This window comes from Sphingobacterium corticibacterium (assembly GCF_004208525.1).
Classification (GTDB): domain Bacteria; phylum Bacteroidota; class Bacteroidia; order Sphingobacteriales; family Sphingobacteriaceae; genus Sphingobacterium; species Sphingobacterium corticibacterium.
The window spans coordinates 288,357-346,027 of sequence record NZ_SGIT01000003.1 but is presented as its reverse complement, the minus strand read 5'-3'; the positions used below and the strand labels follow the sequence as shown (position 1 = coordinate 346,027).

Here is a 57,671-nt window from a genome sequence, read left to right as displayed (position 1 = left end):
TATGCTATTGATGCTAACGGTGAGATCGATTTCCCCAAAGTAGGAAAGATCAAGCTGGCGGGTAAGACCCGCACGCAGGCCATGGATTTATTGCGGGGCGAAGTCGGTCGCTATATCTTGGATCCGGGGATTTCGATGGTGGTTCGCAATTTTCGTGTAACAGTGTTGGGAGAAGTACTACGCCCAGGAACATTTACGATAGAGAACGACCGCGTAACGATTTTAGAAGCCTTGGGGTTAGCAGGTGATATGACGATATACGGAGAGCGAAAAAATGTATTGGTCATCCGCGAACAAGATGGGAAAAAGGTAGAATTCCGCATAGACTTAACAAAGCGTGAAACGATGAATTCTCCCGCATACTACCTGACGCAAAATGATGTAGTGTACGTAGAGCCAAATGGTGCACGGATACAAAACTCGAAATATACGGCTACAACATCTATTTTTGTATCGGTCGTAGGTTTGATTGTCACGGTGATATCCGTGGTGACCCGCTAGCTAATTTAATCGAAGAAAAGAAGTAAGAGTATTTATGAAGAATAACGCTTATCCTAAAATAAAGGAATCGGACGACCAAGAGTTAAACCTCAAGCAGATTTTTGAACAATATGCCTTTTATTGGAAATGGTTCTTAATTTCGGTGCTCGTTTGCCTTTTCGCTGCCTTCGTGTATCTACGGTATGCTCAGAAAATTTACAATACCAGCGCGAAGATTCTCTTGCAGGATGAAAAGCAGGCATCTGGTGATATGGCGGGTCTAGCAGAATTAGCTACCATGACGGGAATGGGAAGTTCTTCTGCAGCTTTTGTAAATGACCAGATGGAGGTGTTGCGCTCTCGCAGGTTAATGCGGAAAGTGGTCGACACGAACCGCTTGTATCTTTCCTATTACTTGAAAGGAAACATAAAATCCACTGAATTGTTAGAAAGCCAGTCGCCTTTGAAAGTGCTACTGCTCGAGCCAAACCATGCCCGGTTGGATTCGGTAGGCTATACCTTTACTGTAACCAAGAAAGGCGATAATTATAAAATAAGGGATGAACGAAAAGGAGCGAGGGATTACACGCTAGGAAGTAAATTGGAGACACCGATTGGCCCAATCAGCTTGGTGCCACAAGGAAATATTAAGCTATGGGACGGTGATTTGCAGGTGAGCTATATTCCGGCAGATATCACGGTAGATATTCTAAGGAACGCGGTACAGATTACGCCGAATAAGGAAGCACAATCATTCCTAGTGAATTTCTCGATGGATTATCCATTGATTGCCAAATCGGAACTCATCTTAAACTCCCTAATAGAACAATATAACGAGGATGTTACCTCCGACAAGGCGCAGGTGACAATAGCTACCTCTAAGTTTATTACCTCCAGGTTGGAGCTTATCTCTAGAGACTTGGCAGAAGCAGATTCCAAAGTGGCGGATTTTAAAGACCGGAACAGCTTAATGGATATGCAGGAAGAGGCACGGCTCTACATGCAAAATGCAACGGAAAATGAGCAGAAGCTAGTAGAGTACCAAACACAGCTGAGTTTGGCGGATATGATGCGGGAAGCCACTTTAAGCACAGAATACAATTTACTGCCCTCGAATATTGGGCTAAGCGATCCATCGATACAAGCGAATATTACCAGTTACAATGAGTTGGTGCTCGAGCGGGACGATTTGTTGAAATCGGCTACGCCGGATAACCCTGTGGTACAGCAGCTAAACAATAATATCGCACAGATTAATAAAACGTTACAGCTATCGTTGGATAATTATCGAAAGGTTTTGCAGGGCAACGTAGATGCATTACAGGGTCAGAAAAGTAAGTTCGAGGGTAAACTCAACCAGTTACCGAACCAAGAGCGTGGCTTTAAGGATATTTCCCGGCAGCAACAAATTGTGGAAACCTTGTACCTCTTCTTGCTACAGAAACGGGAAGAAACGGAGATTAAAGCGGCAGCTACTCCGGCAAATTTGAAAATTGTGGATGAAGCCTACGGTTACAAGGCACCCGTAGCTCCTCGTAAAATGATTGTAATGCTCGGTGCCTTGATTATGGGCTTCTTGATTCCATTTGGTATTTTGTACATCAAGTTCTTACTCGACAACAAAATACACTCACGAAAAGATATCGAAGAAGCACTTCATGCGCCTATCTTGGGAGAAATCCCTGCCTCGGATCATCCGATTATTGAAGAGAACGATCGTTCTTCACTGGCCGAGGCCATTCGTATCTTACGGACGAATATCTCCTTTATGCTGGGGGCTAGTAAGAAAAGCGAATCGGCGGTCTTATATGTTACTTCCACCACTTCCGGCGAGGGCAAATCCTTTATCGCTACTAATTTGGCGAAAATCTTGTCCATGTCCGGCAAGAAAGTATTGCTGATCGGTGCGGATATCCGCTCACCCAAAGTATTGGATTACTTGGGGCTATCGCATTTGCAACATACGAATATCGGGATTACCCAATACCTCGTGAATCCAGAGATGTCAGTGTCCAACATCGTGATCCAGAAACCGGCTCCTTATAATTTTGATATTATTTATTCAGGTTATATCGCACCAAATCCTGCCGAGTTGCTCATGAATGGTCACTTTGCCGATTTGATTGCTTATGGTCGTATGCAGTACGATTATGTAATCGTGGATACGGCGCCGGTCAGCATGGTAACGGATACCTTGCTGATTGCCGAGCATGCGGATATGACTATTTATGTGACCCGTGCTAATTACTTAGATCGACGTTTATTGAATATTCCAAAAGAACTCTATGAAGAGGGCAAATTAACGAATATGGCCGTTGTCGTCAACGATGTAGACTTTAAGCGTGGTTATGGCTACGGTTACGGCTATGGTTACGGTTATGGCGAAACGCAGGAAGTTTCCTTGCGTAAGCGGCTTTGGAATATCATCAAAGGCAAGAGTAATAAGCCGAAGATTAGGGGCTAAATTAAAATCCCGGTGTTATGGAAGGCATCGGGATTTTTTATTATTTTTACGCTATGAGGACCTTAAGACAAGATTTAGTGCTCCGAAAGGTTGGAGACGATTATATCATGGTAGATCCCGGGCAAGGGATGGTAGATCTTTCTAAAGTTCATACGCTGAACGAAACCGCCGCATGGCTCTGGGAAAATCTAACTGGAAAAGATGTCACCGTGGAACGGGTTGCAGGCTTATTATGTGAACGCTTTGAGGTTACACAGGAGCGGGCAACTTCTGACGCACTTGCGCTAATTCGGGAATTTGAAGTTGCTGGCCTATTTGAAGCATAGCATATAGGCGAAGAAACGATGAAAATTAACCCCCGAACAACCTTAACAAGTCTCTTTTATGAAATCGCTGGATTGCAATTGGAATTGCGATTATCTCCAACAGTGAATGTGGATATGCTCTTGCCCTCATTTACGGGGTTTCGCATCAATGTTGCCAACGATCGAATCCCGGCTGCTACCGTAACGTTGTTAGAAAGTGAACCCCCTGAAGAAAACGAAATGGGTGTTCTGAGAAGTGATATTTCTGTTGTCTGGGGAGATAATTTTCGCTTTTACGAACGTGAAAATACGTTTGTCACGCAAATTAAACATCCGGTGAAGGAGATGCAATGGGTGATGGAGAGTACACGCGACTTTAAAGAGTCGGTCATTTATGGTAACGCTAAGGATCCGCGAATGGGAGAGTTAGTCAGTTGGCTTTTAATGGTCGTCTTTGGACAGGCGGGTCTGCAATATCAACTCATATTGATCCATGCGTCGGTTATTGCGCACCGAGCAGAACATGGGGTAGCGTTTTTGGGGAAAAGCGGTACGGGAAAAAGTACGCATAGTAAGCTTTGGCTACAACATATCCCAGAGACAGCCCTGCTGAATGATGATAATCCGGCTGTGCGTATCGAAGATAATGATCAAGTGTTTATATACGGTACGCCTTGGAGCGGAAAAACGCCTTGTTACAAAAATAGCAAAGTCGAGTTGAAGGCTTTTGTGCGTTTGGAACAGGCTCCATACAATAGATTTACAAAGCAAGAAAACATGCATAGTTTGATTGCCGTTCTGCCGAGCTGCACAGCTATCCGTTGGAATAAGACATTGTTCCAGACGATGACAAATACACTTTCGCGAATAGTTGGCAAAGTCATGGTCGGACAGCTTGAGTGTCTTCCGGATGCGCAGGCGGCCTATATGTCGTCAAAAGCGGTTTTCGGAAGTAAAGCCGCTGGACATACTGGCGAAAATTAATACATAACCAATACATTCTTAAAATCTACCTTTTTTTGCTTGAATCTTGTTTTTTGAATTGTTGGCGTAAAAAATGTAATATTTTTTATTTATGTTTAGAAAACAATGACGGACAAGCTAAGAGATATATTTTTTGAGCTGTTGAAAATGGGGCTTTGGGGAAAGGGTGAACTTTCCGTAGGCAATCCCTTGTCTGAAGAAGATTGGTCCTTGCTTTATCAATATGCCTTGAACCATACGGTAGAAGGCGTTGTTTTCGAGAGTTTTCCGTTGTTAAAAGAAGCACAATTACCTCCTTTGGTGGTACGCCTAAAATGGACGGCGCGCGTTGATCAGATCGAACGCCACAATATCCGTATGAATGAGGTAATAGCAGCGCAATACGTGTCCTTTGTAAAGCAGGGTGTGTCTCCGATTTTGTTAAAAGGACAAGGGGTTGCGCAGTGGTATCCAAATCCGTTGCGGCGAACCTCTGGCGATATAGATTGGTGTTTTAACAGCGGAGGATACCAAAAGGCTGAAAAGTTCGTGCGGGAAAAAGGGCTTTCGGTACACTCCCCTTTTGGTTTTAGTTTAGATTATGACTGGGCGGGCATTCACATAGAGCATCATAGCCGCGTTTTCGATCTCAAGAACCCTTTTTTGACAGCTTATTTGAAAAAGTTGTTAGCAGATTCTCCCTTGGATACGATGCAGGTCAATGGGCAAGAAGTTGCGCTATTAAATCCTTTGTTGCAGATCTTTCAGGTCAATGTACATATTTTAAAGCATTTGCTGGGTTTTGGTGTAGGCTTGCGGCAGATTTGTGATGCTGCGGTATTGTATAAGGCTTACAAGCATAGAATTGATGGGGCTATTTTGCGTGAAATGTATAAAAAGGCTGGGATTCTGAAATGGGTTCATCAGCTGCATCGTATATTAATACATTATATTGGCCTCTCTGAAGATGATCTTCCGTTTCCGCTTCCAAACGATAGAAGGGCAGACTGGATGATGGACGAAATTTGGCAGTCAGGAAATTTCGGGTTCTATGACGCCCGTTTTGCGGAAGGAAAGGTTTCTTTCGTTTCTGTTCAGCCGGATGGTTTAAAGCGGTTGTGGAGAAGTGTACGTCTCTACTTTCCCTATGCTCCCGCAGAGGCTCTCTTCTTTCCGATTCGGCGCGCTACTGCTCGAATAACGGCCTTGTTTTCCGCCCAATGATAGTTAGGCCTTTGCGCGCTTATTTCTTTAATCTTCTTTTTCTCGCAGCCCTTTAAAATTAGCTAATAACATTATTTCTCCTATCGTTTACTTTTCTGGTAAGCCTCCCTGTCCTACACTATAATTACAGCCATTTTGAACTACGAATTCAAAAAAAATAAAAACGTTAAAACAATTTAACATTTCGAATGTTTTGTAGTTGTCTGTGAGGATATTATAAACGTGATTGTGAAGAAGCATGGACATTTTAATGAAAATTTAGTGTGTATTTCGATATGCTTCTTTCGAAGTTTATCAGGTACATGTGAGGCATTTGTAGGGGCTAAATTTTTATTTAAATAATGAATTGCAGAGTTTTTAAAAAGTTCTGCTAACCGCTATAAATATGATACTAGTCATCTATAAATTAAATAATGTAATATGGAAACAAAAACAAGAGAAGTATACGTAGCGCCTCAGGTCGAGATGCACGTAATTGAGTTGGAACAAGGCATTGCCGCCAGCTCTGTAAGTAGTAGTGCCCCCGAAGTGGAAGGGCATGGTAACGGTACGGACCAAAGCAGTTGGAGTGATTTTTAAATAAAGTTAAATAATGAATAAGAAGTTATGAATAAATCTTATAGAAACTTAACGAAAAAATTCCTCATCGGTACGTCAATAGCCATGGGGATAGTATTTATGGCGGGATGCGCCAAGGATGCCAAACAAGATATCAAGGAACAAGAGGTTGGGGGTACACGGGTTGTGCTACGTGTAGGCGATATAGATTATGGGAAAGGAGGACCAGCATTAAAAGGAAAAGCGGGGCAGACCGCGTCGGTTTCTTCTGCCAATAAGATAGAAATATTGGAAAGCGACGGTTTTGAGGTACTGGTCTCCCAAAGAGAAAAAGGGGGGAAGAGTTCTAAAATGATCGGAAGTCGACGGAACAGCGGCGGATCTACTAATGGGTTACGAGCGGAAGCGATGGAAGAAGGCTTTAATTACCGCATTTTCATCAAAGAGCAAGGTGCTACAACGGGTTTTATTTCGGAGCAATTTGTTTCGGGTGAGACCGGTTCCCTTCCTGTTGAAAAAGGGAAAATTTACGAATGGTATGCGCTCTCTTATAACAGTACAGACGAGGTTCCGGAAGGTGATGAAAATGGACAGGTGACGGTTATAGCGGGAGACGGGCTACTTTATGCGGCGGGCATATTTGAAGTGGAAAATGCCGACGGTGATGTGGTGGTTCCTTTGACAATTACGTTTAAACCCCGGTTGACACGTTTGGTGATCGAATTAAATACGATGGGGATGTTTGCGCCTATGGCAGGAGCCGATGTTTCGGTATCGGGGTTATATGTGGCGCCTGAAGCTATTGATATAGTGACGGGTCATTTTGTTGGTGATACAACCGAGAACCTGTCTGTAGCATATGAGGATTTCACGGATATCGCAGGAGCAGGAGGGCAGCGAAAGGTGCTGACTACATCCGTTGCGGCGAATGCTGCCGATGGCATCAGCGTTACCGTCTCCGGCTTGCAGATAACGTTGGACGATGGATCGACTAGAGATTTTGGTACCAAGGCTATCGTGCATCAATTTACACCGGAACATGGTATGGAACAGGAGATGCTGTTCGGGTTTATAGAATCGGCATTGACAACAGATCGAAGTGGTGTAGAAGTTCAATGGGCAAGATCGAACCTGTATTACGAGAGCGGAGAATTTAATCCATACCGCTTTTTTCACACCAATCCGTTTATAACGGCTTCAAACACTGAAGACGCGAACAAGAGCTTTTTCTCTTTCAGAGGCCATATTCCGCGTCAGTTTGCAAGTGCAAATGAGGCGCAACAATTAGATCCATGTGCTTTGGTATATCCGGCGGGCCGCTGGAAAACGCCGACAGATGTAGAACTTCGTTCGTTGACATCAACCTCAGGGCTCATCGGTGATTTGTTAGGCGATATATTAAGTGTCGTTTTTCCGGAACCTGGAACACCGGGCGCTAGTTTCGGCAGTAATTATATCGAATATGTACCGTCTGCTGGTTCCGATCCAGCTTATGGTTCGGCAACCTCTGCAACCAACAGATTACGTTTTCCGTATAATGGTTTACAGACACAGCTATCGGCTGTTTCAGGGTTAGTGACCCTTTCCTTGGGAAATGTCGGAGAAACGGCGGCGCTTTGGTCAAGTGACCGTGTGGCAGATCTTGCTCTTATAGAAGTAGGGGCATGGGGATATTTGGGCGCTACTGCTCCGGCTCAATTAGGTATTCCGCCGAGAGCAGCGAGAGCCATCGCAGGACGGAGTGCGGGAGTCTTGAATCTGGATGTCCTAAACCTAGGCTTATTAGGTTCGGGTTTCCAAAATGTGCGGTGTACGCGAAATGCGAGCTGGGATCCTACCGCTGCGGGTTATGATCCGAATCCAGATCTCTCTGCATTATAGTTACAGGACAAATTGATTAATATCGATTATTTTATGATAAAAGGCCATCCATCAGCTATCGGGTGGCCTTTTTTGTTCGCATATTGGTATAAGTAACAAATCTAACTATTAATTTTACCGTGTTATGAATATAATGTCGCTAACGAAAAGAGTGCTGTATGGTACGATACTCATCTTATTAATTACAGTTTCCTGTGGTCACCCTCGGGAGGGAAAATCTGTGCAAAATGGAAATGTAAGTGCAGCGGGTGAAGTGATGTCATCAATCCCTGCCGAAAGACTACTCCGATATTGGGATGCTTTTAACTTTAAAGCGAAGGTACAGACCAACAATTCCGATGACGTAGAGCAGAAACTGGTGGACTTTATTGCGCTGTTTGCCACCGTGCCAGATACCGTTGTGCAGGTTGCCGTACATGGCATGCTGGACGATGCATCTGTAGAACCGCAAAATTTCGCTTATTTTGTAGATAGATATAGCCATTATCTGTATGATCCAAATTCGCCGATGCGCAATGAGGGATATTATGAGCAGGTTTTGACATATCTGGTAGCGTATCAAACACTGCCAGAGGAAGAAAGAAGTAAATATGCCGTACGGTTGGAGCTTATACGTAAAAATCAAGTCGGAACAGTGGCAACAGATTTTGAATATTTGGCTAAAGATGGGAAATACCGAAGAATGCACGAAGGAACGAAACCATATAAGTTGCTCGTGTTCTATGATCCGACTTGTACACAATGTGCCGCGCTGATGCTAGATCTAGCACAGACACCTGCGGTACATAATTGTATAACGAATGGTTTTTTAGAAATTGTATCGGTAAGTTTGTATCCGAATAAGGATAGCTGGATGGGATATCAAAAACGAATACCGGATAATTGGATCAACGGCTGGGATGAAAAAGGACATATTATCCACGATGGTTTGTATAACATAAGGGCCTATCCAACCATCTTTTTACTAAATAATGCAAATACAGTGTTATTGAAAGACGCGCCACTCGACGTCACTTTACGTTATTTGGCAAATGTAGTTTCTCATTCATAGCAAATTAGTGGAGATGAATTATACGCAACCTGTCAGGTTAGAAAATGAAGCATTTTTTTACTTGGTCGAGCAACGGCTCGAACAAGGCGATCAGGTATGGATTCCCGTGCGGGGCAAAAGTATGGAGCCTTTCCTGCGAGAAAGTGATGAGGTGCTATTACAAACAGCAAATGGAGCAGAAATCGCTATTGGCGATATCGTGTTGGCAAGATGGAAGCAACGCTATGTGCTACACCGGGTGGTACGGAAAAAAGCAAACTACTTTTGGCTTGTGGGCGATAACAACCTGGTGCAGCTAGAAGAGATCGCTTTAAAAGATTTTATAGCGGTATTATCCGCTGCACGTCGTTCCGAAAAAAAGTTACGTGTGTCAAGTCGCCTGAATAAGAAACTGGGGGTAATATGGTATCATCTGCGTTTGCCTCGGCGTGTGGTGGTAGCGATGAAGCGTCTTGTGTTAAGAATTTTACGAATTACGAATAAAATTGGAGCATAAACTAGCGTATCAAATCAAATGGGCATGGTCTTTTTCGAAACCTTATCGGGAAGCTTTGCTACTTTATTTTCTGTTGGAGCTGATCGCTCTGGGGCTATCTTTACTATTTATCTACTACTCGAAACATGCTATTGACTACGCGATTGCGGGGGATACGGCACGCATGAAGCACGCATTATGGTTGGCGGTATGGAGTATATTGGGCGGTCAGGGAGCAAGTTTATACGCTTCTTGGGTAAACGATCGTATGCGTTCGCGGATGTTGGTGAGTTTACAGCAAGATGTAGTGGACGCACAGATGCATGCAACATGGCGGGTAGTGAAGAATTGGCCTACGGGGGATGTTATGGTGCGTGTCAATACAGATTGTCAAGAAGTCGTACAGATGATCGGCACGACAGCAGTAGATGCTATGGTGACTGTTTTCCGGTTGCTGTCGGCTTTTGGATTCTTATGGATGATGGATCCGATGTTAGCCGTTTTAATACTTTGTATTTCCCCATTGGTGGTGTTTTCTAAATTGTATTTTAAAAAGTTAAGAAACATGAACCAACAACTGAAACGTGCTGAAAGTAACTTGGGAAATGTCGTTCAGGAGAATATGCGCTTTCGTTTGGTAATTCGTGCTTTAGGACTGGAGCGGATCCGGAAGCAAAAGGTAACGGAGAGTCAGAAAGCTATTTATGCGATGAAAATGCGTGTCTTAAATTTCTCTACCGTTTCAAAAGGTATTTTGCGCTTTACCGTGAACACAGGTTTTTTACTAACGTTTGTCTGGGGGATCTTTCGTTTGCATGCAGGAGAGATTACATTTGGTACCATGTCGGCCTTCCTGCAATTGGTTGGTCGTATTCAAGGACCTGTTTTGACATTAATGGGGTTTGTTCCCACATTTATTCGATTCCGTACAGCGTTGGAGCGGGTCGATGAAATGCTGCAGTCGGAAAAGGAGGAAAAGGTAGCGGCAGAATATCTGCCTGCCATACAGCATGTGCGCTTACGGGGTGTCGGCTTCCGTTATGAGGATAAGGGAGTGCTTGATCAGTTTAATGCAGATTTCGTTCGTGGAAAACCTACAGCAGTGGTAGGGGCAAGTGGGAAGGGGAAAACAACGCTTATTCGTTTGCTACTCTGTCTGCTTCGGCCCGATAGCGGTCTCTTGCAGCTCCATACGGATGGACGTGAAATCCCGCTGAGTAGCGCACATCGTACTAATTTTGCTTACGTACCACAAGGTGATAAGCTTTTTAGTGGAACGATACGCGAAAATCTACAGGTAAATAGGCTGCCTGTTTCGGAAGAACGTATTCGGGAAGTATTGGTGACGAGCTGTGCGCTTTTTGTGTATGATTTGCCCGATGGACTGGATACGGTGGTTGGAGAATCCGGTTACGGTCTCTCTGAAGGGCAAGCACAACGCATAGCTGTGGCAAGGGCACTCTTGCAGGACTGTGCTGTTTGGCTGTTTGATGAGGTGACTTCTGCCCTTGATCCTTCTACGGGTACGGAGTTGACGGAACGTTTAATAAAAGTTGGTCAAGATAAGATAATGATTTTCGTAACCCACGACAGGATGTTAATTGAACGTTGCAGCCAAGTGGTTTACATTTCGTAAGCGGACGGAATGGAAGCAAGACTGTTTACGAAGTTTATTTTAAGGAGGTTTCCTTACGTAAACGGCTTTGGAATATCATCAATGGCAAGAGCAATAAGCCCAAACTTAGAGGGTAACTTACATAAGTTGTGGGGTTGTACGATTTTTTGTTAACTTTGTTACGGTGGTAACGGTTGCCGTCGTAACAAAGATCAAGACACCATGAAGTTTTACAATAGAACTAGTGAATTAGCCGAACTGCAACGGATACAACGTTTGTCCGTAAAGGAAGGTTCTCGTTTTACGGTGGTGACAGGAAGGAGGCGTATTGGTAAGACGAGTCTGATAATGAAAGCTGCGGAAGGTCAACCGACGGTTTATTTGTTTGTGGGTCGGAAGAATGAGGCGACGCTATGTACAGAGTTTATACCGTTGATCAGCCAGTCGCTCAATACCTTTGTGCCTGCTGAGATCCAGACTTTTCGCTCCTTGTTCCAATATGTGATGGAACTAGCCACGCAAAGACCCTTTAACCTGATTATCGACGAATTTCAGGAATTTTACAACATCAACGAGTCGATATATAGCGATATGCAAAATATCTGGGATAGCTATCGTAAGAAGACCTATATGAACCTGATCGTGTCGGGTTCGGTATATTCGCTGATGGAAAGGATCTTTCAGAACAGTAAAGAACCGTTGTTTGGTCGGGCGGATAATATCATGAAGCTGGGGGCTTTTGATATAGCTACGCTGAAAGAGATTATGCAGGATTACAGACCAGGCTACAGCAATGATGACCTACTCGCATTATACACTTTTACCGGTGGTATCCCTAAATACGTCGAATTGTTCTGTGACAACGATATGCTCGGTGTTGACGACATGATTTCCTTTATGGTGCGAGAGAATTCCTCTTTTACGGACGAGGGAAAAAACCTATTGGTTGAAGAGTTCGGCAAAAATTATGCTACATACTTCTCTATACTGAGTGCGATATCGGGAGGAATCAATACACAGCCCGAAATAGAGGCTGCTTTGGGCGATAAAAGTATTGGTGGGCAGATCAAGCGCCTAATCGATGATTACCATATCATTGTACGGCAGCGGCCGATATTGGCTAAAGAAGGGAGTCAAACCGTGCGTTACGAAATTCTGGATAATTTTATCCGTTTCTGGTTTAATTATTTTGACCGTTATCGCTCCCTGATCGAGATCAAAAATTTTGCAGCGCTACAGCAGCTTATTCGTTCGGATTATCCCATTTATTCAGGAATCATGCTGGAGCGTTACTTTAAACAGCAGTTTGCGGAAAGCTTGCAGTACAAGATAATCGGATCGTGGTGGGAACCGAAAGGCCATGCGTATGAAATTGATATCGTTGGATTGAAGTTGGAGAAAAATAAGGCTGTGGCTGCCGAGGTAAAAAGGCAACGAAAGAATTTTAAACCAGACTTACTGACAGCTAAAGTAGAGCGACTAAAAAATAAGTTGTTGGCGAAGTATGAGGTTGAAATGCGCTGTCTGACTTTGGAGGATATGTAGTTTCAAAAATCAAATATATGAAATATATACACGTAAGACTTCTAATTCTAGCTTTGTTATTCGCGAAAGCAGGTATATCGCAGATACATTACCAACCTTATTCCTACGAGCAGTATCAGCGGAACATGGGGCAGCTATACGCAGATAGTTTAACCCATACCGCTGTAAAGCCTTTTGTGGGAACAAACATAGACCCGCGGCACACCATCACGCAACGGGATACCACCCGAAGCTGGGGACACCGCAAGCTTTTTCAGGAGCATTTGATTGAAGTCGCGAAAGACGATCATACGTTTTATCTGGATTTTATGCCTGACTTTATAGTCGGGGCAGAACGCGGTACAAACAGCAAAACCTTATGGACAAATACACGTGGTGCACAAGCAGGGCTTTCGGTGAATAATAAGTTTTCGTTGTTCGTGAGTTTCTACGAGAATCAGGCGCGCTACGCGAGCTTTATTGATAGTACAGCTTTAGGGATCGGTAATTTGCCGGGACAGGGTTTTTCTAAAAACTTAAATACCGGAAAATACGATTGGATGAATGCCACAGCGAACATAAGCTATCATTTTGCGGACGCATTGCAGGTAAGTGTAGCCTATGATAAACTCCATATCGGCGAAGGATATCGATCGACCCTAATCTCCGATAACCCGTACAACTTCTCGCATGCACGCTTGTCGGGTAAGGTGGGGCGTTGGCAATACCATTCAATATGGGCGTATATGAACGATTTGAGAAACCCCCGTATAGCCGACGCGCAGGATCCTTTTTCAGATCGCCTAGGGAACGGTGTCAAATACGGTGCTTTCCAGTATGTGGATTACCTGGCAGGGGAAAAGGTGTCTCTTGGGCTCTTCCATTCCTTGATATGGGCGCAGAACAATCAAGGCACGGGTGGAAAAGCAAATGGTGGTTTAGGACTAAATGTGAAATACCAACCTTGGAAAAAATATATCTTTTATGGGCAGCTATATGCAGATGATATCTCCAAGTTTGGTTTTGGAAGCAGCGATAACCATCGGACGGCTTTTCAACTGGGTGGAAAGACGTATGATTTGTTTGATGTAGAAAACCTGAATGTGACGGTAGAGTATAACCAGGCGGCTCCTTATACGTATCAGCATCCGAACAACCGAATCAATTATACGAGTAACGGGGAAGCTTTAGCGCATCCGAGAGGTGCCAATTTCCGGGAAGCACTGGGAATTGCAACGTATCGTTGGAACCGGTGGGAGGTTTATGGCCAGGCAATGTATGCGCGCTACGGATTGGATCCAACGGATAGCGATAATGTAGGTGTAGACCTGTTTAAAGAGGACGTGACAGAAGACGGTTTCCACATAGGGCAAGGAAACTTAAATAACTTGTTTTACCACGAGCTCCGTTTCTCGTATGTGATGAATCCTAAGTATAACTTGCGTTGGGAATTGGGTTTAATTGATCGTCGTAACAAAAATACGGTGACGGGCGATTACCAGCATGCGATGATTTTTACTTTTGGTCTGCGCTCGTCTTTCCGGACATTCCAACGGGAATATTAGGTAGGTTACATAGTATTGGCCGACGTGTTTCCACATCGGCCAGTTTAATGGACAATCAGCAAAGTTATTCTACCGTTACTGATTTCGCCAAGTTCCGCGGCTTATCCACATCAAGTTGCAATTCTACGCCGATATAATAGGACAGTAGCTGCAAAGGAATGACAGCCAATAAAGGCGAAATCAACTCGTCCGACTTTGGTACGGTCAATACATCTTCCGCGAGCTGCTCAGCTACGGTATCCCCTTCGGATACAACAGCGATTAAGCGACCTTTTCGGGCCCGAATTTCTTGCATATTGCTCACGACCTTTTCGTAGAACGGATCCTGTGTAGCCACGAACACAACGGGCAGAGTTTCATCAACCAAAGCAATCGGACCGTGTTTCATTTCTGCCGCTGGATAACCTTCGGCGTGTATGTAGGAAATTTCTTTTAATTTCAAGGCGCCCTCTAGCGCAATAGGGAAATTATAGCCTCTGCCTAAGAATAGAAAATCGCGTGCATCTTTGTATTTCGTAGCAACCTGCTTAATATTTTCCAATTGGTTGTCTAATATCCACTGCACTTGTTCGGGAACGGCATGCAGAGCGGCGGTTAACTCCTGCAAACGGGCTGTACTGATGGTACCTTTCATCGCTCCAAGTTTGAGTGCGAAGAGCTCCAACACGACAAGCTGGGCGGTAAAGGCTTTGGTGCTCGCCACGCCGATCTCCGGGCCAGCGTGCGTATAGGCACCCGCATCGGCCATACGCGCGATAGAAGATCCGACGACATTTACGATACCGAAAATAGTCGCCCCTTGTTTTTTAGCATTTTCCAGCGCGACCAATGTGTCGGCGGTTTCGCCACTCTGGGATACGGCGATAATCACATCGCTTTCATCGATAATCGGATTGCGGTAGCGGAATTCTGACGCGTATTCGACCTCCACGTTTACACGGCAAAGCTCTTCGATCAGGTATTCGGCTAAAAGACCGGCATGCCAGCTGGTGCCGCAGGCTACAATGATGATACGACGTGCCGTTAACAATTTATCCTTAATCGTCTCGAGTCCACTTAAGGTCAACAGGGTCTGTTCCACATCCAGCCGCCCCCGGAAGGAATCGAATATGGTTTGTGGCTGTTCGAAAATTTCTTTCAGCATGAAATGCTCATAGCCACCTTTTTCAATGGCGGCCAAATCTAAGTCCAGGCGTTGTACGAACGGTGTTAATTTTTCATTAACTAAATTCTTCAGAATAAGTTCGTCTGGACGGACGATGACCATTTCGTAGTCATTTATATACACGACGTCTTTCGTATAGGCCAACATCGGTGAAGCATCTGATCCTAGGAAATGTTCGTTTTCGCCGACGCCAATCACTAAAGGAGATCCTTTCCGGGCGGCGATGATGGTATCGGGCATTTCGTTGTCCAGAAGTAGAATCACATAAGCACCGGTAATACGCTTCAAAGCTACCCGGACAGCTTCCTCCAACGAGCAGTTGTTGTGAAGGCGTATGTCGGATATAAAATTAACCAATACTTCGGAATCGGTATCACTCTTAAAGGTATAGCCTTTCTTCTCCAATTCGGCCTTCAATTGGGCATAGTTTTCGATAATGCCATTATGGATCATGGCAATAGAACCGTCGTTGGAAAGGTGGGGGTGCGCATTTCGGTCGCAAGGTTCACCGTGCGTAGCCCAACGCGTGTGGCCGATACCGATTGTGGAGAGCGGTTGTTGTTCGCCGACCAACCCTTCCAAAGCGGCAACCTTACCTTCTTTTTTAAACACTTGAAGATTGTTATCCACAAGGAGGGCGACACCAGCACTGTCGTACCCTCTATATTCCAGACGCTGCAAGCCGGATATGAGTATTGGGTAAGCGGGTTTGCTACCTACGTAGCCTACGATTCCACACATAAATTTTATTGTTGTTTGTTTAGATAATTCAAATTTGTTTTAACTTTTTTACATGCGTCATGGCAAGAACTATGCCATGGCATTATTCCTCTCCAATCTGGATAAATTAATTTTTCGTACCTTTGTCAACATGAAGGAACACAGAAAGCTGCTAACAACGAGATTTCTTTTTTTCCTGCTTCATCTGAGAACGCTCAGGACAGTGAAGTTGTCACCCCCTTCAAACCTATAATCCGCTCAATATAAATCATATTGAAAGTCAGTGCACTTTTTTAAGTAAAAGTCATCTGGGACTTTATTTGTTATATAACCCATATGAAGGAATGGGTATAAAATATAGAATATACATGGACGAGAATAGACCCGTAAAAATAAAAATCGAAGAACTGGTATTGATTTTTGGCAGAAAGAAAGAGAAGGCTTTGGAAATGCTGAAGCAAGGTAAAAGCAAAACGGAAATTCTGGAAGCTACACAGTGCACCGTAGGCGTGAACGGGGCAAGTTTTGAGATTTTTGAAAATGAATTCTTTGTGATCATGGGTCTATCGGGAAGTGGTAAATCTACCTTACTCCGCTGTCTGAACCGTTTGATTGAACCTACGGCCGGAAGTATTTATATCAATGGCGATGACATCACACGTAAAACGCATAAGGAGCTCTTGGATGTCCGGCGTACAGAAATGAGTATGGTGTTTCAGAAATTTGGGTTGCTGCCCCACCGCACTATTATAGAAAATGTTGCCTTTGGTCTGGAAATTCGTGGAGAGGATGCGGAAACGCGGAAAGAAAAGGCACAAAATGCATTGGACACGGTTGGTCTACGGGGTTTCGAGAATCAATTTCCGGCACAGCTATCCGGGGGTATGCAACAGCGGGTAGGGCTAGCCCGCGCATTGACGAACTCGCCCGAGGTACTCTTAATGGATGAGGCATTTTCGGCACTTGACCCACTCATTAAAACGGAAATGCAGGATGAATTGCTCGCCCTGCAGGAGAAGCTGAAAAAAACGATTGTATTCATTACCCACGATCTGGATGAGGCTATTAAATTAGGGGAGCGGATTGCGATTATGAAAGATGGTGTGATTGAACAGATCGGTACGGCGGAGGAGATCTTAACGAATCCGGCGACGGAATATGTGGAAGCATTTGTAAAAAAGGTGGACCGGAAGACGATCATTACAGCGGGAACCTTGATGCATGATAAACCGACCGTGGTGCGGCTAGGGAAGGATGGGCCGGAGGGAACACTGCGGAAAATGCGTGCAACGGGACTGGATGTGTTGCCCGTGGTGAACGACCAGGGGGTGTTTATGGGCTTTGTATGGGTGAAAGATGCGGTACAATCTGCGAAGGCGCAGGAGAAGACAGTGCATCGTATTTTACGGACGGATGTGCCCTCGGTAACAACTGAAGTCACCGTGGAGGAAATGCTACCGTTGATATCGGCAACGCGCTCGCCGATTGCCGTGGTGGACGGAGAAGAGAAGCGGTTGCTCGGCATTGTAACGCAAAACTCCCTGATCATCGAGGCAACACGTTTTGACGAACAGGATATCCAGGATTTGAAAGAACAAGCAAACAATAGTTAAAAAGGATGGAAAAAACGATAGATATAGGACAATATGTTGCGGTTGCGGTGAAATGGCTTACCGATAATCTAAGGCCTTTTTTTGATTTCATAAAGGTAACGGGAAATACGGGCATAGAGAGCTTGGAATGGGTTTTTGTGCAGACGCCATTTTATATCATGATCGCCTTATTTACGTTTATTGCCTGGAAGCAGGCGGGAAAGAGCATTGCACTGTTTACGGTACTGGGGTTTGCGCTTATCTACCTGATGGGCTTTTGGGAGGAAACGATGCAAACACTGGCGCTTATTCTCGCTTCGACCTTTATAGCATTGGTCTTTGCTGTGCCGCTGGGGATATGGGCGGCGAAAAGTCCGACCGCCAACCGCGTTATCCGTCCGCTGTTGGACCTCATGCAGACCATGCCGGCTTTTGTGTACTTGATACCAGCCGTCTTGTTTTTCAGCATTGGAAAGCTGCCGGGTGCATTTGCGACCATTATATTTGCGATGCCACCGGCTGTTCGCTTGACAACTTTAGGCATTGAACAGGTGCCGAAAGATGTATTGGAAGCGGCGCATTCGCTAGGTGCTACGTCTAAACAGATTCTTTTTAAGGTGGAGTTACCCTTAGCGATGAAGACCATTTTGACCGGTATTAACCAGACCATTCTCCTATCGTTGTCTATGGTTGTTATTGCCGGAATGATCGCTGCTGGTGGATTGGGCGAAAAGGTGTTGGAGGGAATCAATAACCTGGATATCGGTTTGGGATTTGAAAGCGGTTTGTCTGTGGTGATATTGGCTATCATACTTGACCGTATTACACAGGCTTTTGGTAATAAGGGATTATCTAAATAAGAGCGAAGCTATATGAACGGAAGAAAATGGATAGCGATCGTCATCTCGTGTGTTTGCCTGCTCGGCTGTGGAGACCGCCTGACCAAGCGTATCAGCATGGGCATGGTGGAAGGCTGGGCGGAAGGAAATGCCATGACGACAGTCGCACAGGAATATTTAAAGGAAAAAGGATACCATATCGTTATTCACAAAGCGGCACCGAATCTGCTATTGGCGTCCATGGATAATGGTGATACGGATATATTTATGAATGTATGGCTCCCCAAAACACATGGCGATAAGATTGCACCGTTTCATCGTATTCAAAGCGTCGCGACAAATTATGAAGGAGCGTTATTGGGACTCGTGGTGCCGGATTACGTGGAAATAAATTCGATTGAAGAACTGAATGCGAATAGCGATAAGTTCGACGGAAAGATCATGGGCATAGAAAGAGGTACCGGCATGGCTATTTATACGGACACGGTTATTCAGGAGTACGGCCTAAATTACCGGCAACTCAATTCCTCTATGGTGGCGATGGCTGCCGAACTGAATAAAGCTATCCAGGAGAAGCGGTGGATCGTGGTGACGGCATGGCAACCGCACTGGTTGTTCGGAAGGTTTGACTTGAAGTTTTTGGAGGATCCAAAGAAAATATATGGTGAGGTGGAACATATAGAGACGTTTGCCCGACAAGATTTTGAGAAAGATTTCCCGGAGGTTTACCGGTTCTTTCAGCATGCTTTTTTTGATGGCGAAATGATGTCAGACCTCCTGACCAGAATGGAAACCAGCACAAATCAAAAAGAAACCGCCCAACAATGGATAATGGAAAATAGATCCATGTTGGACGCTTGGTGGAATGGCATGTAGAATATTTGCTGCATTTACGCTCATTCTGTGCAGCTATTAACTAGCTTTTTTATAAGATGAAAGCTGCGCTTGTAAGAATTTGCGTGCATGGTGAATGCGAGTCTTTACCGTACCTTCCGGCATATTAAAATAAGCAGCAATCTCCTTGTATTTGTAGCCTTCGATATGCATATTAAAAATTTCACTGCTTTCTGGTGATAGTTTTTTTATCGCCGATTCGATATCATCCATCGTAAACTTTCCTTCGCTGTTATTTCGGCTAAACGGCTCGCTGCATCCCATGTCGCGTACTTCGCACATTTGTGCGTTTTCATAAGTTACTCTATTCTGATTACGGCGGTATTGATTTATGAACAAGTTTTTCATGATCACGTATAGCCAGGATAGAAGTTTCGGATTATTTTCATATTCATCTATGTGCTTTATAGATTTGACGAGTGTATCTTGTACCAAATCTTGGATATCATCGGGATCTTTTGTGAACTTTTTTGCAAACTGGGTAAGAATGGATTTGCTTTGCTCAATCTGCTGTTGTAATTGTATAGAAGTCATAGATAAGTGTATTTTAAGTTGATGCTAGTACTATTACAAAAGTGATGCTAAAATCGAGGGGTTCTCACTTTGGGGTAGTCTCACAACATAAAGCTGCGTAAAAACCACCGTAGCGCGTATTTATACGTTTTTTCGCTTAATTTGAGTAATATAAAACGCTCGGGCTTACTTTCATCCTTCGTTATAGCCCTTTTTTGATCGTTAATTATTTATTGTTTTTCAGTATAAATATTTGTTTGGGCGCATATTTTCATCTGATCCGCGTGTATTTTTATTTCTTTATTTGGATAGTACGTAGCTATTATGAGGTGTTAAAAGATACTTTGTTTTCTGTTTTTATAAACTTTTAATGAACTGTCGTGCTATTGAAGAGTATAAAAAGATGCTATTATAGGTATTGCTTCCTTAGTTTAGCGATAGTGTGATGTAAAGGTCGTCTTGCAAATAAGACGGCCTTTAATTTTTAAAACTTTTTGTCGATATCGCTGTTCATTTAGAGCACTAGCTATAGAAACTACAATAAAATAAGAAATACTATGTTACAAACACATAATTTATTGGTAAACGCGGCAAATAAGCTACTGCAGTTGTTAGCTAAGAGATATAATTATGACAAAGAGGTGCCGTCGATTTCTGATCTATCAGAATTCAAGGATAGGATCCTACATATTTCTTGGAATGAGGATGGTCGTGATTACGGAGGAGAGTGTATTTACATCTTTCTCGATGAAGAGATTGTTATAAATTTTGATAACCAGGTCTACCTTCATGTTAGCGAAAATTTTGTTGGCTTGAAAGAGTATTTCGAGGGAGGAAACCAGGTTTCTGCCTAGGTGATCTTCTTTCGAACGGTATTAAAGTTCCAGCATCAAAAAATCAATAAGGTTTTTTTGTAATATTACATCGTAATTATCTCCTGGTATCGGATCGTTGAATGTAATTATAAGTTTCATGTATACCGTAATAATGTCATTTGCAAAGCGACTATTTTGATTGTCGATTCCGATCAAGTAAATCCTGTGGCTATATATATTCAAGCATATGAAGGAGCTGGATGAAATGCCGAAATTTTTGGATAATCGGGTATTTGGACTTATGTTTGATATAGGAAAGATAGCAAACTATTCTCGCTGCGGAGGAGAGTGCGGGGTAGAGGGACGCAGCAAATTTAGCAGAAATAGACAAACTAAAATAAACGTATGCTTAACGATAGACAGATCAAAGAGATCGCTGATTCTTTGCTGCCGACTTTTATTCCGAAGAATGATGCAGAGACAGAACTGACCTTTAATTTCACCGTCCCGCCAAATCACACGTACAAGGTTTGGTATGAAAAGCGCCATACTACTTGGGTTTTTGTGAAATCTGAAAAAGTAAAGATTTAAATTCCTTAAAATTTTCTTTTTATCGAAGATAAAGAAATTGATGTTTCTATTTCTATAAGGGGTTTGCTTTGTTCAATAATGCCAAAAAGGTAAGCAGGCCGATTGCCTCTGTGTTATCCGCCATCGGAAATTGTTCTGAGCCATTGTATACGACAAATTTTCGGGTAGCACCTATGTCTTGGCAAGCCGGGTGAAAGCTTTTCTTCATGTGTATATACGTCTGTTCATTTCCGGCTAGACGAATAAAAACGATGTTCTTAGAAGAAAAAAATAATGAATAGTATCTAAAAGGGGTATGAACGGTTACGCAGAGCGGATGAATGGATCTAGGGCTACGAAAAATACTGTTCATGGGCTGTATGTGGCTATTCATTGTTTTTTTACGTTAAGCGAAAATAAACAACCAATTTCACACTGTGATCACGCTACTCCGATGGCCAGGGAGTAAAGCGATCTACTTAGGAAAAGTAGATGCTCAGTGCAAATATAAATCTTATAGAAATGGAACAGTTTATTTTAGAAATCCAATCTATTGCCGCAAGCGGTATCCAAACTTTCGACATTGGAGAAGGCTTTAGCCTTTTGAGTCAAGTGGGTGGTACCGGAAAATGTAATCTTTACTACATTTAAGGTAGAAGACCACTAATAAATGGCATCTAGATCGCCAAACTAGCCTGTTATTATAACAGGCTAGTCATTTAAACCTATTACACTTTTTAGCATGAAGAATAACCATAAATTATCCTTTTCTTTTTCAGAAGAGGCGGATACACGTGGACATAGTCCCACGTGGAATACCAGTGTAAGATTCGTTACGTTGCTCTATCACTGGGGCATAGTACATGATTATCCGCATCTTATCGAACTGATTGCCCTGCATCAAAACTGGTGTAAACAACCAAAATTTAAAGATGATTCCCGACTATTGGAGCAATTGGTAAAACAATGGCCCCCGGTTGATAAAAAACCGCGTATATGGGCTTGTTTTCATATAGGTCTATATGGGTTAATCCCCCGAGCAATACTCCTAAGAGATCGTGGTGTCGCGATCCTATTGAAAGATGAAGTTTTTGAAGAGCAACAAGATATGTATCTACTGTATTTTCAGAAAACATTCGGTCGCCAACCTGCCGATTCGGAATTGCGGTTTATCCGTAGCGGTGAACCCGATTGTTTGACACAGTTGAAAAGAAGTGTGACGGATGGATTGGATGTGATCTGTTTCGTCGATGGCAAAGAGGGGAGCACGGCATCGAAAGGCTGGACGGTGGTCAACCTGCATGATATGCCGATTCCTGTACGTTATGGTATCGCAGTGCTCAGCCGTTGGACGGGTGCAACAGTACAGCCTATTGTGTTTTCGCAGGTTCAAGGTGTACCCAAGGTACGTAGTCGATGGGATTTCCACCCGGTCACAACGAATCAATATCGATCCTTGATGCAATATTGTTATGATCTGTTACATGACCTTACGGCTGAGGAATGGATACAATGGGAATTTGCGCCATCATTTTTTGATAGCGTGATGGCGAATAGCAAAAAAAAGCAGAATGTGACGGCAAAGGAACAGGCGTGGTGGATCCCGATGATGACACCAAACGAATACCTATTAGTCGATGTAAGGTCTGGCCAGACGGTCGTTGTCTCCAAAGCGGAACATCAATACCTCTGTCGCAAAATCCAGCGACTCGTCGTGAAAATTCAATAAAGGAAGTCAAAAATCAGTTGTAACCTTTGCATTTTCCAAATAATTATGTTTTTTTACCAGTCCGACCTATTGAATTACTCGAATGAGAAACGTGTATCTTTTACGACCCTTTCCGAAGGCCGTCCATATCGTTATTTGGCTTTTTTATTTTGGCTGGATAAGTTACGGAAACGTCAGCCTACATGGTCCTGGCCACTGGAAAGTACTGCTGCTGGCCGTACCGTTAATGCTGGGGATCATTTATCTTAACCGCTATTGGCTTCGTAAACTCGTAGGCCGCGGAAAAATAAACAAAAAAACAATTATCTGGATGATGGTTGCTATACTGACGGTTGGTATTGTATTGTACCTAGCGCTATATGTCTGGCCCACAGCATTGATCCGGCTTGTCCTGCCCGAAGGGGCGGTCAAAGGTGTCTGGCTTTACTTTTTAGATTTTACGGCATTTTATTGGACGTTTGCATGGTATGGCATCGGCCTGGGATTGTTAGAGTTAGCCGTAAACATACTGAAGTGGGAGAGTTGTACGGCAGCGCACCGAAGGCTTCAGATATCGGCATACCAAAGGCAAGCAGAATTGAAAAGATGGCTGTCTCATTTTATGGGAAATATTGCTCAGCATATGTTGCAGATCATTTCAATCCGAGGGAAATCAATAGAAGCCTATCTTGCATTGAGTGGCCGCTGCGTGCGGTTAATGTCGCGGACAAATATGATGGTGCCGTTGGTAGAAGAGCTGCAGGATTTGACAAGACTAGCGGGCTTATTTGAAGACAAACCCATCCTATTGGATTTATCCATAGAAACGGAAGATTACCAAATTGTACCCATGATGTTGCTCGGGTTATTTAAAAATATGTGTAAACATGGTGAATTCGGTGAGGGAGCCCTACCGGCTGTGTTTACTGTAGTCGCTACGGTTGACAAATTGTGGATCTATACGCGAAATCAGGTAGCAGAACATTCGGCATGGCTTTACAAAGAAGGTGGGACGGGGTTAGATCAACTGGAGCGGTTACTGCATTTGTACTATGGGGAGAAGGCAACCTTGCACCATGAAACGGAAGGCGATCTGTTTAAATCGACATTGTCCATCGAGTATAGTAACGAGCATAAAATCAGATAGATAGATAAATATGAAGATTATTACTAAAAAGTTGAAAGTGCTAGTGATAGACGATGATCCTGTAGCGCTGAAGCTTATCGCAAATTATGTTAAAGCAACAGATGGTTTGGAGTTGATATGCCAGACAACGAATCCACGTAAGGGCATGGATGTACTCAAAAAAAGCGAGATCCACGTGATCTTTTTGGATATGGAAATGCCGGGTTTGAATGGTATGGAATTTTTGGCACATTTAAAAATAATTGCAGAGGATAATCCAAAAATCGCAGATGTTGCCGTCGTTGTATGCAGTGCTTACGATCGTTTTGCAGTGGACAGCTTTCATTATGACGCTGCAGATTATTTAGTGAAGCCGATTTTTTTTGAGCGCTATACTACGGCGGTAAAAAAAGTGAAGCAGAGGTGGCATCGGTTGAGCTTAAATATGCTCTCGTCAGATAACGACTGCCTGATGGTATACACCCAACAGGGTAGACTGTTCCGGAAATTGCGTTACGACGATATCCTCTACCTCGAGGCAAAAGATGAAAAAACATGGATATGGATAAGTCAGCGTGAATATTACGAAATTGATGACATACTAAAACATGTGCTGCTCCTACTACCTAGGGCAAGGTTTGCCCGGGTACACCGAAGTTATGCGATATCGTTGGCTCACTTTGAATTTATGAAAGGAAACGAAATTGGTATAAGAGGAACCTCGGCGAAAAACATAAAAATGGGAAGAACAGGCGATTATGAGCTCTTTAAGAACTGGCTTTCGGAAAACGCTGTTAAAGGACGATACATCGCGCATGCGGAAGACAACAAAAAATTATCGAATTAGTAAATGTCTTAATAAATATTCTTTATTTTTCGGTATAAAAAACAATCGCCGTCATCTTTCAAAGAAGTGACGGCGATTGTACTATATCATCGCGTAGCAATAGCTGTTATTTGGTCAATTTTCCAATACCTTTTACATACGTTGCTTCAATCTCTACACCTTTGGTGGCGGTAGCAGTAGGGATGTCTACTTCGTAGATATTCAACGAAGTTCCTACTTTTGCCGGTAAATAAGCTTTATCGCCATCCACAAAAGCTTCTTCCGAATAGGTATAGATAGGCGAATTTTGTACAGCGGTGATCTCTTTTTTTACTAAATCGACAATCGCATACCGAAGGTCGGTTTGATCCCACTGGCTGGTGGTTTCTTTTGTATATATTTGTGCCAATAACTTATTGTTGCCCACGTAAGTAGCCTTGATGATTTTACCGCCATTCGGGATACCAACAGTTTTGAAGTAGTAATCTTCGTCAAATTCATCCTCGCCTGCGTTAATGCGCAAGATAGCAGGATCTTTTAACGACTGCTGGTGGTCAAAACCATACCCAGCATGGAAGAGTGTATAAATATTGCCCGATTCCGTCACAAAAATACCCGAGCGTGTTAACGGGGCACCAGAAGGTCCGGTACGCGTATCGGTAATCACTTTCTGCAACTGGAAGTCTGGGTAGCTGTACACGGCTACGTAGTTGGTATTTACATTTGGTGTCGCCCAAGTCGAACTAATAGGGAACACCGTTTGGAAGGCCTGGTTTCCTCTAATTACCATACCCGAATGGCTCCAACCGTGATCGCCGTTTTCAGCTTTATACACATCCTGCACGGGAACGGTTGTTTTTTTGGTAATCGTATATCCATTGACATCGACGGTGAAGAATTCTACATTACCTTCATAACCGCTGGCCGCGTCCCGGTCTACCGTGACACCTAAGAGCGTCTTTCCGCCGTCCACATGCAGGTAGTCGTCTGCGCCATGATCGAAAACCAATCCTTTTTTTGCGGTAAGACGACTCTGATCATTGATATAATAAGCATCAACCCCCGTCAACCCTAGTCCGCCGATAGCATAAAAATAGTTGCCGATATTCGTGTATTCGCGATAACCTTCTTGTAAGATGCCATTATTGAGCAAGGAAATTTTACCACTTAAGAGGTCTTTGGTATGGACGATATAGTTCGTGGAGTTATTTTCGGCGTCCGTGATTCCTACACCTAGCACATAGGTGCTATTCCCTTCAATGATCGGCCCATCGTTATCATTAGGGCCATTATCGTCCTTTGTACAGGAACCCGCTGCTAGGGTAAAACCTAAGGCAAGAGCCACGTGGACATATTGTTTGATTGTTTTCATATCAATTAAAATTATTTGTGTATAAAATATCTAAGTTTTAAAGTGAAAGAACGCCCAGGCTTTTGTAACCTAAAATTGTCGAACAGCCGGCTGTCCGTCAGGTTATGGCATTCTACAGCGATGTTATATTTACCGTTCGCCAGGCTATAATCGGCCATAATATTATGCGCAATTTGTTGCGGTATCATGTCCGGGTTATTGGCTCCGAGCTGTTGTGGGGTGAGGTAATATTCCTCAATGAAATTCATAAAATAATGGATGTTGGCTATACGGCCGGCACCCCCGAAATCTTGCAAACGGATACCCAGATCAAAATTGCCAAAGAAATAGGGGATATTGGGAATTTTGTAACCATAATTCAGATTTCTGTCTTGGATCGTGCCACTGAGATTCTCCGAATAAATGAACTCCGTTTTATCGATGATGTTTTGATAGCTGACGTTGACGCTGCTATAAATTAAATGTTTCCAGTTATATTTTACTTCTCCTTCTATACCCGTGGTTTTCACATCGCCGACGTTGATGAATTTGCGTCCTGTCGGTCTGTTACGGGCTTGTTCCTGCCGGATATAATCTTCTGAATCTCGATAAATACCATTGACCTCTGCCTGGAAGTTGTGGTCGGCGTTTAAAGTAAACGCGTATAAGGCACCGAGATTGATATTATGACTTTTTTCGGGTCTTAAGGTTTCGTTTCGAGTCGTAAATAGTCCATCCCCCAATAATTCGGTCGGTTCGGGCAAACGATACGTATGTTCGTAGGACGCCTTCATTTGTAGCCGGGGAAGGAAGAAATAGGTGCCGGCGACACCATACCCTATATTATGCTGATTAGTAGATATCTCGACATAATTGGGCTCGTTGTTTTCAGATATATTTTCAAAAGACTCGGCATAAAGGGCATAGTACTTCGCAAATACATTTGTCCGTAAGGCGCCAAACCGGCTGTCGATGCCGAAACCGATGTTCTGTTTCTGCAAACGTTGGGGCATCTTATGCGCAACATTATCCGGTTGCTCCACATCACTCGATTTTCTGTTGAAGTCGGTCAACACGTAATTTAGTGCCAAGTCGTGGTTCTGATGAAGGGCATAGGAAAGGTTAGCGGTCAGCAATGCTTCGTGATCACGGTTGATCAGTTGCGTCCGGCTACGTTCGGCCCCGATGGTATTGGGTGTCGTTTCCTGCAACCAGTTATACACTAAGGCGACGGTATCGACCATGTTATTCCTGGACATATTATAGGCACCGTAGAGGTTAAAATCCAGTCCTTCCACAAAAAGGTTATCCTTTTTGTATTTCAGGGTGGGGATAACAGATGAACTGTTTCTGGTCATGGCCCCATAGACTTGTTCCATCACTACACCAGTCTGTATATCTTTATCATTAGTAGAAGCGAGTAAGCCTACAAATAATTGGTCTGCAAAGGCTTTGTCGCGCACGCCGACTTCAAACTGTCCGCCCAAAGACGCATAGCTATCGTGGAAGCGTTCGACTTCCTGCTCGGGCAGGTATTGATTGCCTCGGATAGGCTGGACATGTACCTTATAATTGTTGTCTGAATAATTGTAAAAGCTATTAAACCTAACCGCTAAGCCGGTGTTTTCGTTGGTATAGGCGCCATTTAAGCCAGCCCGGTGTGTATTGAACGACCCTAAGCTATAGGATACATCCAGAAAATTCGGATTGCTTCTCGTGATGACATTGATGGCTCCTCCTAAGGCATCGGCTCCCAGTGTTATCGGAACGACCCCTTTATAAACTTCTACCCTTTCCGCCATCGTGGCTGGGAAGTTATTTAAGGCGAGTGCCGATCCAAAATTATCCATAGGTATACCGTCCAGAAAAAACTTCAGCGATTTGCCGCTGAATCCGTTTAAGGAAAACCTAAAATCTGAACCCAATCCGCCGTCTTCCCGTATACGGATGCCGGTTGTCCGTGTCAGCAACTTGTTCAGATCCTGCGAGGAGTTAAAATGCTGCTTGGTCTCGATAACGTTGACATTGAACGGTAGTTCCTTCGTCTCTCTCGATTCTGTCTTGTGCAACACCTCGACTTCTGATATCTTCTCTTGCCGTACCACGGTTTTCGTGGTATCCTGGGCGGCTGCTATTTGTACATCTGCAAGGAGTAGGAGAAATAGCAACGCGAGTAGACGGGGTGTCTTTTTGTGTAGATCGCGTGTTTTCATGTTCATTTTTCTGTGTCATTTCGTCACAGAGTTCTTATATTTGCGCCAAATATAGTTATTATTTAGACTTGTTGTAAATAAAAACAACGGTTTTATTAAAAAAATATGGGTGTAAGGAAAAAAGGGAAATCATCATTCCGTAAGGTAAACGACTGGTTACATTTGTGGTTGGGCTTAGTCTCGGGCATCATTGTATTCATCGTGAGCATTACCGGATGTTTTTATGCTTTTCAGCAGGAAATTAAAGATATGCTGGAGCCTTGGCGCTTCGTGGAAGAAAGAAGTATGCCACTTGTTCCACCCAGCCAACTGTTAGATACAGCGGCTAAATATATGCCCAATCGGCAACCTACGGGGTTGACCTACAGTCATGCTACCGGAGCGGCAGCCGTGGGTTACGGTGGGATGGTGGAGGGAAAGCATACCTTTTCTGTTGTCTTCATGGACCCATATACGGGGGAGTTTCTAAAAAAGCAGACGCCCGTAGGAGGAGAAGAGTTTGATTTTTTTCGTTTTATCATTGACGGGCACCGAGCCTTATGGATGCCCTACGAAATCGGTCGTCCTATTGTTGGCATAGCTACATTAGTTTTTGTTATATTATTATTCACGGGACTGATTATGTGGTGGCCCAAACGCTGGAACAAGAAAAACCGGGATAAGAGTTTTAAAATCAAATGGAAAGGTACGTTTAAGCGGGTAAATTATGATCTGCATAATGTATTAGGATTCTATACGCTCCTTTTTGCCTTCATTCTTGGTGTCACCGGACTAGTATGGAGCTTCACTTGGTTTGATCAAGCGGTATATTATATTGCCTCAGGTGGAGAAGTAAAACAGGGGCATCATCACCCCCACTCGGATCTGCGCAATAAGGATATGGTTTGGTCTGACGCCATGAGTCCGCTGGATAAAGCTTGGTACCTTACCTTGGAGCAGACGGATGAAGTGGAGGGGATGTACATGACGCCTTACCCTAGCGATGACGATGATCCGATCGATATCACCGTGTATCACCTGAATGGTGCTTGGTATGACCATAGCGAATATTTTTATGACCGGTACACGTTGGAGCCGCTGGAAATGGAAGGAAGTAAATATCGTGAGGCATCTTTTGCGGACAAGTTGTCCATGATGAACTACGATCTCCATATCGGCTCGGTAGGCGGTTTGCCCGGCAAAGTGTTTGCTTTTTTGATCAGTTTGGTTTGTGCCAGTTTGCCTATTACGGGTTTTTTGGTGTGGTGGAATAAGAAAAAACCTGCCAAGACGAAGCAAAAGTATCCCAAATCAAACATCTAACTTATCAGGACGCTACAGTACAGTAGTCTGTTTTATATACGGTATATTCGCTATATAACAACATTATATACCGTATGACATCACCTTGTAAACTAGTTATTGTAGGTTGCTTAATTGCAAATGCGCTTTGTTTAGCCGCTTTTGCGCAAAACCAAAAGGAACTCATTGTACGTGAGATACACGAGGGACCCATCATTGACCACCGCCATCCAGACGTCATTGCCAGTGGGAACAAATCGGGGTTTGAAACCGGCCAATTTGTAAAATTGGGAGACACCTACCATATGTTTATCAATGAAATGTTTGACCGACCACATCGGGATATGCGAATTTCCTATTGGACCAGTACCGATGCGATAAACTGGAATCGAAAATCGACCATTGTAGAGAGTATTCCGGGTAGAACGCCCTTTAACCCGCGTTCGGAAGTCTGGGTAACGGGTGTTGAATTCAACGATGAGGAAAATGCCTGGAATATCTTTTACGTAGCTTATAGAGCGGGTGACAAAGAAAAAGGAGAGATAGAAGCAAACGATTATGAGGGACGTATCTGGCGGGCAAAATCTGTCATTCCCGGTATCGACGGTATAGCTGGTCCATACGCTGATATGGCGATTGTTCTGCAGCCGGATGAAAATAGCCAATCTTGGGAGGGGCAGCAAGCTGTCGCAGCATTCAATCCCTATCGTGTGGGTGATAAATGGTATGCTTTTTACGATGGGCATAACCATGTCCCAAGAGGAGATTGGCCGTTAGGGATGGCAACTGCACCTACACTAAATGGTCCTTGGACACGTATGCCCGAAGGGCATAACCCCGTACCGATATCACCGGAGTTTAACGAAAATGTACAGGTCACAGAACTCAAATCAGGAGGTTATCTCGCCATTTTTGATTCCTTTGGTGATCATGAGATCGCGTATAGCCAGTCGATAGATGGTATTCATTGGGATAAAGAGACGCGGTTAAAAATACAATCCGATAACAATCTATGGGCAGACGCCGGCGACCACGCCACCCGTACACCACTAGGTGCCGTAGAGGAAGAGGATGGTACCTTCACGGTAGTATATACGGCTCGGTACGATAAAGATGGCCGCGTATTCTTTGGATTAGGCCGGGTTGTGCTCGCCTGGAAGTAACGGGCAGAAATGAAGCCAGTCGCTCTCGTCTTGATAGTCAACAACAAGTTCTGCATGGTTGCGAAGCGTTAAATTGGACGCTAACTGTGCCACATCCAGCTGCATGTTGTACAGACAATTTTCAACTAGATCCTTGCGGAATCCTTTGTCTTGCAGATCAAGCACATATTGTGTGTTGACCAATCGGGCAATTATTTTTCCCAGATCGACTAATTTTCGTTGAACCAAGTTATCGCTCAACGTAAATTGTAGATGCTCCCGAAAATGAGGAACGGCTTTTTCTGTTTGCGGTAAAGTAGCTAGCGATTGGTAAAGGGAGCTTTCTTTTTGGCGCTTCATGCGTTTTAAAACGATTTCTGCGATTTGTGTGTAAAGCATCTCGTTCGATCCTTCGAAGATCTGGAACGGCCTGCTGTCGACAATTCCCCTGCCGGCAATGTGGCTGATTTTGTAGCCGTTAGCGCCGGAAACCTGCAAACAAAGCTGTGCGGACTCCTGCATCAAATCAGTTACCAAAGCTTTCATGCTGTTGGCTTCGAGACCTTCGGTAGCTAAGTTGTGTTCGATACCGCTGATATCACTGCTTCGGGCACACATACCAGAACAGATCGTGAAAGCTGTTTGTATTCTCGAAAGTTGAAATTGTACGGAGTCCAAGGCTAAGAGATTCCCTGCGCCTACCATACGGGTGGTACAATGTTGAAGCGCTTCATCCAGCATACGTTTTATAAAGCCCATGCCCATACCCGGGAATTGCAATCGGCTTCGGTGCAAGATATCCAACATCATCTTGATGCCGGTACTTTCTGGTTGTAGACGTTGATAGCTAGGAACTTCCACGTCAATCACGTTCATGCCGTACGGAATCATATATAAACCGAGGTTGCTGTATAGCTTTTCTACTGTAATACGTTGGTTGGTGTCTGCATTGTTGGTGACAAAAAAGTCGACATCACGCGCTAATTCACCATCTGCCAATTCTTTTCTGGCAGCTACGAGCCAATAGTCGGCTTGCCCGGTCAATCCCTGCCAGTGTTTCCGCCCACGGACAGCATAGCCCTCGTCTATGCTGCGGTAGGAAGTCCGCATGTTCAGCGCATCGCTTCCATAATCTGGCTCCGTGATCATAAGCCCGCCCATCCGGTGTCCTGTTAAGAATTCCGGAAAGATTTTTTCTTTGATTTTGTGGTCGCCATATTTGGCAAGAGGTTCTAAAAATAAAGCGATGTTGATACCAAATGTGAGAGACAAAGGAAGAGACTCATAAGAAGCTGCGGAAAGAATGCTCAAACACTCTTTAACAATGCCTCCACGACCACCGTATTCGGTCGGGACCGCTACAGCAAGGGGATGGGTATCCATGATATCGCGCCATACGTGGGGAGGCAGACCACGGTCATGACTCAATTCATTGATGTCTTGTTGTTCATGAAACACCCGCTTGAGTGCTTGATTAAACCTTGCTATAAATACCGACAGCTCTTCCTTACCTAGCTCCATGTAACGCTTTTTTATTAAATGTCCTGAACAGCAAATATATCTGTTTTTTTACGAAATTGTGATTTGTTAGGTGAAATAGACGATTATTTTTATCAACCTCTATTTGTAATTGTTCTAAATAAATATCTATATTTATCGCCCAAATGGAATCTGTAAACGATAGCGGTTATGTAATTGATGAAAAGACATTCAATGTACTGTATGACGCGCATTGGCGGGACTTGCTTCGTTATGCCTATCATTTTTGTGGTGATTTGACGATTGCGGAAGAACTGGTTCAGGATGTGTTCCTATCGGTTTGGCAACGGCGGAAAACCATTGGCCGTGTAGACAACCAATTTGATCGTTATCTCCGGCAGGCTATTCGTTATAAAATCATCGATACGCAGCGTACGAAGGCGAACGAAAAGAAATACGAATGTGAACAATATGTAAACCCGGCTACAACGATTTCCAATCAAACAGAAGAGACCATCCTATTTGACGACTTAAACGAACAAATCGATCGGCTGCTTGATCAATTACCGGCTAAATGTCACGAAGTGTATAAACTGAACAGGAAGCACGGCATGGATAAAAAAGAAATTGCCGATGCCTTGTCTTTATCCGAAAAGACTGTTGACCATTACCTGTATAATGCGCTCATGTATTTACGGCTGCACCTTTCTAAATAATTTTTTTGCTCTTATAATGAGTGCGTTGTGACTTTTTTCCATTTTTTATATGGGAAAAAATGAATCTCGTACGATATGTTATATGATGGGGATGAAAATTACACCTTCTTTGATCAGGAAATATCAGCAAGGAAAATGTTCGCCGGAAGAACAACATGCCGTAGAACATTGGCTTGAATTCGGGGAAGATGATTCCAGAACGGATGATTTGGAAAGCTTTTCGGAAATTCGGGATGAGGAAGAAATTGGTGTTCGGATGCGGAAGCAGCTTCAGGAAGCGATTAAACACGAGCACAAAGAAAATACACAAGCGGACGATAAGTTGGCCGATGCAAAAGGAAGAAGAACGATATGGATGTATCTTGCTCCGGTGGCAGCCGCAGTGGTATTGCTGTTGTTCGGATATCTGTTTTTTCCTAAAGACGACTTTAACCGTTTATCTGTAGGAGATATACTGCAATCGGAAACATATGATACGCTGCGAACCGACTTCGGACAGAAAGCTAAAATAGTGTTATCTGATGGAAGTACAGTATATTTAAATGCCGGAAGCAGATTGGTATATCCGAAGAAATTTGCCGTATCTTCCCGTCAGGTATTTTTGGAGGGAGAGGGGTTTTTTGAAATTGCGGCACAGAACGGAAAACCATTTTTGGTTCATACTGCCCATACCTGTACCGAAGTGTTGGGCACGAAGTTTAACTTATGCAGTTTTGCAGAGGAACAGCGTACTTATCTCGATGTCGAGGAAGGAAAAGTTAGGTTTACCGCCCGAGATAGTCGGGACACCTTATTATTATTTGCGCATGAAGCGGGTGTTCACGAAGGACAGACCATAAAGGACTATAGCGGAGCAGACAAGCAAGGTAACTGGAGAAATGGTTACTTGATATTCGATAACCAAACGCTTCAAGAAATCGTCCCTATACTCGAACGTTGGTATGGCGTTACTATTACACTTACAGACCGTAAATTAGCGTCGTATCGTATGCGGGGACACTATCACCACGCTTCCGTGCATCAGATACTCGACGATCTGGCTTATGCAACTGGAATTCACTTTCATATAACTGAAAAATCAATACGCATTTATCCCTAAAAAATCAACCATGCATCCTACATAAAACACCTTCATAACAAATATATCCCGGACCGCAGTCGCCAAACATAGATCCGGGAAGTTGTTTATTCGACCATTAACGCTTAATTAACAATCAAAAAACAGTTATCAAAAATATGTATTATTTATCATGGAATACGTGGAACGGCATAAAATATAAGGTTTGTGCTACGTTTATTCTCTTATTTATCCTAATTTTCAACGTCGCTGGACAGGAAAATTTGCTTCAGAAAAAAATTAGCATCGAACTTCAAAACGTCAAACTTTCTGAAGCGATCAAAGTCATTGAAACAGAAGCTAAATGTAGTATAGTCTACAGCGGGACCTTTGTAGATGTAGATCGTATCGTGACTATACGGGCTAATAACCTTCCTGTCAGTGATGTACTAGGGCAATTATTCGGTAATTTAGATAATGCGATAAAAGTCCGCGGCAACCAAATTACACTCCGACGCCCGCTGGGAACGGATACCACCACCATAAATTTTAAAGTAGACGCCTTACAGTTGGATGAAGTCGAGGTTTTCGGCGAACGTAATCAACAGCCAGATAAATTGGATGCGATTACGCGGCTTCCACTGAAGCCATCTGATCAAATCCAGAGTATCTCGATCATTTCCGAAAAACTTATTCGCCAACAGGGGGTGCTCACTATCCGTGATGGTGTGCAGAATGTTCCAGGGGTATATACGTTTTCCACCTATAATAATACGAAAGAAAGTATTGCCTCGCGTGGTTTCCGCGGTATTCCGACCTTGAAAAACGGTGTTCGGGTTTATGAAGATGGATTGGGACAAGGGTTTATTACGGATATGGAAGGTGTAGAAAGCATACAGGTGTTGAAGGGATCCAATGCCATTACACAGGGGCTTTCTGCAGATGTCGGTAACTCGGGTGGTGTGGTGAATATTGTTACAAAAGTGCCAAAATTCGAAAATACCGGTTATGTATCCATGCGCGCCGGTAGTTGGGGCCTACTTCGCCCGGCTTTTGATGTACAGGGTGTAATAAATGAAGAGAAGACTTTAGCTTTCCGGATCAACGGTGCCTATGAAAATAGAGGAAGTTACCGGTCGGTGATAGACGGACAAAAAATGTATGTTAATCCATCACTAGCATGGAAACCCGATAGTAAAACACAGGTTTTTCTGGAACTGGACTACTTGAACGATAGCCGGACGCCCGATGCGGGAACCGTGAATCTGGGAGATATGGGTACAAATGCTATTTATCGTCTGCCTTATGATAGCTACCTCGGTTTCGAAAACGATCGTTATACGACCAAAAACATGACGTATACATTACGCCTTAATCGTAAAATGACTGATCAGCTCAGCTTGCGTGTTGCGTATTTCGGGTCGACGTTAAAAACGACCAACCAGAGCGTTTATCTCGCAACTGTACGAGATACGGACGCTAATATCAGAGCCCGCAGTATTATCGGATCTACAGTAGAAAACAATAACTCTACGCTCCAGGTAGATTTGGTGGGTACGGATATTTATACCGGTGGACTGTCTCATACGTTGCAGGTGGGGTTTGATTATAAAGCGAGTACGATCAGGACCTTTTTGCCTTCCAACAATTTATTGCGTATCGATACCGTCAATATTTTTGAAAACCCCACCAATGTGCTACCAACAAACAGCCGTTTGCAATGGAATGGCATAGCGGTTAATGATGTATTGATCAATTCGTACGGGATCATGGCACAGGATGTGGTATCGATTGGTAATTATATCAAGGCAGTTTTAGGGTTGCGCTACAGTGCCTCCGAGACACAAAGTAATGCGGTTTATGGGACAACCCGCGGCGATGCCTGGAATCCGCAGGTCGGCGTTGTTGTTTCACCATGGAAAGGCTTAAATGTATTTGGATCGTATACCAGCAACACGAATATAAATGCAACAGGCATTATCGACCGGGAGGGTAAACCGTTGGGGCGGTCACGCTATGACCAGTTCGAAGTAGGAGCAAAAACGCAGTGGCTCAACGATCGTCTGCGCTTTAACCTGACCTTGTATAAAATCAACAACCATAACTTGCCGATGCAGATCTATGAAGGTAATATTCCTACACCTTTTTATGAAAAGGGAGGTAACGATGAACGTAAAGGTGTGGAAGTTGAGTTGACCGGTAGACCGCTGCCGCAGCTGGATGTTATAGCCGGCTACGCGTATATCGATGCCCGATACAAAGATCATACGTTGTATTATTTTGATTCGGCCCCGTTGAATACACCGAAGCATACGTATAATGTATATGTAAATTATTTGGTAGACAGGGGAGCCTTAAGAGGCTTTTCTTTAGGGGCAGGTGCCTACTACATCGGCAAAAGACCAATCAGTGACTGGTCTAGGGTTGTCGATGAAATGCATGGTATCCAGCCGGGCCTCAAACCTTTTGATATAGCGGCCTATACCACTGTAAACATACAGGCTGGTTATGGTTTTTCAAAGCATTGGGATCTTCGTCTTTTTTTCAACAATGTATTTAATGAAATTGGATTCAATGCTTACCGGACGCTCTATATCAACCAGACTGATCCACGTAATTTCTCGGCAATACTGACCTATAAGTTTTAAGAGAAATATGTTAGGATACGTAAAATTTATCCACCGCTGGCTCGGGCTTTTATCCGGGCTGGTGGTTTTTATTGTGGGTGTTACCGGTGCTTGTTTGGTCTTTGAAGTAGATATCCTGTTGTGGGGTAAATCGCATGTATTTGTAGAACCTCAAAAAGATGTGTTTATCTCCCCGGATATTATACTGGACAGCGCCAAGGCACACTTATCCACCGAAATACCTGCAGCTAGTATTTGGTACGGAACACCCGACCGTAGTGCCCGCGTCACATTTTCGGACAGCCAAAATCAGGAGAAGACGGAAGTTTTTATCAATCCGTATACCGCGGCATATATGGGAAGCGAAGTGACGAATGAGGAAGATCATCACGCTGGTTTTTTCCATTTCATGGAGGAGGGACATATTCATTTGTGGTTGCCAGAAGAGATAGGGCGACCTATCGTGGGTTATGGTACCGTTGTTTTTGTGATCATTTTGCTCACAGGGATTATTTGGTGGTACCCGAAAAAATGGACGAAGGGAACGGTACGGAAATCATTCTTTATCAAATGGAATGCACGTGTAAAAAGATTTACTATAGACCTGCATAATGTTCCTGGTTTTTATACCATGCTGGTCGCACTTGTATTGGCTATTACAGGACTATATTTCAGTTTTCCGGTTATTGGTAAGATAACCTATTGGATGGCGTCTGGTGGAGAAGAACAGATTCAGGTGCAGTTTCCTTCTTCCGACACGACATCTATCGGGAATAAAACAACCGAAGAAATGTTGCAGCATATTTGGAATCGACATTACACTCCATCCGAGCCGTCATCTCTGAAACAGATTTTTATCAGTATCCCTTCTGGTTCTGCTACGCCCTGGATAGTGGCACTTAATGCGCATAAAATAAGCTCCCATACCGTTGATTTGAGGTTTTACGACAAATACACTGGTCATGAATTATTCAAACGTAATAAGGAGACGGGGGAAATTCTTCATCGGGATATCGCGTATAGATCTATGCTTTACCATTATAATATACATTTGGGACGTGTTGGCGGTCGATTTACACAATGGTTAATGTTTGCCGTATCGCTCGTATGCGCCTCCTTACCGATCACCGGTTTCATGATTTGGTATCAGCGCCGGTGGGGTAAAAAGAAATTCACCAAATTGAAATCGCCCATCTAACGGGGAGTGGTCCTATTCCAAACAATTTGAGGGTTCTGTAGTTCTTTTTTTATGAAGATATTAACAACAAATTACAGGTATCTCTTGAGCACGTTGCTCTTTATTGCAGCAGGGTGCCAGTCGTCACAAGGTGATAAAAACGTAGAAACAGTGGTGAAGGACGTGATGGAATATGAGGTTCCGGCAAAGGACGAACCGTTGGAATTCCAACGAAATAAGGTGCGGGGAGAAAAGGATACGATTTCTTTCGAAATCCAGGAACCGTCTTTCGTGAAGATGACACTTTCGACACCGAGTGACTCCGGGAATATCCGTATTAACCAATTACGGATGCCTGATGGGGAAATGGATGGCCCGTTCGGAAAAATGTATGAAGCCCGTTTCGATCAAGTAGGAACCTACCAAGTCATCATCGCGGAAAGTATGATGGCTGAAAACCCGTATACGGGCGACTATCGTTTTAGGATCGAGATAGAATAGAAATCGGGAACGCTTTATCTTTGCGTCCCCGATTTGTCTTGTTACAACATGACAATGCTGGTAACTTTTCCTTATTGTTAAGTTTGTGTGAAGATGTATTTTGCTCCTGAAAAGCAATTTGGAAACTAAAAAATTGCGTAATTGCAAATAAATCACTAACTTAATGACCGAAATTTTGCTAAATTATGAATTCAATTTCGCTACATAGGGGTGGCTTTTACTGGGCAATGGTCCTCCTGCTGATTGAGATTTCGTGTAGCAACTCGAGACAGGGTAGTATGCTGCAGGGAGACACGACAGATAACGAGATCATGAACTCACTCCCGGCTAGGCGCTTGCTTACCTATTGGAATGACTTTAATTTTGACGGAAGGGTGCTAGTGGTAAATTCCGACTATGCAGAGCAGAAATTAGTAGATTTTATAATACTGTTCCCCACGGTGCCCGATACCGTCGTGCGCGTGGCCATACATAATATGCTAAAGAAGGCAGCTGCGGAACCTAAAACCTTCACTTATTTTTTGGATAAATATAGCCACTATCTATACAGCCCCAATTCGCCGATGCGAAATGAAGGGTATTACGAGCTGGTATTGATCTATCTTGCAGGGGATGAAACACTATCGGACGAGCAGCGAAGCCACTACACAACGCTGTTGAAACACGTTCGTAAGAATCAGGTCAGAACGATGGCAGCAGATTTCGAGTTTTTAGCCAAAGATGGGAAATACCGGCGTATGCATGCTGGCACGAAACCATATAAAATGCTGGTATTTTACGATCCGACATGCACCCACTGCGCCGCTGTGATGTTGGACCTGGCACAAACTCCCGTTGTAATTAATTGCATTGAAAATGGTTTTTTAGATGTTGTATCGGTAAGTTTGCACCCAGATAGGGGTAGCTGGATGGGATATCAAAAACGAATACCCGATAGCTGGATCAATGGCTGGGATGAACAGGGGCAGGTTATAAACAATGGGCTGTATAATATACGGGCTTATCCCTCGATCTTTTTATTGGACGAGAAAAATAGGGTGCTGTTAAAAGACGCACCGCTCGACGTCACTTTACGTTATTTAGTGAATCTGACGAATGAGGGAAATTGATACGAATGGGAACAAATGCATAATTATATACTTTTCTTGACGTGTTGGCTGGTTAGTATCTTCACTACGCCGGCGTTAGCAGTTGAGTTCCATTATTTTCGCAACGTACCGTTGGATGCAAAAGCTAGTACGGTACATGCTTTTGCACAAGATAGTCTGGGCTTGTTATGGCTAGGAAGCAATAATGGGTTGTATCATTATGATGGCTATACGTTGCATGCGGCACCGGGTGGAAAATCTGAATATCAAACGTATATTTATAGTATTGTCGTGTTGGATGGTAGCCGATTGGCATTAGGTACCGAACGGGGCGTTGGCCTATACAATTATAAAAAAGATTGTTATGAAGACCTGCCTATGGTTGATGTTTCGGACGTCAGGGCCTTATTGCTGGTTGGTGATACCTTATGGATAGGATCCTTGAAAGGCCTGTATACGTATGATATCAAACGAAAAACTTTTTCCAGCTTTACGGAAAAGTTGAAATCGGAATTGACAAGTCAAATTTATGCCCTAGCCCAACAAGGGGACAAGATTCTTGTTGGAACCTATAATGGACTTTTTGAAGTAACTCCAGAGACTGCTGCTGTTCGGCAGCTCGCGCTTCCGGAATATCGGAAAGGTGCAAATCAATTTATTAACGCTATCTTAGTTTTCGATCAAGAACATACCTATATCGGCACGGAATATGGGTTGTACATTTATGCCGATGACAACGTAAAACTGCTCAAAACGCCGCATCTACAAAAGCTCCCCGTGAAGTCCATGACGAAGCGTGATGCGGAAACGCTTCTGATTGGTACCGATGACGGCCTCTTCGTTTACGGTCCGGAACAGCAGAAATTGCAGCGTATAAAGCACGACGCGCGAAACCCGTTTTCCCTGGCAAACAATATTATATGGAGTGTTTTTACCAGTCGGACAGGCGATGTATGGGTCGGGACGGATTTAGGCTTTTCAGGATGGACGGAAAGATGGAGGGAGAGAAAATTTCCGATCTACCAGTTTACACATAGCAGCAATGGCAATAAATTTTATCAGATCTGGCGGGACCGGTCAGGGTGGTATTGGCTTGGCGGTGATAATGGATTGATACGGACGCCGACATTTGACGAAAATGAAACAGAGCCCTATTGGTACCGTATGGATGCTGCCAAATATGCGTTACCCCACAATCGGGTACGGGATATCTACGAGGATCGGGAAGGGATGCTATGGGTAGCATCAGACGGTGGGGTGAGCTTGTTCCATCCAGAGACAAAATCATTTAAAAGTTTTATGATTGTGGATAGTAGCGGGCGAAAAAATGCGAAATGGGCCTATGACCTCGAGGAGGATAGAAACGGAAACCTTTGGGTGGCAACCTATATGGGAGGGGTTTTCGTCGTTCCGAAAGAAGGTTTAAAAAAGGCAATCAATGGGTATGTTATCGGCGAAAGTTATGATCAGTCACGCGGACTGTTGGCTAATTTTGCGAATCAGGTTTTGCTGGATTATCAAGATCGGATGTGGGTACTCTTCTACAACAGAGGTATAAATGTCATTGATGTACATACCAGGCAAACATCGGAGATTAAGGGGGTAGATGGCAAGGCGATATCGGATGCAGTATTTATGTTGATTGATGCGGAAGGAACGGTTTGGGTAGGGGAACATGGCAGGCTGCTGCGTATAGCTAAGGACGGGAAAAAAGAATCGATTGCGTTTGATCCACATGGAAAGGGAGAAGTGACTGCGATGGAAGATGTAGGGGACCACCTTTGGGTAGCCAACAATGTGGGCGTTTGGAAGATACATAAGAAAACCTTCCACAGCGTTTTAGTACGCTATGGAGGTGGTGTCACAACACTATTTTACCGGACAGATACAAAGGATGTTTTGCTGGGCGGGATCAATGAAGTAGTGGTGCTGCCGGCTATGGGTCCTATCGAGAAACCAAGGTCTGCGTCGACTATCGTACTTACCGCGATGTATATCAACAATCAGCGTTTTGGAGCTAGTGGGTATGGCTTGCGCTACCGCCATGAGATTGTGCTAGAACATCAGCAGAATAACCTTCGACTAGAGTTTTCCGACCTGGACTATGGAAATCAGCTGGGGCATCGCTTGGCGTATGCATTTAAGGCACCGAATGAAACCTGGATACCGCTGGAACAGGATGACAACAGGATACAGCTTAGCAACCTGCAATCGGGTGATTATACCTTGCAGGTTGCGAAGATCGATATGTTAGGACAGGTTATTTCTGAAATTTCGCTTTACGAGATTAAGGTTAACTATCCCTGGTATGCAACGATTTGGGCAAAGGTGATTTATGCGTTAGCGATGCTGGGACTCCTCCTGTGGATATTAAACTTTTTTCGGGTGCGAAACAAGCTGAAATGGGAACGGAGGGAGCGAAAGAAAGTCATGGAGCTTTCTCGGATGAAGATGGATTTCCTAACGGCGGTATCGCACGATCTGAAAAATCCATTAAGCCTGATCATGGCACCTGTCAGCCAACTGATGCTGAAAACCAAAAACCCAGATAATAAAAAGCTATTGGACGGCGTGCACCGGAATGCGATGAAAATTAATAATCTGATTCAGGAGGTAATGACGTTTGAAAAGATAGATGATCGTTCTGACGTCGGCGAATTGATTACCTCGCAGTTGGATATAACGGCTTTTGTAGAACGTTGTTTAAACGAGTGGAAGCAGCTGGACTTGTATAAGCATATGGAATGGCGATTCGTGTCGGATATCCCCAACTTTCTTATCCAAACGGATGCAGCTAAGCTAGAATCTATGTTGAACAACTTGCTTTCTAATGCTTGTAAATATAGTAAGTCGGAGGGAGCAATAGTGGAATTGTATCTGGGACGTAGTGAAAAAGGTATTGTCTTTACCATTCGGGACAATGGAATCGGTATAAAGAAAAAGGATTTACCTTATGTATTTAGTAAATTCTACCGGGCAGCGGCAGACGAGGTGCAAGCCATTGATGGAACGGGGGTAGGTCTTTATCTGGTTCGCAATTATGCGGGACAACTGGGCTGGACGGTAGAGCTCGATTCGCAGTGGATGGAAGGAACCACCGTGACCATGGAGATACCGGTAAGTAGCGCCTACGTGGTGCCAAGTGACGAAGAAGTCGAAAAGGAACGTAAAAAGCTGCTGATCGTAGAGGATAATGAAGAATTGTCTTCTTTTTTACGGTTGGCTTTTGAAAATATATATGATTGCCGAACCGTCGTAGATGGACGGGCAGCAATTGAGTTAATAGATCATTCTTTTAAACCTGATATGATCGTGTCCGATGCCATTATGCCCAGAATGGACGGCGTGGAAATGGTACGGCAATTGCGAAAACGTACCGACACCGCTATTATTCCGGTCATTCTATTGACGGCTGTGCGTGACGAACAGCTTCAACGTGCGGGGATTGCGGCGGGCGTAGATGCCTTCGTCCAGAAGCCATTTGATTTGGAGTTGTTGAAGTTACAAATGCAGCAACTGCTCTTGAAAAAGACGACATTGCAAACCAAGCTGCGTATAGATGAACTGTGTGAACCGCGCGAACAACAGATTGCCGTATCACCCGACGAGCAATTGTTGAATAAAATAACACAGGTTATCGAAGATGCGATGGATGATTCCGATTTTTCGGTGCAACGGCTAGCTGATGAGGCAGGTGTAAGTGCGAAGCAGCTGTATCGAAAAATAAAACAACTCACAGGCCATACGCCGGTAACCTATATCCGGACAGTACGGATGAAAAAGGCAGCATTACTGTTGCGCCAACGGAAGTTCACTGTCGCAGAGGTGATGTATATGGTTGGGTATGCGAATGCGTCCTATTTCTCCAAATGCTTTCAGGAAGAATTTGGAACAACACCTAAAAATTATATGGACCAGCTAAATGGGGGTTCTGCTTAATCTGTTTATTCACAGCTTGTTATTTATTTATTTATTTAGGCCTTTGGACAGACGGGATGTCCGATTTGTGTTAGGCTTTGTCCGAAACGTGGTCGCTTTAATTGGTAATGCTTGTTAGGTTTGTGTTATTATTTCGCTAACATAAAATTATAAAACAAGTATTATCATGCGTAAATGTATTCTAGGTTTATTTGCCTGTTTTTTCTTCTTGGCTGTTTTTGCACAAGCTGATAAAAATGTACCTACTATCTATGTGGATAAACAGGGGGTGATGCGGTGGTCGGATACGAAGCAGGAAGCTTCTTTTTTTGGTGTAAATTATACGACGCCTTTTGCGCATGCCTACCGGGCTTTACAATATAAGGAGATAGACCACAAAGAAGCGATTGATCGCGACGTTTATCATCTTGTACGATTAGGATTCAATGCCTATCGTATCCATATTTGGGATGTAGAAATTGCGGACGGAGAAGGAAACTTGCTGGAAAACGAACACCTGGAATTATTGGATTATCTCTTGTTCAGGCTGCAGGAAAACGGTCTCCGGATACTGATAACTGCCATGACGAACTTTGGAAACGGCTATCCCGAACGAAATGTGCAGACGGGCGGGTTTTCGTATTTATACGACAAGTGTCAGATACATGCGGACCCGCAGGCTATAGCCGCACAAAAGCGGTATATCACCGGACTCCTGCGCCATGTAAACCCCTATACGGGGCTTGCCTATCAGAATAATCCCTATGTAGTGGGCTTTGAAATTAATAACGAACCTTGCCATACCGGCGAGGTGGGTACTACGGAGCACTATATCCGTGAAATGCTGGCTGCGATGAAGAAAGCAGGGAATAAGAAACCGGTTTTTTACAATGTGAGCCACAACATGGAACATGTATCAGCCTACTTTAAAGCGGATGTGCAGGGAACAACGTATCAATGGTATCCTATCGGATTAGTCGCGGGGAAGGAGCGAAAAGGTAATTTCCTTCCCTATGTGGCTCGTTATGATATTCCGTTTGCAAATGAAAAAGGCTTTACCAATAAAGCCAAAGCAGTGTATGAATATGATCCGGCGGATATCGTATATAGCTATATACATCCTGCAATGAGCCGCACATTCCGCGCGAACGGTTTCCAGTGGATAACGCAATTTGCGTACGATCCGCTGGATATGGCAGCATACAATACCGAATACCAAACCCACTATCTGAACCTAGCCTATACGCCAGCGAAAGCGATCAGTATGATGATCGCGGCTGAAACAGCCTATAGAATCCCACGAAATCAGTCTTTCCCAGCTTATCCGCAAGATACGCTGTATGGAGATTTTATGGTGAGCTATGAACAGGATCTCGCAGTAATGAATGTGGATACCGCTTTTTATTATACCAATAATACGGATGTATGGCCGAAAAGCACGAAAGTATTACGAAAAATAGCCGGACACGGGAGCTCGCCAGTAGTAGCTTACAGTGGCTCGGGTACCTATTTTTTGGATAAATTGCAGGATGGCGTGTGGCGTCTGGAGGTCATGCCTGATGCGGAGACAGTGAACGATCCCTTTGCGAAGCCGTCTTTATCCCGGGAGGTGGTACAGATTCTTTGGTCGGAAAACAACATGGAAATTCGCTTGCCAGATCTAGGAGAGGATTTTTCCTGGAAGCAATTAGCACCCGAAACTTCGTCACGCGGACAGGCGGATCGAACAGTGATGACGGTGAAACCGGGGGTTTATATACTCGGTCGGAAAGACCAACCGGCATGGGCAGAATGGAACAGCTCGACGGTATGGAACCGTTATCCATTAGGGCATTTTGTGGCGCCAGCGGCATCCGTACAGCAGTCGCCCACGGTCGTACATACCCCTGCTGGTTATCACGAACGTGGTCAGGATCTAGCTATTTCCCTCCAGGTCGTATCGGCTGTGGCACCTGACTCGGTGATTGTTCAAACGGATGAAATATCATTTTGGCGAGATGACAATACGTATATAAAGCTGGAAAATAAAGAAGGATATCGGTATGTCGGCCGTCTTCCCCAATCTATGCTTCGCGGGGATAGGATCCGTTATACGGCGACTGTATATGTGGATGGCAAAAAATACACCTTTCCGCAGGGAACATCGGGTGCACCCTTGGATTGGGACACGGCTATAGACAGGTATTGGACGACAGAGATTGTTGACCGCGCGACGCCTATTGTCCTTGCGAAATCATTGTCTGCGCAGCCGGCGTGGGAAACTTATGCCATTCCCGAAACAGCCTATAGCCAAGTACGGAAAATACAAAAAGATCCGATGGCGGTACCGATGTGGTCTTATGCGTTTTCCAGACACGATAACGAGACAAAATTTTTCTGGTTGAAAGATATCAAACAGGTTGTCGCCGAGCGGAAGTACAAGATCGATGAGGTGAAGAACTTGATGATAGCGGTGGGGAATCAATCGTTTAGCGGGAAGATACAAATAGGATTCGTATCCAACATGGGCTATACCTATGCGGAAACGATAGAGCTGGAGAAGGATGCGCAACAGACACTTCGTGTTCCTTTGAAGGAGCTATCGCTGGTGCCGACAGCCTTGTTACCGGCACCCTACCCGACCTTTTTGGAACGTTATTTTGTGCCGGTGACACCAATACCGTTTGTTGTCGGGGATAGCGAGAAATTGATCATTTCGACGGATGGTGCCGTAGATCAACAGGCCGTCATCACGATCGGAGCGGTCTGGATGGAGTAGTATAAATCTAATTATATAATATACAGTAAGATGAGGTTTTTTAATAAGAGAATTGGCGTTGCCTGCTTGTCTTTGGTTTGCGGTACGGGGGCTGTGATGCTTTCTGGATTGGCATATGCCGGCACACAGGAAAAGACGGTATTTCGTTTCCAGCAGCTTGCCCATGGCGTGGTGCGGAATCAGAACGGGGTACCTTTACAAGGCGTATCGGTGCGGGTGGTTGGTACAAATGTGGGGACATTGACCGCAGAAGATGGAACCTATAGCATATCCCTGCCGGAAGGGGCGAAACAACTTGCGTTTACTTTCCTTGGACATGAGGAACAAACGTTGACAGTAACGGGGAACGTATTGGATGTTTTCTTGACGGAAGCGGGAAATGTCCTGGAAGAGCTTGTGGTGGTGGGATATGGTAGTATGACCAAGAAGGATTTGACGGGATCGGTGAGTACCGTAAATAGCAAAGATTTTAATGCGGGACTGGTGGGATCGCCCGAACAGCTGATCAATGGAAAATCGGCTGGGGTACAGGTGATGTCGAACAGCGGTTCGCCGAGTGCGGGAAGTACGATCCGTATCCGTGGAGGGGCTTCGCTGAGCGCAAGTAATGATCCGCTTATCGTACTGGATGGTGTACCCTTAGAGGCCGGAGGTATCAGTGGTAACAGTGGTAATTTTCTGAGCCTTATTAACCCCAACGATATCGAGAGCATGACGATTTTGAAAGATGCTTCTGCGACGGCTATTTATGGTTCGCGGGCGTCCAACGGCGTGTTGTTGATTACGACAAAAAAGGGCACAGGCGATCAGCTTCGCTTTTCGGTATCCTCTGTTTTGTCTGCCCAACAGCCTTGGGGAGTCGCGGATATGCTCGGTACAGACGAGTTTCGGTCATTGATCGATTCGAAAGGTAACGATAAACAAAAAGCACTGGTCGGTGAAGCGGATACGGATTGGCTCCAGGAAGTCTTCCAGACGGCTTGGGGAACAGATGATAACCTGAGTGCCACAGGTAAGATTGCTGGGCGTGTGCCTTTTAGGGCATCGGCAGGGTACTATAACCAGCAAGGAACATTGCTGACAGATAGAGCGGAACGGGTCACCGGATCGCTTGTATTGAACCCTTCGTTTTTGGAGGATCACCTCAAGGTAACGGCGAATCTGAAAGGATCCCGCAATAATAACCGATTTGCCAATACGGACGCAATCTGGACGGCAGTGGCTTTTAATCCTACACAGCCTATATATTCGGGCGACGAGGCGTATGGAGGTTATTATGAAAGTCTGGACAATGCAGGTCTTCCAGCAACCGGAGCAAACCTCAATCCACTTGGCTTGTTGCATCAGGAGAAACATCGGAGCCATGTGAACCGTTTAATCGGAAACTTGGACATGGACTATAAGTTTCATTTTTTACCGGAATTGAAAGCGCATGTGACCCTCGGCTACGATTATGCAAAAGGGGAAGGTTACAATCATATACCGGCAACAGCAGCGAATAGTTTTTTAATTGGCGGAGCCTACGATACCTACGAAGAAACCTTAAAAAACCGGCTGTTTACAGGTTACCTTAATTATAATAAAGAGTTGCCGGATTTAAAAAGTAATCTGGAAGTGACGGTGGGGCACGACTACCAATATTGGAGCGCTACCCGTCCGCCGATTACGTATTACAATGATCGGGAGGAGATCCGTTCAACGGCTATAGCGAGAGATCAAAGGCATACGTTGATGTCGATTTATGGGAGGTTGAATTACAACTACGATAGTCGTTATTTATTGACAGCGACGGTAAGGCGTGACGGAACGTCTCGCTTCAGTCCGGAAAATCGATGGGGAACATTTCCTTCGTTGGCACTGGCTTGGCGGCTTTCGGAAGAACAATTCCTAAAGGAAGCCTCATTTCTGGACGATCTAAAACTGCGGGCGAGCTACGGGGTGACGGGCCAACAGGAAGGTATCGGGAACTATGGCTATCTGCCAATTTATAACCAAGGGACGCCGTACGCGCAATACCGTTTCGGAAACCAATACCACTTGGTTTACCGGCCTTCGGTGTATGTACGGGATTTACGCTGGGAAACGACGAAGGCGTTTAATTATGGTCTGGATTTCGCCCTGTTCCAAAATCGTATATCGGGAGCTGTCGATTATTATACACGTAAAACGCATGATTTATTAGCCAATGTGGCGGTGCCGGCTGGAACCAATTTTGATCAGATGGCGACAACCAATGTGGGGAATATTGAAAGCCGTGGTTTTGAATTCCAATTGAATACGGTACCTATCGATCGGGAAGATCTGCGTTGGGAGGTAAACCTGAATGCTACCAGTCAACACATGAAGGTGACGAACATCACGATGGTACCCGACGCTTCATCGGTAGGGACGTATGCCGGACCCGAAGTGAATGAGCGTGGTATACAAATCTTGACACCCGGTTATGAACCGTATATGTTTTATGTATACAAGCAAATGTATGATGAGACGGGAAAACCGCTGGAAGGGGTATATGCAGATCTGAATGGAGACGGCGGTATAAACGAAAGCGATCTCTATCGCTATCAGTCTCCCGCAGCAAAGTGGATGTTTGGATTCAACACACAAGTGTCTTACAAAAAATGGTCGGCGTCTACGACATTAAGGGCACATGTAGGCAATTATGTGTATAATAATACCAAAATGAACCTGAGCGCCTGGGAAACGCTACAGTATGTGGATCCGGCACTCAACAACTTACATCGGGATTATCTCCATACCGGTTTTCAGGCCAGACAGTATTTTTCGGATTACTACGTAGAGAATGGTTCGTTTCTGCGTATGGAAAATATTTCGTTGGGTTATAATGTGGGACGTGTAGGTCGTGTGTCGAATCTACGGCTCGGCGCGATTGTGCAAAATGTGTTTGTCATCAGCAAATACACGGGAATAGATCCCGAGGTCCCCAACGGTTTTGATAGCTCGTTCTATCCGCGCTCCCGGACGTATTCTTTAAGTATAAACTTAGATTTCTAATGATGAAGACAAACTTAATATTATGGTTGGCGGGAATGATGTGTTTCATCGTTCTGCTCACATCCTGTACAAAAGATCTGGATCAGTTTCCTTCGGTGGAGACGACGTCTGAACAAGTGTATACCTCGGTGGAAGGCTACCAATCGGTTTTGGCAAAGTTGTACGCTTCTTTTGCTGTGGCGGGAAACGGTCGGGGCGATGATGATCCGGATATGGCAGGTACAACGGCTTCTTGGGGTTATTTGCGGGTGTACTTCAACTTGCAGGAAATCCCGACGGATGAGGTGATGTATACGTGGGCTGGAGGAGATAACCTTGTGGAGATACAGTTTATGAACTGGGGGGCTTCGGATACGTGGGTGAATGCCATGTATTACCGTATTTACTATACCATTGCGATATGTAACGAGTTCTTGCGTAATGTGACAGACGAAAAGCTGGTTGCTTTTGCAGACGCGGATCAAGTGGCTATTCGGGAGTTTGCTGCAGAGGCACGTTTTTTACGTGCGCTGGCTTATAGCCATGCGATGGATTTATATGGGAATGTGCCTTTTGTGACGGAGCAGGACGTGGTCGGCGCATTTTTTCCGCCACGTATAACACGTGCGGAATTATTTCGCTACCTCGAAGGTGAACTAAGCGAAATAGCGGAACTCTTGCCGGAAGGGCATCAGCACGCGTATGGACGGGTGAGCCGCGAGGCAGCTTGGGCATTACTCGCGAAGAACTATTTAAATGCGCAGGTATATACAGGTGAAGCACGTTATAGGGATTGCATCGACTATTGCCAAAAAATAATAGATGCAGGGTACACGCTGCAGGAAGATTATAAGAAGCTGTTCAATGCCGATAATGATCAGCGGACAGAGGAGATTATATTTGCTATTCAAGCGGATGTTGCCCATACAAGTACTTGGGGAGCGACGACCTATTTGGTAAATGGGCCTATTGTGGGCAGCATGAAAGCGGAAGATTATGGTGTGCTGTCAGGATGGAACAGTTTCCGGACACTGCGGGAGTTTGTCGGGATTTTTAATACGGCAGATAGGCGCGGCGACTTCTGGACGGATGGTCAAACCTTGAATATCGATGACCCTTCATCGTCTAGCCAAGGATACAGTATGGTGAAATTTACCAATCTGAAAGATGACGGGACGTTTGTAACAGATGAAGGAATGGTTAGCACAGATTTTCCGATGATCCGTTTGGCAGACGTGTATTTAATGTATGCCGAATCGGTTGTCCGCGGTGGTGGTGGAGACCTGCAGCAGGCATTGGATCTGGTGAATCAGATCCGGCACCGGGCATTTGGAGGGGACGATGGTAAAATTTCCACAGCACAGTTGACGCTGGATTTTATGTTGGAGGAAAGAGGACGGGAATTATTCTGGGAGGCAACCCGCCGAACAGACTTGATACGCTTCGGTCGGTTTACAGGAGGTAACTACCTGTGGCAGTGGAAAGGAGGCGTAGTCGATGGCCGGGCAACGGATGCCAAGTTTAACTTGTATCCTATTCCGGTTACGGATATGGCCGCAAACCCAAATTTGATTCAAAATACGGGATATTAGCATAATGATCAATTAGAAAACCATGAAAAAATTATTTGACTATTTGGCGGTTGGCTTCGTACTGCTGTTGCTGGCTGCCTGTGAAAAAGAGGGAGGCACGCCTACCATAACTGATGTGGAGCCGGCGACATTGACAGCTTCCAAAACGGAAGTGCTGTTGGAGGCGACGACACCGAAAGCGGTGGCGTTACAACTGATGTGGAACATAAACGAGCTGCAAAGCACCGAAAAAATAGCACTATCGCAAATGAAGACAATGGTGCAATTTTCAACCAACGCATCGTTTGCATCTGTCGGCCGATCGGTCGATGTAGTAAGTGCTTCACTGAGCTATACTCACCAGCAGCTTAATAGTATGGTACTGGCCTTGGGCTTTTTGCCGTCGGAGCAGCAGCCGATATATGCGCGTGTAGTCTGCCGGTTGGCACCAAATGTGGAACCGATGTATAGCAATGTGTTGGAGTTGGCGGTGACTGCATTTGAACCGGTGGAGGATGGCGACTACCTCTTTATGGCCAATGGTGATTTCTCTGCATTTCCATGGAAACTTTGTGCGCGGTTGGAAGATGGCATATATGATGGTTTTGTGCAGGTAGACCAATGGTATAATTTTTACTTAGCGAACGAAGCAAGTGCAGATGCGAGTACGATTTACGGATCTTATCCGGTGGACGGGAATCAATATGTATTGTATGCCGGCGATGATCGTTGGAATTGCTGGACGAATAACGGCGGATATCTTTATCTCCGGGCGGATGTCAATGCAATGGCGTGGAGCGAAACGGTCGTTCGAAGCTTATCGGTTACAGGCGACTTCAACGGATGGAATGCTGCTTCTAACCCCATGGTGTATGATCAGGAGCAACAAGTTTGGACCGCAACCATTACGACGACTGCACCGGAACAATGGGGGATGAAAATACTGATCAACGAAAGTTGGAGTTGGTTTTTTGGAGGATCGGAAACAGAAGGAGTATGTAACCTCTACACGGCAGATGCAGATGGTTTTGCTTATGAACAGGTGGGTACCTATCGGTTGATCCTCGATTTGCGCGACCCGAAGGCGTTCCGTTATAGTGTTGAACCTTTATAATCTATATAAGATATGAAAGTATATATAAAGAAATTGTCCTGGTTATGGATGTGTATAGGTATTTTTGGATTGGGAAGCTGCAAGAACGATAATGTAGCTCCGGCGGTCCCAGATGAAGATAACTTTGCGAAGGGTGCTGACATCAGTTGGATAACCGAAATGGAGGCGGCTGGCGTATCGTTCTATAATCAGGCGGGTATGGCAACAGATGGTCTAAAACTGTTGCGCGCGTTAGGTATGAACGCGGTGCGGCTGCGCGTATGGGTAGACCCAACGAACGGCTGGTGCAACAAGGAGGATGTATTGGTAAAAGCCTATCGGGCACATCATCTGGGCATGCGTATTATGGTCGATTTCCATTACAGCGATCATTGGGCAGACCCCGGACAGCAAAACAAGCCAGCTGCCTGGGAATCGTTATCTTTGGATGAGTTGAAGGCCGCCGTGGCAGAACATACGAAGGAAGTTTTGCAGTTGTTAAAGGACAACAACATAACAGCGGAATGGGTGCAGGTCGGTAACGAAACTGGGAACGGCATGCTGTGGGAAGATGGAAAGGCCTCGGAAAGTATGGCAAATTATGCAGCCCTGAATAATGCGGGATACGATGCGGTGAAGGCTGTTTTTCCAGAAGCCAAAGTCATTGTGCACGTGCATAATGGCTATGATAACAGCTTGTTTCGTTGGTTGTTCGACGGTTTGACGTCTAACGGTGGTAAATGGGATGTGATCGGCATGTCGCTCTACCCGGATAAGGATAACTGGCAGGAGCGTACGCAACAATGTGTCCAGAATATGGAGGATATGATTGCCCGTTATGAGACGAAGGTGATGATCTGTGAGGTGGGGATGAGTTGGGATGAAGAGGATGCCGCGGTTGCATTCCTAACTGAGCTAATGGATAGAAGCCGGCAGTTTCCGACGGGCCAGGTGCTGGGTGTGTTCTATTGGGAACCTTTATCGTATGGTGGCTGGAACGGCTATACGTTGGGCGCGATGGATGATAGTGGTCGGCCAACGAAAGTGTGGGAGGCCTTTAAGTAAAAAGTAAGATCTTTTTTTTGAATAGTTTTATGATGATACGTGTTTTTTTATGTTGTTTGCTTTTTTGTCCTTCCCTGTTAACTGCACAGGAGCTGCGGCAGTCATTTTTGCTGGAAAAAGATTGGCGGTTTAGTCAAGGGGATGTGGATAAAGCAGCATCAACCACCTTCGATGATAGCGGATGGGATCAGGTAACGGTACCGCATGACTGGGCTATTTACGGTCCGTTTGATCGGGTACATGATTTGCAGGAGGTAGCTGTGACGCAGAATGGAGAAAAAGTGGCCACCGTCAAAACGGGACGCACGGGAGGATTGCCTTATGTTGGCGTAGGGTGGTACAGAAATACCTTTGACGTAGACGCTTTTGAAAAATCGCAAAAACGCGTGGTGCTGAAGTTTGATGGTGCAATGAGTGAAGCACGTGTGTATGTGAACGGACAGGAAGTGTGTTTTTGGCCGTATGGCTATAATGCGTTTCATTGCGATGTGACGGATTTTATTAACCCTTCGGGGAAGGATAACCTGGTGGCTGTGCGGTTGGAAAATAGGCCGCAATCCTCGCGCTGGTATCCGGGGGCTGGTCTTTATCGGAATGTGCATGTTATTGTAACGGATCAGGTGCATGTCCCGGTGTGGGGAACTTTTGTAACCACACCCTTTGTTTCGGATACGTTGGCCTCTGTGCGGCTGGAGACAAATATAGAGCATGCGGATGGCAAGGTGGTTCGGGTCACCACCGATATTATTGACGGAGAGGGAAAGGTGGTGTCGTCTAAAGATAATGCGCAAAAGATAAACTATGGGCAACCTTTTGTGCAGCACTTGGAAGTGTTGGATCCCAACCTGTGGAGTCCGGAGAGCCCGGCATTGTACAAGGCAATATCGCGTATCTTTATAGACGGGAAATTGCTGGATAGCTACGAGACCCGATTTGGTATCCGGGATATCAAATTTGTCGCTGATAGAGGCTTTTTTCTGAATGGGAAACACCGTAAGTTTCAAGGAGTGTGTAACCACCACGACCTCGGGCCATTAGGTGCGGCAATCAATGTTTCTGCGCTGCGATATCAATTGGAACTATTGATGGATATGGGCTGTGATGCCATCCGAACGGCACATAACATGCCTGCTCCGGAATTGGTTGAGTTGTGTGATGAATTGGGCCTGATGATGATGATCGAACCGTTTGACGAATGGGAGATCGCGAAGTGCCTCAACGGCTACCACCGGTTCTTCGAGGATTGGGCCGAAAGGGATATGGTGAATATGATTCGCCATTTCCGTAATAATCCATCGGTCGTAATGTGGAGTATTGGCAACGAGGTACCCACACAATGTAGCCCGGAGGGATATAAGGTCGCTCGTTTCCTGCAGGATATCTGCCATCGGGAAGATCCCACCCGTCCGGTGACTTGTGGGATGGATCAAGTAAGCTGTGTGCTGGAAAATGGTTTTGCGAGCATGCTCGATATTCCAGGATTTAATTACCGGGTGCACCGCTATGGGGAGGCTTATGCAAAGCTACCCCAAAATCTGCTGTTGGGAGCAGAAACCACGTCGACGGTAAGCTCACGCGGAGTTTATAAATTTCCAGTGGAGAAAAAAGCGGAGGCGGTGTATGCTGATCATCAGTCTTCTTCTTACGATCTGGAACACTGTTCTTGGTCGAATTTACCGGATGAAGATCTAGCTATGGCGGACGACCATGCTTGGTCGCTCGGGCAATTTGTATGGACGGGGTTTGATTACTTGGGGGAACCCTCTCCTTATGATACGGATGCTTGGCCAAACCATAGTTCGATGTTTGGTATTATCGATTTGGCAAGTATTCCCAAGGATCGCTATTATCTTTATAGAAGTGTTTGGAACAAACAATCGAAAACCTTACATGTGTTGCCACATTGGACATGGGCGGAACGCGTGGGGGAGGTGACGCCTGTGTTTGTGTATACCAACTATCCGAGTGCGGAGCTATTTATCAATGGAAAAAGCCAAGGTGTGCGCCGGAAAACGGAGGAGACGGTGCAACATCGCTACCGGTTGATGTGGACAGATGTAGTATATGAACCGGGCGAGCTGAAAGTGGTAGCCTATGATGATAACGGAAAGCTCGCGGAGGAGAAGATCGTCCGGACCGCGGGTAAGCCTCATCAAATTGTGTTGGAGACACCGCATAAGATCATTGCGGCAGATGGAAAATCATTGGCCTATGTACGCGTAAAGGTGTTGGATAAGGAGGGTAACTTATGCCCGAACGAGGATGCGCTGGTACGTTTTTCGGTAACTGGTGCAGGCCAATACCGGGCGGCGGCAAACGGAGATCCAACCTGTCTGGATCTGTTTCATGAACCGAAAATGCACCTTTTCAACGGGCAGCTGACAGCGATTGTGCAGGCTGGAGATCGACCGGGAGATGTCCAGCTGGAAGCGAAAAGCAAGGGTTTGAAAAGTGGGAAGATATTTGTGAAGGTTGAATAGCAAGAACGCCGCCTCAAAAGGGTGGCGTTCTTGCTATTTATGAAATGCTGGATGTACAATCTTATGTTAGCGATTTCTTTTTGAATTCTGAAGGGCTCATGTCAAACTGTTTTTTGAAGCATACACTGAAGTATTTTGCATTGTTGAAACCTGTCTGATAGGCTATCTCTGCTATAGTCAGATCAGATTGCTCTAATAAATAGGCACTTCTTTTTAGTCTAATATTCAAAATAAATTCTTTGATAGACATGCCTACAATATCATGTATTTTCTGGTATAGAATGGTTCTTCCCACATTCATATCTGAAACAAAGTCATCTACTGAATACAGAGGATTGGCGATGTTCAGTTCGATAAATTTCATGGCCCGCACGAGCAGTTCTTCATCCATAGATGTGATCGTTACTTTGGCTGGATCGACCACCAAGCGTTTGCTATACATTTCCCGTAGTTCTTGCTGGTTTTTCAAGATTGCTTCGGTCTGTTGCAACAGATATTCGATATCGAAGGGCTTATCGATAAAAACGGTTGCTCCGTATTCAAGGGCCTTAATTTTATTTTGATTTTCTTCCCCAACGCCCGATATCATGACGATAGGGATATGGCTGGTCTTAAAATTTTGCCTTAAGCGACGGCATACTTCAAATCCGTTGCCATTAGGCATGATGAGATCGGTAATGATCAGCTGAGGATATATTTTTTCAGCTTTGATAATCCCTTCCATACCGTCGCTTGCCGTATAAATATTGTATTTTTGTGAAAGACGTTGTTCAAGGTAGGTACGCATAGCAGGATCATCTTCTATCAGCAGTAAACTGTTGGCTTTTCGTGCATTCTTGGTAGGGCTGTCGGGCTCTGTATCATCTAACATGACGTCGTCAATCTCCGAAATGGTATAATCATAAACGTTCCCGCGCATACTACCGGTGCTCGCTTCCTTTTTCAATGGTAGAATAATTGTAAAAGAAATTTTGTTGGTTTTGTTGACCATCCAGATGTTTCCCTTGAGTACATCAACCAATTCCTTGACAATAGCCAGTCCCAATCCTGAACTCTCCTCGAAGGTGGGCCGATGGGAAGACAGACGGTTAAAAGAAGTGAAAAGGGTAGCAATTTGTTGTTCGGAGAAGCCGTCACCGCTGTTGAGTACTTCGATGGAAATATATTCTAATTCGGCTTCCGCCCGTTTTTGAGGTAGCCTCGCCTTCTCTTCTTCCGTAGAACTATATATGCGCACGCCAACATAACCCTTATTTGGAGTATATTTTAAAGCATTGGAAAATAAATTGGTCAAGATTTTCTCAACGATATCATAGTCGAAAGCGACATATACTTGATCCTTATATGCTGAAATATTCGTTTCTATCTCCTTCTTATTTGCATATAATTCAAACAGACTAAAGACATCACGTACAAAGTTGATAATATCCCCCACCTGAGGATGTAACGTGACTTTTTGACTTTCTATTTCTCTAAAGCGGAGTAGCTGGCTTATCATACGTTGAATCCGCGACACGTTTTTCTCGATGAGCTGCATGTAAACGGTAGCGTGATTATTGGCGTCCAGTGTTTCCTTTAGTTGTTTAAGAGGTTGCAGTACCAAAGTGAGCGGGGTTTTTAGATCATGCGAAATATTCGTAAAAAAATCGGTGCGGGCTTGATTCAGTTTCAGTATATTTTGCTCTTTTAACGCTTCGAGTGCCAAACGCTCCTGGAACATCTTTTTATCGGTGTAGTAACGGATGATGAAAAACAATAATGAAATGACAATAAGGCTATAAAAACAATAGGCCCACCACGAAAGAAAGAAAGGGGGATCTATATGCAGATAGAGCCGTGATATATCGTCTCCCCATAGCCCGTCATTATTAGACGCTTTTATTTCAAACGTATAGCTGCCGCTAGAAAGGTTGAAAAACTGTACAGACTTATGTGGTGTATTGACCACCGTCCAGTTATCGCTGATTCCCCGCATGCGATACGCAAACTGGTTCTTATCCGCAGCCAGGTAACTGTTGGCTGAAAATCGAATTTCTATGTTGGATTCGCTGTTGGAAAGCCGTATTCGTTCGTCCCGTCTGTTCGATAGGCTGGAGATGTCTTTTGACAGCGGGGAGGAAGCAGAACTAGCTGTTACCTCGGTATTGTTTACCAGAAAACCCGTAAAGAACACGCGAGGTTTCTGTGGGTTCTTACCGGTGTGTGCAGGGTCAAATAGCAAAAATCCGTTGGTTCCGCCAAAAAATAGCTCCCCTTTTGCTGTCTTGTAGGCCGCGCGTATATAAAA

The 57,671-nt window shown here is 44.5% G+C and carries 43 protein-coding genes (2 of these 43 cut by a window edge); 36 read left to right on the top strand and 7 right to left on the bottom strand.

From position 1 onward, the window contains the following. The 12 genes from EWE74_RS16290 to EWE74_RS16240 all read left to right on the top strand — a co-directional run. Positions 1–501: the 3' portion of a polysaccharide biosynthesis/export family protein gene (locus EWE74_RS16290; protein ID WP_239018687.1), read on the top strand. The gene continues 195 nt to the left of window position 1, outside the view; the window shows 501 of its 696 coding nt (coding positions 196–696); the start codon falls outside the window, past its left edge; it ends in the stop codon at positions 499–501. A gap of 34 nt (positions 502–535) precedes the next feature. After that, positions 536–2,944, top strand: coding sequence for a GumC family protein (locus EWE74_RS16285; RefSeq protein WP_130142688.1), 2,409 nt, complete (start codon positions 536–538; stop codon positions 2,942–2,944). Between the two features lie 53 nt (positions 2,945–2,997). Continuing rightward, positions 2,998–3,270: a PqqD family protein gene (locus EWE74_RS16280; RefSeq protein ID WP_130142686.1), complete on the top strand. Its 273-nt coding sequence runs from the start codon at positions 2,998–3,000 to the stop codon at positions 3,268–3,270. Between the two features lie 18 nt (positions 3,271–3,288). Next, complete coding sequence (locus tag EWE74_RS16275) at positions 3,289–4,233, top strand: hypothetical protein (protein WP_130142684.1); 945 nt, start codon at positions 3,289–3,291, stop codon at positions 4,231–4,233. Between the two features lie 105 nt (positions 4,234–4,338). Further along, positions 4,339–5,436: a nucleotidyltransferase family protein gene (locus EWE74_RS16270; RefSeq protein ID WP_130142682.1), complete on the top strand. Its 1,098-nt coding sequence runs from the start codon at positions 4,339–4,341 to the stop codon at positions 5,434–5,436. Positions 5,437–5,856: 420 nt separating this feature from the next. Beyond that, positions 5,857–6,015: a hypothetical protein gene (locus EWE74_RS21125; RefSeq protein ID WP_165384747.1), complete on the top strand. Its 159-nt coding sequence runs from the start codon at positions 5,857–5,859 to the stop codon at positions 6,013–6,015. 27 nt (positions 6,016–6,042) lie between these two features. Next, a complete protein-coding gene (locus EWE74_RS16265) occupies positions 6,043–7,875 on the top strand; it encodes a hypothetical protein (protein WP_130142680.1) in 1,833 nt (610 codons plus the stop codon). A 124-nt stretch (positions 7,876–7,999) separates the two neighbouring features. Then, the gene (locus tag EWE74_RS16260) at positions 8,000–8,926 is read left to right on the top strand and encodes a DUF5106 domain-containing protein (RefSeq protein ID WP_130142679.1); all 927 of its coding nucleotides are present in this window, start codon (positions 8,000–8,002) and stop codon (positions 8,924–8,926) included. A gap of 13 nt (positions 8,927–8,939) precedes the next feature. Then, positions 8,940–9,422, top strand: coding sequence for a S24/S26 family peptidase (locus EWE74_RS16255; RefSeq protein WP_130142677.1), 483 nt, complete (start codon positions 8,940–8,942; stop codon positions 9,420–9,422). Then, the gene (locus tag EWE74_RS16250) at positions 9,412–11,037 is read left to right on the top strand and encodes an ABC transporter ATP-binding protein (RefSeq protein ID WP_130142676.1); all 1,626 of its coding nucleotides are present in this window, start codon (positions 9,412–9,414) and stop codon (positions 11,035–11,037) included. Before EWE74_RS16255 ends, EWE74_RS16250 begins: the two co-directional genes overlap by 11 nt. A 201-nt stretch (positions 11,038–11,238) precedes the next feature. Then, entirely contained in the window at positions 11,239–12,561 is a 1,323-nt protein-coding gene (locus EWE74_RS16245) for an ATP-binding protein (RefSeq protein ID WP_130142673.1), read from the top strand. A 17-nt stretch (positions 12,562–12,578) separates the two neighbouring features. Continuing rightward, complete coding sequence (locus tag EWE74_RS16240; RefSeq protein WP_130142672.1) at positions 12,579–14,105, top strand: gliding motility protein RemB; 1,527 nt, start codon at positions 12,579–12,581, stop codon at positions 14,103–14,105. Between the two features lie 64 nt (positions 14,106–14,169). Here the strand turns inward: EWE74_RS16240 and glmS are convergent, their stop codons facing one another. After that, positions 14,170–16,011, bottom strand: coding sequence for a glutamine--fructose-6-phosphate transaminase (isomerizing) (glmS, locus tag EWE74_RS16235; protein WP_130142670.1), 1,842 nt, complete (start codon positions 16,009–16,011; stop codon positions 14,170–14,172). Positions 16,012–16,358: 347 nt separating this feature from the next. Here glmS and EWE74_RS16230 point away from each other — a divergent pair, with 347 nt between their 5' ends. The 3 genes from EWE74_RS16230 to EWE74_RS16220 are packed head-to-tail and all read left to right on the top strand — an operon-like array spanning position 16,359 to position 19,297. Then, complete coding sequence (locus tag EWE74_RS16230) at positions 16,359–17,603, top strand: quaternary amine ABC transporter ATP-binding protein (protein ID WP_130142669.1); 1,245 nt, start codon at positions 16,359–16,361, stop codon at positions 17,601–17,603. A 5-nt stretch (positions 17,604–17,608) separates the two neighbouring features. Next, entirely contained in the window at positions 17,609–18,442 is an 834-nt protein-coding gene (locus EWE74_RS16225) for an ABC transporter permease (RefSeq protein ID WP_130142667.1), read from the top strand. A 12-nt stretch (positions 18,443–18,454) separates the two neighbouring features. Further along, positions 18,455–19,297, top strand: coding sequence for a glycine betaine ABC transporter substrate-binding protein (locus EWE74_RS16220; RefSeq protein ID WP_130142665.1), 843 nt, complete (start codon positions 18,455–18,457; stop codon positions 19,295–19,297). Positions 19,298–19,333: 36 nt separating this feature from the next. On the opposite strand, the gene EWE74_RS16215 is transcribed toward EWE74_RS16220, so the two are convergent. Beyond that, positions 19,334–19,849, bottom strand: a complete 516-nt coding sequence (locus EWE74_RS16215) for an RNA polymerase sigma factor (RefSeq protein ID WP_130142663.1) — start codon at positions 19,847–19,849, stop codon at positions 19,334–19,336. A gap of 536 nt (positions 19,850–20,385) precedes the next feature. Between EWE74_RS16215 and EWE74_RS16210 the strand changes: the two genes are divergently transcribed. Both EWE74_RS16210 and EWE74_RS16205 read left to right on the top strand, forming a co-directional pair. Beyond that, positions 20,386–20,682 carry a hypothetical protein gene (locus tag EWE74_RS16210; protein WP_130142662.1) on the top strand — a complete coding sequence of 99 codons (297 nt, stop codon included), beginning with the start codon at positions 20,386–20,388 and terminating at the stop codon, positions 20,680–20,682. Between the two features lie 366 nt (positions 20,683–21,048). Then, positions 21,049–21,234, top strand: a complete 186-nt coding sequence (locus tag EWE74_RS16205) for a hypothetical protein (protein WP_130142660.1) — start codon at positions 21,049–21,051, stop codon at positions 21,232–21,234. Between the two features lie 52 nt (positions 21,235–21,286). On the opposite strand, the gene EWE74_RS21120 is transcribed toward EWE74_RS16205, so the two are convergent. After that, positions 21,287–21,442 (bottom strand): hypothetical protein, encoded by a 156-nt coding sequence (locus EWE74_RS21120; protein ID WP_165384746.1) that lies wholly within the window; start codon positions 21,440–21,442, stop codon positions 21,287–21,289. Between the two features lie 293 nt (positions 21,443–21,735). Between EWE74_RS21120 and EWE74_RS21455 the strand changes: the two genes are divergently transcribed. The 4 genes from EWE74_RS21455 (at position 21,736) to EWE74_RS16185 (ending at position 24,894) form a co-directional block, all read left to right on the top strand. Further along, positions 21,736–21,864 carry a hypothetical protein gene (locus tag EWE74_RS21455; RefSeq protein ID WP_262708774.1) on the top strand — a complete coding sequence of 43 codons (129 nt, stop codon included), beginning with the start codon at positions 21,736–21,738 and terminating at the stop codon, positions 21,862–21,864. Positions 21,865–21,955: 91 nt separating this feature from the next. Then, on the top strand, positions 21,956–22,942 hold the full coding sequence (locus tag EWE74_RS16195; protein WP_130142656.1) for a hypothetical protein: 987 nt from the start codon (positions 21,956–21,958) through the stop codon (positions 22,940–22,942). Between the two features lie 82 nt (positions 22,943–23,024). Further along, entirely contained in the window at positions 23,025–24,068 is a 1,044-nt protein-coding gene (locus tag EWE74_RS16190) for a LytS family sensor histidine kinase (RefSeq protein ID WP_130142654.1), read from the top strand. Positions 24,069–24,078: 10 nt separating this feature from the next. Then, complete coding sequence (locus tag EWE74_RS16185) at positions 24,079–24,894, top strand: LytR/AlgR family response regulator transcription factor (RefSeq protein WP_130142652.1); 816 nt, start codon at positions 24,079–24,081, stop codon at positions 24,892–24,894. Between the two features lie 106 nt (positions 24,895–25,000). Here EWE74_RS16185 and EWE74_RS16180 read toward each other — a convergent pair whose 3' ends face one another. After that, complete coding sequence (locus tag EWE74_RS16180; RefSeq protein ID WP_130142650.1) at positions 25,001–26,245, bottom strand: DUF4374 domain-containing protein; 1,245 nt, start codon at positions 26,243–26,245, stop codon at positions 25,001–25,003. Positions 26,246–26,256: 11 nt separating this feature from the next. Further along, positions 26,257–28,443, bottom strand: a complete 2,187-nt coding sequence (locus tag EWE74_RS16175; RefSeq protein ID WP_130142648.1) for a TonB-dependent receptor domain-containing protein — start codon at positions 28,441–28,443, stop codon at positions 26,257–26,259. A gap of 99 nt (positions 28,444–28,542) precedes the next feature. Here EWE74_RS16175 and EWE74_RS16170 point away from each other — a divergent pair, with 99 nt between their 5' ends. Together EWE74_RS16170 and EWE74_RS16165 are read left to right on the top strand one after the other, a co-directional pair. Then, the gene (locus EWE74_RS16170) at positions 28,543–29,739 is read left to right on the top strand and encodes a PepSY-associated TM helix domain-containing protein (protein ID WP_130142647.1); all 1,197 of its coding nucleotides are present in this window, start codon (positions 28,543–28,545) and stop codon (positions 29,737–29,739) included. Positions 29,740–29,813: 74 nt separating this feature from the next. Then, positions 29,814–30,881 (top strand): glycoside hydrolase family protein, encoded by a 1,068-nt coding sequence (locus tag EWE74_RS16165; protein WP_130142645.1) that lies wholly within the window; start codon positions 29,814–29,816, stop codon positions 30,879–30,881. Here EWE74_RS16165 and EWE74_RS16160 read toward each other — a convergent pair. Next, positions 30,852–32,381, bottom strand: a complete 1,530-nt coding sequence (locus tag EWE74_RS16160) for an acyl-CoA dehydrogenase family protein (protein ID WP_130142643.1) — start codon at positions 32,379–32,381, stop codon at positions 30,852–30,854. The genes EWE74_RS16165 and EWE74_RS16160 overlap by 30 nt on opposite strands. A gap of 143 nt (positions 32,382–32,524) precedes the next feature. On the opposite strand from EWE74_RS16160, the gene EWE74_RS16155 reads away from it, so the two are divergent. The 13 genes from EWE74_RS16155 (at position 32,525) to EWE74_RS16095 (ending at position 55,384) form a co-directional block, all read left to right on the top strand. Further along, the gene (locus EWE74_RS16155) at positions 32,525–33,055 is read left to right on the top strand and encodes an RNA polymerase sigma-70 factor (RefSeq protein WP_130142641.1); all 531 of its coding nucleotides are present in this window, start codon (positions 32,525–32,527) and stop codon (positions 33,053–33,055) included. 49 nt (positions 33,056–33,104) lie between these two features. Continuing rightward, complete coding sequence (locus tag EWE74_RS16150; RefSeq protein ID WP_130142640.1) at positions 33,105–34,154, top strand: FecR family protein; 1,050 nt, start codon at positions 33,105–33,107, stop codon at positions 34,152–34,154. A 137-nt stretch (positions 34,155–34,291) separates the two neighbouring features. Next, positions 34,292–36,760, top strand: coding sequence for a TonB-dependent siderophore receptor (locus tag EWE74_RS16145; protein WP_130142638.1), 2,469 nt, complete (start codon positions 34,292–34,294; stop codon positions 36,758–36,760). A gap of 7 nt (positions 36,761–36,767) precedes the next feature. Further along, a complete protein-coding gene (locus EWE74_RS16140) occupies positions 36,768–37,937 on the top strand; it encodes a PepSY-associated TM helix domain-containing protein (RefSeq protein ID WP_130142636.1) in 1,170 nt (389 codons plus the stop codon). A gap of 51 nt (positions 37,938–37,988) precedes the next feature. Then, positions 37,989–38,417 carry a hypothetical protein gene (locus EWE74_RS16135; RefSeq protein ID WP_130142634.1) on the top strand — a complete coding sequence of 143 codons (429 nt, stop codon included), beginning with the start codon at positions 37,989–37,991 and terminating at the stop codon, positions 38,415–38,417. A gap of 185 nt (positions 38,418–38,602) precedes the next feature. Continuing rightward, positions 38,603–39,526, top strand: coding sequence for a DUF5106 domain-containing protein (locus EWE74_RS16130; RefSeq protein WP_130142633.1), 924 nt, complete (start codon positions 38,603–38,605; stop codon positions 39,524–39,526). A gap of 15 nt (positions 39,527–39,541) precedes the next feature. Continuing rightward, a complete protein-coding gene (locus EWE74_RS16125; RefSeq protein ID WP_130142632.1) occupies positions 39,542–43,444 on the top strand; it encodes a hybrid sensor histidine kinase/response regulator transcription factor in 3,903 nt (1,300 codons plus the stop codon). Positions 43,445–43,610: 166 nt separating this feature from the next. Then, entirely contained in the window at positions 43,611–46,181 is a 2,571-nt protein-coding gene (locus tag EWE74_RS16120) for a hypothetical protein (protein WP_130142631.1), read from the top strand. Between the two features lie 30 nt (positions 46,182–46,211). Beyond that, positions 46,212–49,196 carry a SusC/RagA family TonB-linked outer membrane protein gene (locus EWE74_RS16115; protein ID WP_130142630.1) on the top strand — a complete coding sequence of 995 codons (2,985 nt, stop codon included), beginning with the start codon at positions 46,212–46,214 and terminating at the stop codon, positions 49,194–49,196. Continuing rightward, entirely contained in the window at positions 49,196–50,767 is a 1,572-nt protein-coding gene (locus tag EWE74_RS16110; RefSeq protein WP_206365280.1) for a RagB/SusD family nutrient uptake outer membrane protein, read from the top strand. The genes EWE74_RS16115 and EWE74_RS16110 overlap by 1 nt, the downstream gene beginning before the upstream one ends. A gap of 22 nt (positions 50,768–50,789) precedes the next feature. Next, entirely contained in the window at positions 50,790–51,860 is a 1,071-nt protein-coding gene (locus EWE74_RS16105) for a DUF5111 domain-containing protein (protein ID WP_130142629.1), read from the top strand. 12 nt (positions 51,861–51,872) lie between these two features. Continuing rightward, positions 51,873–52,904, top strand: coding sequence for a glycoside hydrolase family 53 protein (locus EWE74_RS16100; protein ID WP_130142628.1), 1,032 nt, complete (start codon positions 51,873–51,875; stop codon positions 52,902–52,904). Positions 52,905–52,933: 29 nt separating this feature from the next. Then, positions 52,934–55,384, top strand: a complete 2,451-nt coding sequence (locus EWE74_RS16095) for a DUF4982 domain-containing protein (RefSeq protein WP_239018686.1) — start codon at positions 52,934–52,936, stop codon at positions 55,382–55,384. 61 nt (positions 55,385–55,445) lie between these two features. On the opposite strand, the gene EWE74_RS16090 is transcribed toward EWE74_RS16095, so the two are convergent. Beyond that, on the bottom strand, positions 55,446–57,671 hold the 3' portion of the coding sequence (locus EWE74_RS16090; RefSeq protein ID WP_206365279.1) for a hybrid sensor histidine kinase/response regulator transcription factor. The gene runs 1,830 nt beyond the window's last position; only the last 2,226 of its 4,056 coding nucleotides appear in the window; the start codon falls outside the window, past its right edge; its stop codon occupies positions 55,446–55,448.

Coding starts and splice junctions, on each gene's coding strand:
- EWE74_RS16285 (WP_130142688.1), top strand. CDS start 536: ATGAAGAATAACGCTTATCCTAAAATAAAGGAATCGGACGACCAAGAG.
- EWE74_RS16280 (WP_130142686.1), top strand. CDS start 2,998: ATGAGGACCTTAAGACAAGATTTAGTGCTCCGAAAGGTTGGAGACGAT.
- EWE74_RS16275 (WP_130142684.1), top strand. CDS start 3,289: ATGAAAATTAACCCCCGAACAACCTTAACAAGTCTCTTTTATGAAATC.
- EWE74_RS16270 (WP_130142682.1), top strand. CDS start 4,339: ATGACGGACAAGCTAAGAGATATATTTTTTGAGCTGTTGAAAATGGGG.
- EWE74_RS21125 (WP_165384747.1), top strand. CDS start 5,857: ATGGAAACAAAAACAAGAGAAGTATACGTAGCGCCTCAGGTCGAGATG.
- EWE74_RS16265 (WP_130142680.1), top strand. CDS start 6,043: ATGAATAAATCTTATAGAAACTTAACGAAAAAATTCCTCATCGGTACG.
- EWE74_RS16260 (WP_130142679.1), top strand. CDS start 8,000: ATGAATATAATGTCGCTAACGAAAAGAGTGCTGTATGGTACGATACTC.
- EWE74_RS16255 (WP_130142677.1), top strand. CDS start 8,940: ATGAATTATACGCAACCTGTCAGGTTAGAAAATGAAGCATTTTTTTAC.
- EWE74_RS16245 (WP_130142673.1), top strand. CDS start 11,239: ATGAAGTTTTACAATAGAACTAGTGAATTAGCCGAACTGCAACGGATA.
- EWE74_RS16240 (WP_130142672.1), top strand. CDS start 12,579: ATGAAATATATACACGTAAGACTTCTAATTCTAGCTTTGTTATTCGCG.
- glmS (WP_130142670.1), bottom strand. CDS start 16,011: ATGTGTGGAATCGTAGGCTACGTAGGTAGCAAACCCGCTTACCCAATA.
- EWE74_RS16230 (WP_130142669.1), top strand. CDS start 16,359: ATGGACGAGAATAGACCCGTAAAAATAAAAATCGAAGAACTGGTATTG.
- EWE74_RS16225 (WP_130142667.1), top strand. CDS start 17,609: ATGGAAAAAACGATAGATATAGGACAATATGTTGCGGTTGCGGTGAAA.
- EWE74_RS16220 (WP_130142665.1), top strand. CDS start 18,455: ATGAACGGAAGAAAATGGATAGCGATCGTCATCTCGTGTGTTTGCCTG.
- EWE74_RS16215 (WP_130142663.1), bottom strand. CDS start 19,849: ATGACTTCTATACAATTACAACAGCAGATTGAGCAAAGCAAATCCATT.
- EWE74_RS16210 (WP_130142662.1), top strand. CDS start 20,386: ATGTTACAAACACATAATTTATTGGTAAACGCGGCAAATAAGCTACTG.
- EWE74_RS16205 (WP_130142660.1), top strand. CDS start 21,049: ATGCTTAACGATAGACAGATCAAAGAGATCGCTGATTCTTTGCTGCCG.
- EWE74_RS21120 (WP_165384746.1), bottom strand. CDS start 21,442: ATGAAGAAAAGCTTTCACCCGGCTTGCCAAGACATAGGTGCTACCCGA.
- EWE74_RS21455 (WP_262708774.1), top strand. CDS start 21,736: ATGGAACAGTTTATTTTAGAAATCCAATCTATTGCCGCAAGCGGTATC.
- EWE74_RS16195 (WP_130142656.1), top strand. CDS start 21,956: ATGAAGAATAACCATAAATTATCCTTTTCTTTTTCAGAAGAGGCGGAT.
- EWE74_RS16190 (WP_130142654.1), top strand. CDS start 23,025: ATGAGAAACGTGTATCTTTTACGACCCTTTCCGAAGGCCGTCCATATC.
- EWE74_RS16185 (WP_130142652.1), top strand. CDS start 24,079: ATGAAGATTATTACTAAAAAGTTGAAAGTGCTAGTGATAGACGATGAT.
- EWE74_RS16180 (WP_130142650.1), bottom strand. CDS start 26,245: ATGAAAACAATCAAACAATATGTCCACGTGGCTCTTGCCTTAGGTTTT.
- EWE74_RS16175 (WP_130142648.1), bottom strand. CDS start 28,443: ATGAACATGAAAACACGCGATCTACACAAAAAGACACCCCGTCTACTC.
- EWE74_RS16170 (WP_130142647.1), top strand. CDS start 28,543: ATGGGTGTAAGGAAAAAAGGGAAATCATCATTCCGTAAGGTAAACGAC.
- EWE74_RS16165 (WP_130142645.1), top strand. CDS start 29,814: ATGACATCACCTTGTAAACTAGTTATTGTAGGTTGCTTAATTGCAAAT.
- EWE74_RS16160 (WP_130142643.1), bottom strand. CDS start 32,381: ATGGAGCTAGGTAAGGAAGAGCTGTCGGTATTTATAGCAAGGTTTAAT.
- EWE74_RS16155 (WP_130142641.1), top strand. CDS start 32,525: ATGGAATCTGTAAACGATAGCGGTTATGTAATTGATGAAAAGACATTC.
- EWE74_RS16150 (WP_130142640.1), top strand. CDS start 33,105: ATGGGAAAAAATGAATCTCGTACGATATGTTATATGATGGGGATGAAA.
- EWE74_RS16145 (WP_130142638.1), top strand. CDS start 34,292: ATGTATTATTTATCATGGAATACGTGGAACGGCATAAAATATAAGGTT.
- EWE74_RS16140 (WP_130142636.1), top strand. CDS start 36,768: ATGTTAGGATACGTAAAATTTATCCACCGCTGGCTCGGGCTTTTATCC.
- EWE74_RS16135 (WP_130142634.1), top strand. CDS start 37,989: ATGAAGATATTAACAACAAATTACAGGTATCTCTTGAGCACGTTGCTC.
- EWE74_RS16130 (WP_130142633.1), top strand. CDS start 38,603: ATGAATTCAATTTCGCTACATAGGGGTGGCTTTTACTGGGCAATGGTC.
- EWE74_RS16125 (WP_130142632.1), top strand. CDS start 39,542: ATGCATAATTATATACTTTTCTTGACGTGTTGGCTGGTTAGTATCTTC.
- EWE74_RS16120 (WP_130142631.1), top strand. CDS start 43,611: ATGCGTAAATGTATTCTAGGTTTATTTGCCTGTTTTTTCTTCTTGGCT.
- EWE74_RS16115 (WP_130142630.1), top strand. CDS start 46,212: ATGAGGTTTTTTAATAAGAGAATTGGCGTTGCCTGCTTGTCTTTGGTT.
- EWE74_RS16110 (WP_206365280.1), top strand. CDS start 49,196: ATGATGAAGACAAACTTAATATTATGGTTGGCGGGAATGATGTGTTTC.
- EWE74_RS16105 (WP_130142629.1), top strand. CDS start 50,790: ATGAAAAAATTATTTGACTATTTGGCGGTTGGCTTCGTACTGCTGTTG.
- EWE74_RS16100 (WP_130142628.1), top strand. CDS start 51,873: ATGAAAGTATATATAAAGAAATTGTCCTGGTTATGGATGTGTATAGGT.
- EWE74_RS16095 (WP_239018686.1), top strand. CDS start 52,934: ATGATGATACGTGTTTTTTTATGTTGTTTGCTTTTTTGTCCTTCCCTG.